The organism is Providencia sp. wls1914, assembly GCF_009706645.1.
Classification (GTDB): domain Bacteria; phylum Pseudomonadota; class Gammaproteobacteria; order Enterobacterales; family Enterobacteriaceae; genus Providencia; species Providencia zhijiangensis.
Window position 1 is genome coordinate 1 of the sequence record NZ_WLUN01000011.1, and the last position, 57,671, is coordinate 57,671.

Consider the following 57,671-nt stretch of genomic DNA (forward strand, 5'->3'; position numbering starts at 1 on the left):
ATGTTTGAGAACTAACTCCATCGCCGCGACTTTTCGGTGATTCACCAGTTCATCGTCACTTGCCACTGTCACATCCACTAAAGGCAATGGATTACAGTACAAACTATGAGCTAAATCAGACCACTCAAAGCAATCCGTCCATGATTGGGAATAGGGATAAGGGGATTGATTTCCATGATAAAACAGGATGGGAACCACCAGCGGCAAAGTTTGGTGCCCCTGCTGCAAATGCTGATTCATCGCGCAAAATGCGTAATGCATCAGCCGCCAACCCATCAGCTTATCGGGGGAAGATTGGTGCTCCACCAAGAAATAAAAATATCCCTTACCCTTGAGCGTTTGAACGGAATAGAGCATGTCCGAGAAACGAGAGCGCAATGTTTTATCCACAAATGAAGCGCTGGCTAACTTCAACGTATCAAAATTGCAAAGGTGTTTAATGCGATTAGGAAGATGGACTTCAAAAAAATCCCGCGCATTATCCACTTTGCTCATAAAGCCTTTAAAGGTTGAATCATGAGGAGCTACAATTGATTGGGTCGCCATCTCGGCCTCGTCTTGGTTCATAAGATGGCGAGATACTAACCAATATTTTCGGGAGAGTGAGAAAAAGTTAGTCCTAATTAACTAGAATCACTTGACGGACTAACTCGTTGCTTTTAATCGAATTATTTACTTATTTTAGCCATAAAAAAACACCTCAATCAGCGTATTGCACATTGAGGTGTCATTCAAAATAAACGAATTTTTTAATTTACTCCTCGGGGAAATTTGGGCCGATTAAATCAATACGATCAGTACAAATTGCATTAACGCCCCACGCTAATAATAATTTGGCGCGTTCAGGGTCATTCACCGTATACACCAGAATATATAAGCCCGCTTGCTTCAATAGCTCGACCCGAGCTTTATCCAATAAGAGATGATCTAAATGGATAGACACGCATCCCAAACGCGTTGTCAGTTCACGCCAATCCTCTCGCCACTCTTCCAGTAATAAACCGCGTGGCAATTCAGGTGCTGCGGCTTGAGCCGCTTCAAGGGATTCAATGGAAAATGAAGAGAGTAACGGTGCAGTTTGTCCTTGCCAGAGTTGGCGAGCCGCTAATGCCACCACGGTTCCTGTCTCAATCTCCAAGCCAGTGGTTGGCTTAATTTCAATATTCGCCATCATGCGATGTTGTTGGCAACGCTCAGCCACTTGAGATAGTAGCGGCAAATGCTCGTTGGCAAACTCTTGGCTATACCAACTTCCCGCATCAATTTTAACCAGTTGGCTCCAGTCAAAATCCCCTGCAATTCCATACCCATTACTCGTTCGCTCAAGGGTATCATCATGCAGAAGGAAAATTTGACCATCGCGAGATAACTTGGCATCAAACTCAATCATGGTGTGACCATATTTTGCCCCGACATCAATCGCTGCGAGCGTATTTTCAGGGGCTAATTTACCGCCACCACGATGGGCGACAATTTTAGGATAAGGCCAAAGATTCATAAACGATGTCCATATTGAGTATCAAAAAAATGCTGATGGGCTTCAGGAAGATGAAGCCATAACGTGGAGCCAATCTGAGGGCGATGCTCATGCCCTAAGCGTGCAATGACTTTCTGCCCAGCCCACTGGCCATGCACGAGATTATCAGCACCTAACATTTCAAGGGTCTCTACTACCAGCGGGATCCCCCCTGACGATTCAGAGCCTAACTGTAAATGTTCCGGTCGGATACCTAACGTTAGCGCATGCCCTACCCACTGTAAATACGTTCTACCTAACGGTAATTGCATTCCACCACTGAGTTCAAAGCGAGAACCATCCGAACTCAGTTTTCCTTCCAGCAAATTCATGGCAGGAGAACCAATAAAACTCGCCACAAAACGGCTGGCAGGACGCTCGTACACTTCAACTGGGGAGCCAATCTGTTCCGCAACGCCTTTATTCATCACCATCACTCGCTGCGCCAAGGTCATCGCTTCCACCTGATCGTGTGTCACATACAAGCTGGTGGTTTTTAAGCGACGATGGAGCTGTTGCAATTCAAGGCGCATCTGTACCCGCAACTTTGCATCGAGGTTAGAAAGCGGTTCATCAAATAAGAATACGGCTGGGTCACGCACAATGGCACGCCCCATTGCCACACGTTGACGCTGGCCGCCAGAAAGCTCTCTCGGTTGGCGCTTTAATAATCCATCAAGCTCTAAAATCCGTGCGGCATCCGCCACTTTTTGGCGAATAATCTCTTTTCCTAGCCCACGAATTTTTAGTCCCCATGCCATATTTTCTTCAACACTCATATGGGGATACAGAGCGTAATTTTGGAATACCATCGCAATGCCACGCTCTTTGGGCTCTAGATGTGTGACCCGCTTTCGGTCAATCCAAATATCACCACTCGTGACTTGCTCAAGTCCTGCCACCATCCGTAGTAACGTAGATTTACCACACCCAGAAGGCCCCACCATTACGATAAATTCGCCGTCCACCACATCCACGGTAAGCGGCTTGATCACTTGATTTTTTCCGTCCCAACTTTTGGTGACGGCTTGAAGTTTTAATTCTGCCATGGTTATTTCTCACTATCGACCAAGCCACGCACAAACGCCCTCTGCATAGCTAATACCACAAGAACCGGAGGAATAAGCGTGAGCAACATTGCCGCCATCACTTGATTCCATTGCGTCGTACCCTCACCCGATGCGATCATGCCTTTGATCCCTGCAACTGCGGTTCCTAAGCTGGGATCTGCAACGATCAAGATCGGCCATAAGTATTGGTTCCAACCATAAATAAAGGTGATCACAAACAACGCCGCTAAGTTTGTTTTGGACAACGGCAACACAATGTCGATGAAAAACCGCATTGGCGAAGCACCATCAATCCGTGCAGCCTCAATCAATTCATCCGGTAACGTCATAAAAAATTGGCGAAATAAAAAGGTCGCCGTGGCGGATGCCATCAATGGCAAGGTTAGCCCTGCGTAACTATCCACCATGTTTAAGTTGGAAATCACCTCTACCGTGGGGAAAATACGCACTTCGACAGGCAACATTAACGTGATGAAAATCATCCAAAAAAATAGACTACGGCACGGAAAACGGAACCAAACGATGGCAAAAGCCGATAACATCGAAATCGTAATTTTTCCAATCGCTATCACCAGCGCCATAATGGTGCTGTTCACCAACATCAACCAAAATGGGGCGCTATTCGCTGCCACGCCGTTATTCCAAATATGCAGGATGTTTTCCCATAAATGAGAGCCAGGTATTAGGGTAATAGGGGTATCGAAGACTGCTTTATCGTCGAGTGTCGCGGCAACAAAAGCCACATACAGCGGAAATAAAATCACTAAAATCCCAATTACCAGCATTGAATGACTGAATACGCTCAGTCCACGATTTTTCTCAATCATTGGTAACGTACCTTACGCTCGATAAAACGGAATTGAATCACCGTTAGGATGATCACCAAACCCATTAAAATCACGGATTGTGCTGCGGATGAAGAGAGATCGAGCCCTGAAAAACCTTCACGGTAAATCTTATAAATCAGTGTCGTCGTCGCTTGTACTGGCCCCCCGCCCGTTGCCGCATCAATCACAGGGAAAGTATCAAAGAAGGCATACACCAAATTCACCACCAGCAAAAAGAAACTTACTGGAGTAATTAATGGTAAGGATATTTTAAAGAAACGACGGATAGGCCCAGCTCCATCAATAGCCGCCGCTTCCATCAAAGAGCGTGGAATAGACTGTAAGGCAGCGAAGAAAAACAAAAAGTTATAACTGATTTGTTTCCAAACTGAGGCTAAAACCACTAAAAACATTGCCTGACCGCTATTTTGGGCATGGTTCCAGTCATAGCCAATGGATTCCAAACCATAGGTTATCAATCCTCTGCCGGGACTAAACAAAAACATCCATAAAACTGCCGCAACAGCAGGGGCAACAGCATAAGGCAGCAGCATTAATGTTTGGTAAAAACGGCTTCCTCTTACCACATAATCAACCAACGCCGCGAAAAACAGCGAGACCACAAGCCCACTTCCCGCCACCCAAGCACTAAAAATCATTGTGGTATAGAAGGAGTCTACATAGTAGCTATCGCTAAAGAGTTGAGTGAAGTTTTCTAACCCCACAAATTCACTGGATAACCCAAAAGGATCAATACTTTGTAATGAATACCAGAGCGCTTGCCCAGCAGGCAAAATAAAGAAAATCACCGTAATGATTAGCTGCGGTAATACTAGCGCGTAAGGTAACCAGCGGGAGCGAAAGACGGGACGAAATGATGACATAAGCAATCCAATAAATCAGATGTGATGCAGCGCCTCTCTTAATTCCATCAAGAGAGGCGAAAGAACTCATTACTGAGTGGATTTTTCGAAACGGCGCAGTAATTGGTTACCACGCTCAACAGAGGCATCGAGGGCTTGTTGTGGGGTCTTTTTACCTGACCACACGGACTCTAGCTCTTCATCCACGATGGTGCGAATTTGCGGCATATTACCTAAGCGTAATCCTTTGGTATAAGGCAATGGGGCTTTGTTTAACATTTGGCGAGTCGCAATATCCGCTCCCGGGTTTTTGTCATAAAAACCGGATTTTTTCGTTAACTCATACGCTGCCGTTGTAATGGGTAAATATCCGGTATTTTGATGCCATTTCGCCGCATTTTCAGGTTCAGCTAAGAATTTCATAAACTCTGCAACGCCTTTATACGTGGCAGGATCTTTACCGCCCATCACCCACAGGCTCGCACCGCCAATGATAGCGTTTTGTGGTGCCGTTGGGATTTGTGCATCGTAAGGCATCATGCCAACACCAAAATCAAACTTAGCGTGCTTGCGAATATTCGCGAGAGAACCGGAGGAGCCAGTAATAATGGCACAATCTCCGTTATAGAATTTCTCAGTTGGCTCGTCTTTACGCCCTAAATAACTGAAGGTGCCTTTTTTATTCATATCTTGCAGCTGCTCGATATGCCTTACATGGTCTGGAGTATTGAATTCCAATACCGCGTCTGCGCCATCAAAACCGTTATTCTTCGATGCGACAGGCAAACCATTCCATGCACTGAAGTTTTCAATTTGGATCCAGCCCTGCCAACCGCTGGCATAGCCGCACTTCATTCCTGATTCACGTAATTTTTCAGTATATTGAGCAAGATCTTGCCATGTTTTAGGTGGGGTATCTGGGTTTAAACCGGCTTTTTTGAAGGCTTCTTTATTGTAATAAAGAACGGGAGTAGAGCTATTGAAAGGCTGAGATAACAGATGTCCTGTTTTTGCATCACTGTAATAGCCCGAAACAGTAGGCACAAACTGAGACTCATCAAAATCAATTCCGGCTTCTTGGAAAACTTCGTAGACAGGTTTGATAGCTTTGGATGACATCATCGTCGCAGTACCGACTTCATAAACCTGTAATATCGCAGGCGCATTGCCAGAACGAAATGCCGCAATCCCCGCAGCTAGGCTTTGCTCATAGTTCCCTTTATAAGTAGGAACCACCTTGTAATCTGGGTGAGTTTCATTAAAGCGAGTGACAAGGTCATTCACTTCTTCGCCAAGCTGACCTTCCATTGAATGCCAGAATGGGATTGTGGTGACTGCCATTCCTTGACTGCTAAAAGCCATGCCTAACATCATTGCTAAAGCAGACTGTTTGATAGATGCCATGCCAATTCTCTCTTTTATTATGACTGAAGTTTATCCGCCAAGATTTACACTAAAATGTGCGAATTCACGCAATTTATGTTCGAGAGAGAATTTATCACCGAGAAATGACAGAAATATCGCCAACACATGACAGATTGATGACGACCATATCTCTAGCAAATGACGTTTACATGACAATCAGCATTTTTAATTTTCACGGCATATCAAAAATAAATAATCAAATTAACTTAAATAATAAATTTTTGATTATTGAAAAATGATTAAATAACAAAATATAGGAAAAACGAATAAAAGAGTAAAAAAAGATGCCAGAAATAACTTTGCAGAAACTGTCATTCTATACATATTATCCACCTTGTTTTTTTATTAAAAACAACAAATAAAAATGAAATTGAAAACAAGCCTATTATTGATATCGCCATACAAACAAACTGAATTTACAAATTAACTTTAGGATAATATTAAAACAACAACAAGCATTTAATACTACAAATCCAACAAACTAATAATAACCCATAAAATAAGCTATCTTATGATTATCAATTTATAGCCAATTTAAAATATACATCCGAAAATAATAAAGGGTAAATAAAAATCTATTTACCCTTAAAAACTCATTATTAGATTAACTTCCAGGCGTAAAATAAATTGGGGATCCAGGCCCTACCGGTAATCCCAAAATAAACACCCAAATAATGAAGAATAGAGACCAGCCAATAAAGAAAATAATCGAGTATGGCAACATCATTGAAACCAAAGTGCCAATCCCTGCATCTTTCTTATATTTGACGACGATTGCCATAATTAAACCAAAATAGCTCATCATTGGCGTAATAATATTGGTCACCGAGTCACCAATACGATAAGCCGCTTGGATAGTTTCCGGTGAATAACCTGCCAACATTAGCATTGGTACAAATATCGGTGCTGTCACCGCCCATTGAGCAGAAGCAGAGCCGATCATGAGGTTAATAAAGGCGCAAATCAGAATAAAACCAACAAATAATATTCCACCATGTAAATCGATACTATTTAAGAAATTAGCGCCTTTGACCGCAATAACTTGCCCGATATTTGTCCATCCAAAGAATGCAACGAACTGTGCAGCAAAGAAAATGATGACTAAATAGAGACCCAAGGTGCTCATTGCGCTTGCCATTGCATCAACCACATCTTTGTCGCTACGCATGGTTTTTGCGATATAGCCGTAAACAATCCCCGGAACCGCAAAGAAAATAAAGATAAACACCACAATCGCTTTTAAGAAAGGTGAATTACTCACTAACCCCGTTTCTTGATTACGTAAAATTCCACTTTCCGGCACCACCATTAAGGCTAATACTGCCGCTAATCCCCAGAAAGTCACCGATGCCCAGAAAAGTGCTTTTTTCTCCAGCGGAGTGACTTCAGCAGAGGCTCGGAGTTTATCTTCGTCCTCATCGACACCACCGCCCTGATAAGGGCCTAACTGTGGCTCAACAATTTTCTCTGTGATGAAATAACCCAAGATAGTGATCAAGAAGGTACTGGCAAACATAAAGTACCAGTTTGCTTCTGCCCCAACGATATAGGTAGGGTCAATAATGCGAGCGGCTTGTTGAGTGATCCCTGACAATAACGGATCCACTGTTCCTAATAGCAAGTTCGCTGAATATCCACCGGATACCCCTGCAAATGCAGCTGCAAGCCCAGCTAATGGATGGCGACCTAATGAATGGAAAATAATCGCAGCCAGCGGAATCAATACCACATACCCCAGTTCTGCCGCGGTATTAGACATAATCCCAGCAAAAACAATCGCAACGGTGGTTAATTTACGTGGCGCTTTGATAACAATCAGACGCATTGCGGCAGATAATAAACCGGCACGTTCTGCGATCCCAACCCCTAAAAGAGCAACTAATACCGTGCCTAGAGGCGCGAATCCCGTAAAGTTGGTGACCACGTTAGACAGAATTTTACGGATGCCTTCCGCATCTAACAGGCTAACAATGTGAATAATTCCGTCTGCCGCACGACCTTTCGCACCTTCAGGGCGAGGATCCGGCACACTAATACCAAAATACTGACCAACGGCGGAAGAGACTAATAAAATCCCAATTAAGATAATGAATAGAATAACAGGATGTGGCAGAGCATTTCCCAGCCACTCAACCGTTCGTAAAAAACGGCTACCCTCTTGTCTTTTTTGTTCCATGTATGCTCCTTATAAACAAGAGAAATGAACATTACACAATGTTTTTCTCTTCACCTAATTACAAGCATATAAATTCAAACCAACAAATTTGATACAAATCGAATACATTAACTAACAATCAACGTGATGATAGTAAAAATAGAATATTTACTTTGTTAAATTTTATTTATGTTAAAAACTAAAACCATAAAAATTAAATATCATAAAAATACAAAAATGTGGTCAAGCTAACATTTTAATAATATTAACAAGCCATTTATGATTATTTTTGACTAAATAGATGTCAAATTTCGTCAGTTTTATTCCATTTAATTCGATTAATACCTATTTTTACATTTACAATAAATTTGAGTTAGATAGAGCAAAGTAAAATACCAATTAGCCTGATTAATGTACGTTTTTAATCTAGATTAATCAGCGCTATAATCGACGCCTATTCACTACAGAGCGAGCCATAATGTCTGTCATTGATCTTTGGGCAGAGCGTCATATTCAAGACGCTTTAAATAAAGGGGAGTTATCCAACCTCAATGGTGAAGGGAAGCCTTTGCAACTTGATGATGACAGCCAAGTTCCTGAAGAATTAAGGGCAGGCTATCGTATTCTTAAAAATTCTGGGTATCTACCGCCTGAACTGCAACAGAAAAAAGAAGCACTGAATTTATGTCACATGCTGCAGCAACTCTCTGCCGATGACCCCAATTATGTTGCCATCAGTAAGCAATTAGCATTACTCGAGCTAAAACTCAAACAAGCCAATATCAATACCGACTTTTTATATGGCGAATACGCAGTGACAATTTCAGAGCACTTAGAGTCTAAATAGCGAAGAATTAACGTTTAGGTAGGGATTGTAGGCGATATTCCTGAGGGGTTTTACCGTAAAACTTACGAAATGCTTGGCTAAATGCAGAGTGAGAATCATACCCCACCAAAGTGGCAATATGCTCAATAGTTTGGTGAGTTAATAATAAACTTCCCGCTGCCTCCATCCGTTTTTGCAATAAGAATTGCATGACCGTAAGCCCCGTTTCCGCTTTCACTTTACGCTGTAAAGTACTGACTGACATATAAAACGCGCAGGCGATATCTTCGCAGCTTATCGGTAAATGCAGACGTAACTCTACCCAATGAACCAGCTCATCAACCCAACGATTTTCTGGTTTTAACTGGGCTAATAACAGGCGAGCAACGGCAAAGTTTTGTTCCGGTGCTTGAGGGAAACTTTGCAACCAATTTAATAACCCCACCGCCGCTGGCGTCAGCGTGAAATGCGTCATTTTTTCATTTACTGACCACTGCGCCGTTGCAGGCATTTCCAGCACATAATTTTGATTGCCTTCTTGCCCACTGAAAGCGTGACTAACACTCGGCGGGATCACCACTCCCTGACCCGCATTTAGCAGCCAATGTTGACGATGCATATTGATCTCCATCGCCCCTGATAACGCAAAGACTACCTGCCATTGCCCATCATGTTGATGAGAAATAACCTCTTGGGAATATTGGCGATAGTGCAATTCAGGTAATAACAAGGCAAGCTCCTACTGGGTGGCATACAGTAGGAGTATACGATTTTAATTAAAAAAATGCAGCCTGACGGCTTAAGCTAAGCGAGAACCATTCGGCACAGGTAGATTAAATTCAGCTAATACAATGGCACCCGTTTCATCGGGGGCACCTGTAATTAAGACTTCAGATTTGATACCCGCAATACGTTTAACTTCGAAATTACAAACACATAAAACCTGTTTGCCAATTAAACTTTCAGGGGTGTAATGCACGGTAATTTGTGCGCTTGAACGCTTAATTCCTAATTCCCCTAAATCTACATCCATCACATAAGCGGGCTTTTTTGCTTTACTGTTCACTTCTGCACGAATAATCGTACCAACACGCATTTCCACTTTCGTAAAGTCGTCCCACTCAATAATTTGCATATCTTTATTCCTAAATTAAACGATGGTAATAGCTTAAATTAGCATAGGATAGATAGAGGCTCTTAGCGTCAAACATTCATTTTATGTTGTGAAACAGTCATTGATTATCACCTGATAATCACAGGTAATAATCAATGGGTACAAGAGAGATAAAACGCGAGGTTACATATTTGAGAAAGTATTCATAATAATGCCGCCAGAGATAATTAATCCCATCGCGAAGACTGCGGGCACATCCGGTTTTTGTTTATATAAAATCATTGAAACTAACGTCACACCAACAATACCAAACCCACACCATAAGGAATACGCAACCCCAACAGGGATATAGCCCATTGCACGTGTTAACGCGAAATAGCACAGACAATAAGCCACAATCACTAAAATTGACGGGCCTAATTTGCTAAAACTATTGGTTTTTTTGATCATCGATGTACCCGTGATTTCTGAACCAATTGATAATGCCAACCATAAAAATCCAGTAAACATAATATTTCTCTCTTCTTATTAATGAGCAACTTTGTTGGTTGAAGACAGTGACGTATCCGAATTTTCAGCTGGTTCCGCCTCATCCGAGCCCATTTTAGAAAACAGGTTCATAATCACGATCCCAGAGGCAATAACCCCCATCCCAATCATTGCCGCCATATCGGGGTGCTGCCCATAAAACAGCATACCTAAAGTTGAAACCATCAAAATACCGGTACCCGACCAAGTCGCATACGCTAGCCCAACCGGAATATATTTCACTGCGCGAGAAAGAGAGTAATAACAGATAACATAAAGAATCACTATCAGACCTAATAATAATGATTTAGTTGTTCCTTCACTATTATCGAACATTTTCAATGTGGATGTTGCTGAGGTTTCAGAAATAATAACCGCCAGCATCCAAAGCCATGATTTTGCTTTAGAGGACATAGATAATACTCCTACATAGATAGACGTTTAAAATATTAAATTGAAATAAAATTTATTTTTTTAGAGACTTTAAATAATCCATTGCCGAATCTGTTAATTTATTTTTATTTAGGGAATATTCCTTTGGGTCATTCATTACTTCTCTCAAAGTAATATAGCGATTCTGGTTTATTTTATTTTCACTCGATATCTCATCATTTTTAATGAGCATTTTATTTTCAATATTATTAAATGTATCGAATTGAATACCTAATGAGATAGCCTTATTCATATTCTCTTTAATAAGGCGGTTATAATGTTCATTTTTATTCAAACCTAATATTTGGTTCAAATCACTGTCAGGGCAGCAATGATATTTCAATGCCATGATAGGAATATTTCGAGAGAGTGTTTGGATGATAATTTCGCTCTCTTCGCTGGTTGCCAACCCATTCACGACTTCATTCAGTACCTTGGTTCCTATAAAAGGGAGAAAAACCCCGTGAAATCCTGCAAGTTTTTCCATATTAAAGGTATGAATATCAAAACATTGCCCAATTTCTTTCCATTGATTTATCGTCGATTGCGTTAGCATCTCCTTGGTGGCATAGAAAGAAAAAGACATTGAAGGTAACTGCAGTAAACGCTGATAAACCGCCTGTTGATAGTCTTGGCTTGGGGACAATAACACCAAGACTCGCCGTTTCAGCTGTTGCAGTACCTGTAACACTATCTGCTCAATCATTTTTTCGTTCATATTGCCACCGCTCGTTTAGTCCTTAACTGACAACAAACACGCTGTCACTGTTACGTAACCCTGCCGCATTCGCTTCATCTGTATCAATATGAAACTCCAGAGAAAACCTTGCATCCACTCGAACAACGACCTCATCAAATACGAGACTACGTTCACCTTCCGTGCGAACACATACTCGCTGTCCATTGGAGACATTTAGCGACCTAGCATCCATTAAATTCATGTGAATATGGCGCTGAGCGCAAATGACTTGTTCACAAAGATTAACGTGCCCTGCGGGGCCAATTAACAACGCACTCCCCGATTGATTTAAATCTCCAGATTCACGTACTGGCGCTTTAATACCTAATGCAAAACAATCTGCTTTCGAGACTTCCAGCTGGGTTGTTGGTCTTGTGGGTCCTAACACTCGCACTTTACTGATCGACCCTTTAGGCCCAACCACCATCACACACTCTTTTGCCGCAAATTGACCTGGTTGCTTCAAGTCTTTAAATGGCGTCAGTTGATAACCTTCACCAAAAAGCGCGGTAACATCTTCTTGTGAAAGATGGACATGACGGTTCGAAACGCCCACAGGGATAGCAATGGGGCTATCAATCATTGAGGCTGGGTTTGACATAGCTAAGCGAGACAGAATTTTTCCCATCAGCTGCTGGTTTATCATGATTTTTTCCCTTTACGCACATCAGCTTTTGGCTCCACAGCGGCAATCTCGACATCCATCGCCACGGGCGCCTCAACGACCGGTTTTTCAACACCGTTTTCTTCTTCGCTCGCGTTATGCTTAGTGGATAGCAGCTGGGTGATCACTCGCTCTTCTGGGCGGGCAATGACTAATGTGCCTTTTAATAGGTCTTGATGGCTGATAACCGATGCACCATGGTCAACGGCGGTTCTTACTGCACTAATTTCCCCTTGAAAACAAACAGAAACTAAGCCAGAACCGATTTTACGGTAGCCAACAATCTCGACACTCGCCGCTTTGCATGCAGCATCCGCAGCTTGTATTGCTGATGTCAGCCCGTAAGTCTCAATGACGCCTAAACTTTTCATTTTTCTCTCCTACTTAGTGACGAACCAGTCGAATATCGAAATCGAATTTTTTAAAGAAAGCCTCTAATTGATCTAACTCTTCCGCGCTGTAGGTTGGGTCTTTCTTGATGGGATAAATCATGTCGAGCTTGTCGTATTTTCCGCGACCAAGCTGGTGATAAGGCAGAATATCAATTCGACTTAAATTGCCGCGTTTCGACAATTCCATGGCGTATTCAATTGCGCCTGTTATTGCATCAAAAGAATCGTTATATCCGCGAACTAAAGGCATACGCATCACCACATTTGCCCCTAACTCCATTAATCTTTCGAGGTTGCGACGCACATTTTCATTACCAATACCAAACAGATTTTTGTGCTCAACAGTATCGATATGCTTAACATCAAACAGGAATAGGTCGACAACTTCGGCTAACTTTTCATAATTCGCTAATGATGTCGTACCTTGCGTTTCAACCGCTGTATTGATCATCATTTTTTTGCATTCACGCAAAAGCTCAACGGCAAAATCTGTCTGTAAACTCATTTCACCGCCACCAATCGTGACACCTCCGCCAGAGGAAATATAAAAATCGTAGTCCTGCATGATGATCTCCATCATTTCAGAGACCGTGACATCTTTCCCCATAATGTCTAGCGCATCAGAAATGCACACTTCCTCACATTTACGGCAACCGATGCAGTCAATACTACGATTCACGCGGTGGACGGCTTCCCCTTGTTCATTGGTAGTCATGTAATGGATCCCCGCAGGGCAAACATCTACACACTTCCCACATCCAACGCATTTATCGTGGGAAAACATCACTTGGAACTGGCTACTTAGCCCTTCAGGGTTAGCGCACCAAGGGCAACGAATATTGCATCCTTTAAGAAAAATTAGGGTTCGAATGCCATCACCGTCATAAATTGAGTATTTCTGGATATTAAATATCCGCCCTCTGATTTCTGCCGCTGTGTTCATCATTGCATCTCCAAAACAGTTTCAAACTTATTGTTTTTATTATGAATGGTGGGAATAGCAGCCTATCCCCACCTAGGTTTGGTTTAGAATTTCTCAATCACCGTACGGCTAATGATTTCATCCTGAACCTCTTTACATAACTCAACGAAGTAAGCACTGTAGCCAGCAACACGAACGATTAAGTCACGATATTTCTCAGGTTCTTGCTGTGCTTTTTTCAGCATTTCGTTATCAACGTAGCTGAACTGCATTTGACCGTTACCCAAAATGGATGCCGTTCTTAACAACGTGATTAACCCATTGCGACCTTCTGGTGTATCTAATAAGCCTTTTAAGAACTTAAAGTTATGCACCATACCGATGTTCATCGTTTCCACGTTCATCTTACTGATGGATTTAATAATTGCCGTTGGGCCCTGTTTATCCGCCCCTTGAGTTGGGCTAATCCCATCTGACAGTGGCATCCACGCTAAACGACCATTCGCAGTCGCGGCAGTTAGCTCGCCAATCGGTGTGTTGTTAGAAATGGATAATGTGCCGTGACTCAATGTGGAATACAGCATGTCGTATTTGCGGCACTCGCGTTCAGTCCATTCAGTAATGTCTAAAGCATATTGGTCGACATAGTTGTCATCATTACCGAACTTAGGTGCATTCAGGCAATCACGACGTAACTCTTCATAACCTTCAAAGTTGGCAAGCAGCCCATCGCGCACTTGCTCTAAGGTATAGCGGCCCTCTTCATAAACCACTTTGCGAATAGCCGCCATTGAGTCAACGTAAGTTGCTAGACCAGAGAAAATCAGCCCCGGGCCGTGGTTAATCATTGCACCACCCGCCGCAACATCTTTCCCTTTCTCCATACAGCCTTCCACCAGTAAAGACATCAATGGTTTTGGCGCGACATCACGGTGAACACGCTGGCTGATGACCGTACCAATCGCAGACAGACGAACAATATGGGCAATTTGCGCTTTTACGGCATTGTCGAAATCTTCGAACGTTTTCAGGCTACGCAGATCCCCGGTATCTAAACCTTGGTGACTATCGAACAGCACCATCCGACCACGGTTCAAAACAAACTCAATGGCGATTGGCCACTGGGTGTAACCCGTTGATGTCCACTGATAAATTCGACCTGATTTTTGTGGTTCCACGCAACCCATTAAACAATAGTCGCGAGCATCTTCGAAATCAAAGCCTTTACGCAGCATCATTTTGATATGGGAATCATCAAAGTGGCAGGCAGGGAAGCCCATACCGGCTTTCACCACATCCACGATTTTTTCCATATATTTTTGCGGAGATTGGTTGTGAATACGGCATGCTAATGATGGCTGGTAAACTTTCACGAAACGTACTGCATCCATAATTAAGTACGTTAAATCGTTACATGCATCACCACCAGAGCGTTTTTGACCACCCACAGTTAAGTTGATAAATGGCTGATACCCAGCGAAATATTTAGCACCCAGCTCACTGGACATCCACATTAATTCCGCACATTTGATGATAAACGCCTGCATCATTTCCAGTGCTTGGTCTTGGGTTAAACGACCCGATTGAATATCGCTTTCATACATTGGGAAACAGTATTGGTCTAAACGGCCTAATGACAATCCTGTTTGGTTTTCTTCAATTTCAAACAAGGATTCCACAGTCCAAATACTTTGCAGCGCTTCTTGCAATGTTTTTGGTGGATTCGCCGGTACATTTTCGTTCACTTGAGCAATTGTGAGTAACTCTTCACGACGTTTCTGATCTGTCTCTTGAGAAGCCAGTTCACGAGCATGTTCAGCGATACGATGCGCATAAGCCACCACACCTTCACAGGTTTCAATCGAGGCTTTATAGAAATAGATGCGGTCGATGTCCTCTGGATTTTGCATGCTTAACTCAGCCAGTCTTGCCTGAGCATCCGCTTTAATGCCATTCATGCCCTTGGTGAAAAGCAATACGTCATAACCAGGGCAAGTATCGCCACCGCCATTGATTTGGTGATAAGACAAGTCACTCACAAAAGTTTCGCCGCTGAATTCCCAAACCCCAGCTTCACGATATTGCGCTTCACAAATTTCATCCAGAGAACGACCTTCCCAGAATGGCGCAATTTCTTCACGAATCACTTTTTTATCTTCTTCGGAGATCACAAATGGATCTTGTGGGCGAGTGCTCATTGTATCGAGTTCATCCACTACCCAGCGCCATGCGATATCAGGTGAAAATGCACCTGCGCGCGCTTTACCACATGGGTGACCGACAATCAGCTCTTCAGGCTGAATCAAGATAGGTGCGGTTTCACATGCACGATGGAACGCTTTTGCACGTAATAAAATCGGCGGTAAACCTGGGTTATTTTTCACTACTTCCGTAAAGGCTAATGCGCGATAGATAGACACGCTTGGACGCGCTTCTAGATAACGGTTACGCAAACGCTGTAAGCGCGGCGTTAACCCTTCCATCACTTTGAATTCATTATCTTGTTGAGCCGTTGGTGCTACATAACTCGCTGAAGCCGCAGAATATTGAGGCTGCGTGCTTGCTTGACCGCAATATAAACGGACTTTTAATCCAGCATTAATTGCGCTGATATTTTCATGAGCAGAAAGCATCATCGCGGAAAGTTCGTTAATGCAAACTTGCGGATCATTAAGATAAACACCGCCTTTCAGTGCATCAAACATTGGATAACCATCAATGGCGCGTGTTGCACGGACTTCTGACAGCTCAGCCAGTTTTAACCATAAGCTTTCAACAATCTCGTAAGCCTGTTGTTGAGTTAATCGACCTTGCTCAATGTCGCGCTGATAGAATGGATAAACGGCTTTGTCGAAACCCATTGGGTTCACGGCATAGCTGCCATTTTCTAAATGCAAAATCAGTTGTAATAGGTAGAACGCTTGGCAAGCTTCTTTAAAGGTTTGTGCTGGTTTTGCAGGTACTTGGCGTAATACTTCCGCGCTTTCTTGTAATTCGGCACGACGATATGGGTTAGCTTCTGTGGCCGCAAGATTTTCTGCTCGTACAGCTAAAGCGTTTGCAAAATGGATGGCTGCATCACAGGCATAAATTGCTGCACGACAGTTATTTGCCTCATCAATACTATTACGGCTAACGGCACTACCAATATTTCTAACGCGATTTTCTAGCTGGTTTTTGATTTCCGCAAATCCGACATTTAGTACCACTAAATAATCCGGTGCGGCGATTGTGCTATCACCCGCTAAAAACTCATAAATACTCTGGCTGTGTACTTCATCTTCCGTATGGAAAATTGCACCGCGAGGAGTTGAAGATTGGCTACCAATAATCAATTCATCTTGTGCAATAAAAGCAGGGAAATTACGAATAAACTCATAAAAACGCTGAGCGGGTTTAATCGCTTGAGGCGCCCCTGTTAATTGATTTCTGACAGTTTCAAGAATGTTGGCACGTTCGGTAATGATTGAGCAATTGCGAGCACTTAAACGTTCAGCCAGTGTTTTTACACGTGGGGTCAAAGCATATTTGGCCATGTTAGCCTCTCCTGATGTTCTTTCTAGTTCGTTATTCATCACATAAAAAGCGTTAACTATTAAAAAGACTGTCTGTACAGTGCTTCTAGCTGCTTTTCATTTACGTCCCGTGGATTAGTCGGAGTGCAACTATCGCGCAACGCCTGTCCAACCATTTCCCCTAAACGGGCATTAAAATCAGTTTCATTGACGCCTGTAGCGTGAATGCCTTTCGGCATATTCATTTCATCTTTCAATACGTTGATTGCCATAATTAAGCTCTCAACGCCTTCTCGTATATTTGAAGCCGGTAAATTAAGTTTTCTGGCTAAATCGGCATAACGCTTCGCCGCGTTGGTTTCACAACACCCTTCTAGCCCCGCATTAAATGCCACCACTTGAGCCATCAATAGCGCATTCGCGCGACCATGTGGAATATGGAACACGCCGCCAAGTGCGTGCGCTAAGCTATGGGTGATCCCCAGGGATGCGTTGGTAAATGCCATTCCAGCAATACACGATGCGTTATGCATTTTTTCACGAGCCACTAAGTTACTGCCGTCGCGATAGCAATCTATTAAGTGAGCAAAAACTAACTGAACGGCTTTCTCGGCAAGCGCATCTGAAAAGTCAGAGGCACTGCGTGAAACATAAGCTTCTAGGGCATGACATAGCACATCCATTCCCGTATCTGCCGTGATAGCAGCAGGGACTGACTTCACTAAAACAGGGTCTAAAATCGCCACATCGGGCAACATAAACTCATCAACCAATACCAACTTCTCGGAATTAGACTTAATCACCGAAAAAGACGTGACTTCAGAGCCTGTTCCGCTGGTTGTCGGAATAGCCACAAAATGAGGTTTGGCTCTATGGCTGTCTTGGCGGGTATGCCATAGGGAGTAAATAATCGCTTTTGCCGCATCAATCACCGAACCACCGCCCAGTGCAATCACTAAATCTGGATATTGGCTATCCATGATTTTCATGCCTTTTACGATGGACGAGATTTCCGGGTCAGGCACGACATCGTCATACAGAGAAAATGAAATTCCCTGTTGAGATAATCGATGAATCACTTCGTCGGCTAACCCAAATTTCACCATCGCTTTATCGGTTACGATAAACGCGTGCTGGGCGTTAACCTGAGATAAATAATCCAAAGCATTCGCACCGAATTGCACCCTTGGTTTAATCAAAAACTGGTTCATGCGTTATTTACTCCCTACCGTCTCGATACACTTTTTCAACAATGGCAACCACGGACATCGCTTTGTATTTGTCCTTATTCAATGCGAAGTACTCTTCCGCCAGAACAAGGTCATTAATACCTGCGCCTACACTGTCCACCGCAACATACGTTTTGTCCTTCAACGGTTTGAGATCATCACCAAGCGCCGTGATCATCAGTAAATTACTGCCACTAAGCTCTTGGCATTTCTGCGTTGCGACAACATGTCCAATTACCTTTGCCAAAATCATGATTTACCCGCCTTATCTCAATAAATTACTTATTTAGGCGTCCGAGAACGGCCTTAATAATCTGCTCGACATTCTCTTCCGTGATCTCCCCATGAGTGGCGACCGCTTCAGCAACATCGGCAACGTCAACATGACTCACTGCATTAGCAAATCGGTTATCCGCAGCGCTATTACTTTGAGCTTTTACTGGTTGAGCCTGACGAAAACGGTCATCATCGAGAATACTGACAGACGCTTGATTTCCATGCCCAGTCGATGCGATTGGCGATGTTGAGTAAGCCGGAGCACTCACTGGTGCGGGTTGTCTCAAATCATCAATGGAACGAACGCCATAACCGACTTTACGGATATTGAGCAAGTTCATCGGACCGACGTTGTCAGAACTAGAACCACCTCCAATCGCTCCACATCCTAATGTCAGTGCTGGCGTAATATTGGTGGTTGCACCAATTCCACCTAGTGCGGCTGGCGTATTAATCAAAATACGGTTAACCGGTTTTTCGAGAGAAAATTGGCGAATAACATCTTCATTTTGCGTGTGGATCACCAGCGTGTGTCCTAAGCCTTCGTTAGTCAGCAAATCAACAACACGGTGACATGCAGAACGCCAATCTTCCTCAACATACATACCTAAGATTGGGCACAGTTTTTCCCGTGAATACGGGTTTTTCGGTGAGACAGTATCTTGTAACGCAATTAACACTCGAGTGTTAGCTGGAACACTAAAGCCCGCACGTTGGCTCAACGTAATCGCGTCTTTTCCTACGACTTCAGGGTTAATCGTGCCATTCGCTCTCAGTAGCATCGAAGCCATGCGTTTCGCTTCATCTTCATTCATGAAGTAAGCGCCTTGAGCTAATAATTCGCGGTGAACGTCGTTGTAAATGCAGCGTTCAACAATGATGGATTGCTCAGATGCGCAAATCACACCGTTATCAAACGTTTTGCTGGTAATGATGTCACTGACGGCTTTTTTGATATCCGCGCTACGTTCAATGAAAGCAGGACCGTTACCAGGGCCACCACTGATTGTTGGTGTGCCAGAGGCATAAGCGGCGCGTACCATGCCTTCCCCACCCGTTGCCAGAATGAGAGAAACATCTTTGCTGTGCATTAATTCTTTTGTCGCTTCCAGCGTTAGCATAGTCACACCATCGACGATACCTGCTGGCGCACCCGCTTCAAGTGCCGCTTTTTTTACGATCTCAAGCGTTCTAAAACTACATGCTTTCGCGTTTGGATGGGGGGAAAAGACGATTGCGTTACCGGCTTTCAAGGCAATCAATGTTTTATAGATAATGGTTGAAGTTGGGTTAGTCGAAGGCACCAGTGCCGTGATAACCCCTAACGGAACACCCACATCCATAACTTTATTGATTTTGTCATCATTAATGATGCCAACTGTTTTCAGATCTTTAATATGTTCATACACACGAACTGAAGCGAACGTATTTTTCAGGACCTTGTCTTGCCACTTCCCAAAACCCGTCTCTTCATTCGCCATTTTTGCTAACTCTTCTGCATGACGAGCAGATTCTGTCGCAATGTGTTTAACAATACTGTCGATTTTCTCCTGCGAAAAAGTCGCAAAGATTTTTTGTGCTTGTTTCGCATTTCTAACCAGCTCTCTAGCCAGTTGTCTGGATTGCAGATCTTTATCTAATGCAACCATGTCTTCCCCCGTACCGGAGTCAAAAGATTAAACTTACTAATTTGTTGTTTTATCTAATACTTCTAATGATTAAGCTTTATGCTGCTGCGCGATTTTGCCGATATCATTGTGTGGTCTTGCTATCACACGAGAAGTCACCACGGTGCCAACACGCTTCGCAGCTTCGACACCGGATTCAACCGCCGCATTAACAGCACCCACATCGCCTTTTACCATGGCGGTGACGAGTCCAGAGCCCACATTTTCATAGCCGATTAGCTCGACGTTAGCGGCTTTGCACATTGCATCAGCAGCTTCGATACACGCCACTAAACCTTTGGTTTCAATTAAGCCAAGAGCTTCTTTCATAAGTAAATTTCCTATTTATTCTGCGACTTTATACTGAGAGACAATTTTCTGGATGTCGCTGTGTGGACGAGCGATAACCAGAGAGGTCACGACGGTGCCAATACGAGATGCAGATTCAACGCCAGAATCCACTGCCGCTTTAACTGCGCCAACATCCCCTTTCACCATGGCGGTGACTAACCCAGAACCCACATTTTCATAGCCAATCAGCACCACGTTAGCGGCTTTACACATCGCATCAGCTGCTTCGATACAAGCAACGAGTCCTTGTGTTTCAATAAGACCTAATGCATCACCCATATTTCCCCCGAAAACGCTATGCTTTATGTTTAATCACGATTTTGTTGATATCGTTATGTGGACGGGCGATGACTAACGATGTCACCACTTCACCAACACGCTGTGCAGATTCAACACCGGAATCTACTGCCGCTTTTACTGCGCCAACATCACCTTTCACCATGGCAGTCACGAGACCAGAACCCACGTTTTCATAGCCGATTAGCTCGACGTTAGCGGCTTTGCACATTGCATCAGCTGCTTCAATACAAGCCACCAAACCTTTTGTTTCAATAAGTCCTAATGCATCACCCATTGTTGTTTCCTCCAAGGAAGCCGTTACGTTTTTCTCTACCCGCAGCACCTAAGAGCCATGTTCCAGAACGTTGATGCCTCTTAACTGTGAGTAAACATTTATGCCAATTGAGTCTGCGTGGTGATTAATTGAACGCAGCTTTTGGCTTCAAAATCACTATAATCCCCAAAAAATAAAACAAAATATAAATCCATGAAGTGAAGATAATTAGAATAAAAACCCAGAATTTATAATCAACAGGCAGCAGATTCACATCTCTATGCTAATAAACTGGAAAATTCACGTATCTATCTGGTGGAAGAAAAAACCATAAATGCGGATAACGGGTTTATTGGAGGAATGGTTAACAAGATGTGATTGAGCTGATGCAAGAAGGTAATTTGGTCAATAATAAGTGTGGCTTGCCTCACGCCCGAGCCATAAGCTAATGAGAGGTGGGAAGATAAGAATATAAGCAGAAAGGAAATTGCTTTGTTTTACAAGGCACACAGTGTGATATCACTGATTGCCAGGCAGTAAAAGCCGTATCAACTTGCTAGTTAAAGTTGTGCAGTAAACCAATAGGAATGAATGTGTGGATAGGCCCCAAGCTGCATGGGCTATCAATCAAGTCCACGCGCTTATTTAGGCGTACAGATAAACAAAGGGGAATTAATTGAACTCAAGAGTAGCGCTTTATCATTGAGTTTTTGGGCATTGATAAATAAGCCGTCATGGCTATCTGACATTTCCCGCATAAAATAATCAAAAATCACATTAGGGGATTCATCAATTGAGGAAGCACTGGCTTCCCAGTGGCTAATATTATAGTGCTGTTCCGTTGGCGAAATACGTTTGCTGGTGTATTTGAATTTGACATATCGCTGTAAATAAAGCCATCCGGCGCTGGAGGTGGTATATCCTTCGACAACAATAGAGCCTTCTCCGTTCGTCCCAAAATTAAAGTGAATATTACCGTTAACGTTTTCATCCTTCATATTCTCAAAACGCATAATCCCCTTGGTTGAACACGCCATTTGACCGGAATTTTTATTGGCCAATACAACTGACTGTGTATAAATCACAACACACGCAAAGATCAGCGCACTCACGAGACATAATAGCTTTCCCGATATTTTCATTGTGGCTTCCAAGAATAATAAAAATAATTATCACAATAACTGAATGGATTGGATTCATTGGCAGCGCAATGGGCGAGAAAGACGCGCCCTAAGCCATTCTTCTGCAATTTATCCCCATAAAAGAAGACAAAACGCTCTTTATCATTACACGCCAAATTTAAGTTTTTCCTAACTTTATCAAAGTTTTGGACATAGTTATCAGCCACAAAAGCGTTAATCATTTTTTCATTAGATAACACATCGCAGCTGGTATGTTCTAGCGTTGGCAAAACCATTGGCGCGGAGGGCTGAGATGAAAAATAGCTCATCGCTGCCAATAAAATGGAGCTACATAAAAAAGCCGCACTCGCGAGATACCAGCAAATTTCACGTTTCTGTTTTGGTAATGAATACGGTAATTTTTCAGAGGGGGATTCAGCAGGTTTAGTCTCTAAGGAAGAAGCCAGAACCACTTCAGCTTTTTGTATTTCATTCAGGCTGTTTAATAAGTGTGTGGTATTGAGCGTCTCTTCATCGAGTAATTCCAATAAAATCTCAGAATTAAACTCTAAGCGCCCACGAGCAACGGTGACAATAATGTTTTCAATACCGTATTGTCGAAATGTTTTCCTTAGCAGGCTGAGATACTGGTTTAAATTACTGTTTGATGAAACCAGACCATTATCATCCCAAACCGCCTTAAGCACTTCATCACGAGAAACTACGCCTTTTTTTTGAATTAAATAGAATAATAATGCATTAGCCGTAATAGACAGCTGAGTATCCACCTCATCTTTTTTTAAAGATAAAGTGCCATCAACGGCATCATAAATAATGAAGGCATTGATTTTATATTTCATTATCGCCTCATTGTATGTTTAGACGTATTTTCCCTTGGAAAATTAACCCATCTCTTCAAACGAAATTTGTGTTAACCGCTGAATGATGGCATTACGTTCTTGGCTCGATAATGTAGGGCCTTCCGTTAACGCAGATAACCACAGTCCATCGGCGGCATAGCGCACTAAAGCCCCCAAATAGCCATTATCAAATGCATCACCTTGAGCGAGATGCCCTAACATCCAATCACGCCAGCATTTACGTAACACAGGCTCTGTGGGCATAGCCAATGATAAAAGTGCGAGCTGAAAACTTTCATCGGAGTCTTTAAGCTCGCCAACGTAGTGCAAATAGGCACGAGAAAATCGCCCATAAGGATCGGAATCATTCGCCATAATGGCGGCAATACGCACATCCATGATGTCTAATAGCTGGATAAACAATGCGTGAATAAGTTCTTGTTTACTGGGGAAATGGTGCATTAACCCCCCTTTGCTCACACCCGCTTCTCTGGCGACAGCATTCAGCGAAAGCGCCGCAATACCTTCTCGACCAGCGATTATCCTAGCTGCCTTTAGCAACTCTTCTTGTCGTTTGATTGGATCTTTTTTTCTTGGATGCACGAGTGTGTTCATGGGAATGAATAATACCGACCAGTCGGTATGTTCTATTTTGACTCGTATCAATGAAGAGAATATTGAGAGGAATTAAATACGAATAGTGTAATTGACGTCACAGTATTCTTTTTTAGCCACCCTAAATCACAAAGTTAATTTGAAAATATAAACAAATAACGTAATGAATTTCCTGCAATTTACAATTGGAAAAAATTAAATTTAACTTAATTTATTTTTAATGAATTTTATTATGCTAAATTATTAAAGAAATTCCTATTCCAAAGAAAATATGCGAGTTCGTTGTATTTTCACAACATAAGAAGAGGTTTTGATTATGTCCAATCAGTATAATATCGGTGTGGTTGTGGGTAGTTTACGTGCTGACTCTTATAATCTAAAAGTCGCCAAAGCCATCACTAAATTATTCCCATCGAATTTTACCTTCAAATTTATCAGCATTGCTGATTTACCTCTCTATAACCAAGAAGCCGACCAGAATGTTCCCGCGGTAGTGGCTAATTTTAAGAGCCAAATCAAAGCATCAGACGGCATTATCTTCGCAACACCGGAATATAACCGCTCAATGCCAGGTGTATTAAAGAATGCAATTGACCAAGGCTCTCGCCCTTGGGGAGATAACTCATGGGATGGTATTCCTGCGGGCGTATTAGGGGTTTCGATTGGTAATATTAGCACCGCAATTGCCCAGCAACATTTACGCAATAGCCTCGCGTTCCTCAATATGCCGACGATGAATCAACCTGAGTGTTATTTAAAATGGTATGACGGCATGGTGGATGAGCAAGACACCATTTCCCCAAAAAGTAAGGATTTCTTACAGCCTTGGGCAGATAACTTTGCCAAATTTGTTATCCATAATCGCCGCGTTAATCACTGATTTTGTATGTAAAAAAGGCATCACCAGCGTGATGCCTTATATAACAATAGCCAAACAGAATAGATATTAACGCCCTGCTTTCAGCTTTTGGAAATACTCTTCATACAGAATATTGGTATTCCCCACATCGCTTTGCCATTCCCCTTTTTTCAATACCTCTTCTGATGGGTATAGAGATGGGTCATTCGCAATCTCGGCTGGTAATAATTTTTTCGCTTCTAAGTTTGGCGTCGGATAACCGATAGACTCCGCCACTTGTGCCGCAATTTCTGGGCGTAATAAGAAGTCGATAAGCTTGTGTGCCCCTTCTGCGTTCTTCGCGTTGGCAGGGATAGCTAAGCTGTCCATCCAGAAAATACCGCCCTCTTTTGGCCATACAACTTCAATCGGTAAACCCGCTTGTCTAGCCACAAATGCCGAGCCGTTCCACAGCATACCGACATCCACTTCGCCTTCAATATACGGGGTTGCAGGGTTGTCTGAGTTAAAGGCCAGAATATTTGGACGCAATTTTTGCAGTTCGTTATAGGCTTCTTCAATCTGCTTTGGATCCGTGGTATTGCCAGAATAACCAAGCTTTGTTAGCGCCACTTGGAACACTTCGCGGGCATCATCCATCATCAGTAAGCTATTTTTGTATTCTGGCTTCCAAAAGTCTGCCCATGAAGTGACGGACTTAGGATCAACCGCATCACCATTGATTCCGATCCCTGTTGCGCCCCAAATATAAGGTACTGAATAGTCGTTATTTGGATCGAATTCTTTATGGATAAGGTTTGGATCGAGGTTTTTAAAGTTAGGCAGTTTTGTCTTATCAATCTTTTGCAGCATGCCTTCTTTGCTCATTTTGTCGATAAAATAAGTCGATGGCACCACTAAATCGTAAGCCCCTTCTTTATAGGTTTTCAATTTAGTGTACATGCTTTCATTGGATTCATAGGTGGAGTAAATCACCTTGATCCCAGTCTCTTTAGTAAATTGCTCTAATAAACCGGGGGGAACATATTCTGTCCAGTTATAGAAATACAGTACGTTTTTGTTATCGTCAGCGGCAGTTGCCGTGCCAATACTTGCAGCCATTAAACCTGCGGCTAGCAGATAGGACCATTTTTTCATCACTGATTTTCCCTCAACAAAGTGCTTTTTATCTATCTTCATAGGCTCAGTTAAAGCCTACCCTCTCGCCTGATGGCATGAAAAGATTGGGTGCCCAAATGACACCCACCAAGTACAACTTAACGTTTTGATGACTTCGCGACGGCATTTTTACCGTGTTTATCGCGCATAACCCACTGGCTTAAACAGACCAAAACCAGCGACATCAGTAACAACACCGTTGCCAGTGCATTCACTTCTGGGGAGACCCCGACTTTTACCATTGAGTAGATTTTCAATGGTAAGATTTCATAGCTTGGCCCCGTCACAAAGGAAGAAACCACCACATCATCCATTGATAAGGTAAAGCTCAGCAGCCACCCTGCGACAATCGCAGGCAGCGCTAATGGCAGAATGATTTTCCGTAAAATGGTAAATTCCCCCGCCCCGAGATCCCGCGCCGCTTCCAACATTTTTACATCAAAATCTTTCAATCTCGCGTATACCGTCACCACTACAAAAGGCAGGCAGAAGGTGATATGTGAAAATAACAGCGACCAGAAACCTAATGAGACGCCAAGGATCATAAACAGGACTAGCAATGAAATTGCCATCACAATATCGGGGGACATCATCACCACAAACAGCATTCCGCCGACAAATGGCTTGCCTCTAAAACGATAACGAAAGAGAGCAACGGCGGTTAATGTGCCGATAATTGTCGCAAACGTCGCTGAAAGTACCGCCATGGTCAATGAATGCCCTGCGGCTTCAAGCAGGCTGTCATTATTGCTCAGTAACTCATACCATTTGGTCGAAAAACCTTGCCACTGAATACCAAAACGCGATTCATTGAATGAGTTCACAATCAAGATAATGATTGGAATATAAAGATACGCGTAGATGGTGGTCATAAAGCCACCACGCAAAATACGTCCTATCATTCTTCATACGCCTTTTTATTCAAAAGCTTAGCAGCTCGGTAGTACACATACAGCAGCAGCCCCATCATCACCGTGAGGAAAATACTGGTTGCCGCCCCAAACGGCCAATCGCGAATATTCAAGAACTGGCTCTTAATGACGTTACCAATCAGCAGGTTTTTCGCCCCACCCATTAAATCCGCCACGTAGAACAGCCCCATTGCTGGCAACAACACTAATAAGCAGCCCGCAATAATTCCCGGCATGGTCAATGGAATAATAATCTTCACAAAAGTTTGGCATTTATTGGCGCCCAAATCCCGCGCCGCTTCCAAGTAGGATTTATCCAGCTTTTCAATACTGGAATAGAGCGGCATCACCATAAATGGCAACAAGATATAGATTAAGCCCAATACCACCGCTTCTGGGGTATACATCAATTTCAACGGCTTATCGATAATGCCAATCCACAGCAAAAAGTCATTCAAATACCCTTTGGTACTTAAGAACACTTTTAAGCCATAAATACGGATCAATGAGTTGGTCCAAAATGGCACAATCAGCAGAAATAGCATCAGCGGTTGGATGCGCTTAGGCAGCTTCGCCAAAATAAATGCAAAGGGGTAGCCGATCACAAGGCAGAAGAACGTGGCGATTAACGCCATATTCAACGAATGCAGCATCACTTGGGCATACATCGGGTCTGACAGACGGATGTAGTTGTCCCAAGTAAACACCAGATCCACCAGATTTGTATCACTGCGCGTGAAAAAACTGGTGCCGATGATCATTAAGTTAGGCAGAAAGACGAAGAGCAACAGCCAAGCGACGACGCCCGTGATAATCACATTCTGCAAGATTTTATGCTTACGAATGATCATCCAGAACTACCTCCCAGCTTTCAACCCAAGTCACGGCAACTTTTTGGTTAAGGGAGTGGTCGACATCAGGGTCATCTTCGTTAAAGAACTCACTGACCATAATAATTTTGCCATCTTCCATCTCAACCACTGAGTCTAACGTCATGCCTTTGTAGTTACGTTCTCGCACGTAACCGATCAGCCCAGGGTGATTATCGGCGTCATTGACTTCTTCAACGCGTAAATCTTCAGGGCGCAATAAGACGTTTAAATGCTGACCTTCTGTGACCGGTAAATCGGTGAAAATATCACATTCATGCCCTTCAACATTGGCACGAATACGTTGTTCATCAATACGATGCAACACTTTTGCATCAAAAATATTGATTTCACCGATAAATTGAGCAACAAACAGGTTTTTCGGCTCTTCGTAAATTTCACGCGGCGTACCATCCTGCTCAATTTTCCCTTCACGCATCACAATGATACGGTCAGACATAGCCAGAGCTTCTTCTTGGTCATGAGTCACAAAAATAAACGTAATCCCCAGCTTACGCTGTAAGGCTTTCAGCTCATTTTGCATCTGTTTACGCAGCTTATAATCCAGCGCAGATAACGACTCATCCAATAGCAAAACCTTGGGACGATTAACAACCGCACGCGCAATTGCCACGCGTTGCTGTTGACCACCCGAAAGTTGGTTCGGCATACGCTCTGCAAAATCCGCCAATTGCACCATATGCAAGGCTTGCTCCACCCGTTTTTGAATGTCCGCTTTTGGTGTTTTTTGCATGCGCAAACCAAATGCCACATTTTCAAATACGGTCATGTGTGGGAATAATGCATAGCTTTGGAAAACAGTATTCACGAAACGTTGTTCCGCAGGAATATCTGTAATGTCCTGACCATCAAGAATAATTTGACCGTCATCCACATCTTCTAATCCAGCAATCAGACGTAAAACCGTCGTTTTACCACAACCAGAAGGCCCTAAAATGGTGAGAAACTCCCCATTTCGGATCGTGAGGTCAAGCTCAGAAATAATTTGTTTGCCATCAAAACCTTTATTTAAAGATTTTAATTCGACGAGTGGTGTGAGAGAAGTTGTCTCAGTCATTTATAATACACTCTATCCCTAGGAATAATGCAGATAGAACCGCCACCGTTAAAGACTGTTAAGCCCCCAGGAGAACCCCAGCAAAGCCCAAAACCAGTAGCGCCATTTTTAATAAAACAATAAGGCCAGCATAATAAACACTGTTAATGAAAATTGAAAGCCATTTTCAACACTTTGTTTGCCTTTCACTATGAATTTAAAACAAATAAAAGCGATTTATGATAAAAATAAGTGACATAGCCATATTTTTCATAGCTTTGTGCTTATCTATCATTTTTCATTATAGAACCAAAAATAAAAGAAACATTAAAAGAATATTAAATTCAATATGTTAAACAAAAAATCAAACTAAACTATCGATTAAGATAACTTGCTCAAGTAATAATAAAAACCCATTTTCCTTTTATTTTCACTCTGTATTTTATTTATTATCTCCAGAATGCTAACCAACCATAAATGATTAATTAATCCACTAACCTATTAGGATATTTATGGAAAAATTGAATGCATAAAATCTAAATTAACTGCTCCGCGATAACATGGATAACAAATAATTAAACCCAATACCCATAATTAATTTATGTGATTAGCTTCATACTTTGAATTCGAATATTAGTTTCTTGGCAAAGTTTAACCAAAGTCATATTTTCTTTTACATCCCTTTGAATATAATGAGTAATTATTCTAATTTCATTCAGACTATTATCCCTATAAACGATTATCCCGCCTGACAAAACAAGCGAGATTTAGAATAAAAAGCCTATAAACAATTTATTTCTTATATTTTCCGCTAAAATTAATATGTGAGTGAGCAAAATGGCTAATAAAGAGTTTTTTTACCAAGAACCTTATCCGCTATCTGAGGATAAAACCGAATATTACCAAGTCTCTGATAAATATGTTTCTGTAGAGCAATTTGCTGGGAAGCAAATGCTAAAAATTGAGCCAGAGGCTTTAACCTTTCTTGCTGAACATGCAATTTATGAATCCCAGTTCTTTTTAAGACCTGCCCACCAAAAACAAGTCGCCGCGATTTTGCACGATCCAGAAGCCAGTGAAAACGACAAGTATGTCGCCCTGCAATTACTGCGTAACGCCGAGATTTCTGCGAAAGGTGTTCTGCCAAACTGTCAGGATACGGGAACCGTTGCTGTCGTCGGGAAAAAAGGGCAACAAGTTTGGACGGGCTGTGATGACGAAGAATACCTCTCTCGAGGCATTTACAACGTTTTCCAACACGAAAACCTGCGTTTTTCGCAAAATGCCCCGCTGGATATGTTTAACGAAGTCAATACAGGTACCAACTTGCCTGCACAATTTGATATTTTTGCCACTACGGGTGATGAATACCATTTCTTATTTGTTAACAAAGGCGGAGGCTCTGCAAATAAATCCGCTCTTTATCAAGAAACTAAAGCAACGCTGACCCCGGCTAAGTTGAAAAACTTCTTAATTGAGAAAATGAGAAACTTAGGGACAACCGCTTGCCCACCTTATCATATCGCATTCGTTATCGGCGGTACTTCAGCGGAAACCACGCTGAAAACAGCCAAACTGGCTTCAGCAAAATACTATGATAACCTGCCAACGACAGGTAATGAGTATGGCCGAGCGTTCCGTGATGTTGAGCTAGAAAATGAGTTATTAGAAGCGTCACGCCATCTCGGCTTTGGTGCGCAATTTGGCGGTAAATACTTTGCCCACGATGTGCGTGTTATTCGCTTGCCTCGCCATGGTGCTTCTTGCCCGATCGGTTTAGCCATTTCTTGTTCCGCTGACCGCAATATCAAAGCAAAAATCACCAAAGACGGCTTGTGGCTGGAGAAAATGGAGCATAATCCAGCACAATATATCCCTGAATCGATGCGTCATCAGTCAGAAGGGAACGTGGTTCATATCGACCTCAACCGCCCAATGAAAGATATTTTGTCCGAGTTGAGTAAACACCCTGTATCAACCCGTGTATCTCTCAGTGGTCCACTGATCATCGCTCGCGATATCGCCCATACCAAGCTTAAAGAGCGCTTAGATAATGGTGAAGACTTACCACAATACTTTAAAGATCATATGGTCTATTACGCAGGCCCTGCGAAAAAACCTGAGGATATGGTGTCGGGTTCTTTAGGCCCAACAACGGGTAACCGTATGGATCCATACGTTGACCTATTCCAATCTCATGGCGGTAGTATGCTAATGCTGGCAAAAGGTAACCGTACCCAAGCAGTAACTGACGCCTGTAAAAAACATGGCGGTTTTTACCTTGGTAGCATTGGCGGCTCCGCGGCGATTTTGGCGCAAGAGTTTGTCAAAAGCTTAAATTGCCTCGAATACCCAGAGTTAGGTATGGAAGCCGTCTGGAAAATGGAAGTGGAAGGGCTGCCAGCCTTTATTTTGGTGGATGATAAAGGCAATAACTTCTTTGATATTGTGCAGAATGCCACTTGCAAGAAATGCGTTAAATAAATAAAAAAACAGGGTGAGCCATTTTTATTTGACTCACCCTGATTTATTTATCTGCCGCTATTTTCAGTTTTCTATTTATCAACTTTCTATTTATCAACGACAACGTTCTTATTCACCACATCCTGCTCGCTATTGCCTACCATCAATGCAAATTTGCTAATCGGGTCAGTACTATAAGCATACAGGCGTTTTAATGCGTATGGATTATCACCGAGCTTCACTTTTCCTTGGATGGTAGACACCGCAAGATGTAAGCCCGCTTCTTTTGCCGCATCAATCGCCGTTTGGTTATAAGCACCGAACGGGTAGGCCAAATAACGCTGGTCTCTTTCGAATTTCGCCAATACTTTCATTGAGCGTTTAAAATCCAGCATGATGGTATGCTCTTTACGGCTAAAGATTATCGGGTTATTACGGTTATCTAAGCGATGTAAAAAATGCGTATGAGATTGAATGTTGAAAACATCTTGGCTCTCTTTAATTTCCTGCTTACTCATAAATTGCAGAGAATCCGGATCCCATTTTTGTGGCTGAGTTTTGATACGCGAAGAGATGACAAACAGCGTCGCCTGTTGCTGATTATCTCTTAAAATAGGTAATGCATAGCGATAAACGGATTTAAGCCCGTCATCAAAGGTTAAGACTACGGCACGCCCTGGTAAATTCGCACTCTTATTTAAATAACCTTCCACATCTTCGAGTGATAATGTTTGATACCCCATCTCTTTGAGGTAATTCATTTGCTCACGAAAAGCATCAACCGAGGTTGTTGTTGAAGTATGGCGAAAATTTTTATTTTCACTGTCTTCGAGAATATGGTGATAAGTAAAAATAGGAATGCCTTTATCAATCGCCACATCATCTAAGCGAACATAACCCAAGCGATCACCGAGACGAATGGTTAACCATGAGGTTTTATCCCCATCTTCATCCGTTTTGATCATTCGAGCCAACACTGGATAGCGAAGATTTTCCCATAAAGAGGCGATTTGCCGCGAATCTTCATCAGTTGCACTGAATACTGGCGTTTTTTGGCTTGTAATCAAATAATCATAAACCGGGTTTTTAAGATCGTTTAAACGGTCATCTTCAGGGATATTCCGAGGCTTCTTTTTGGATATCTGAGTGCTTTTAACATAAGCGAAATCATTACCAAACTGTAGGGCATTATAGTCACCATTTGGACTATAGGCGTAAAAGCCATTGTCTGGATTAATCTCCCCAACAATACGCATTTGACCGCCTACAATAGCAAAGATGTTTTCTGGCGCTTTTGTCTGAATCAATTTGGGTGGTACATCCACCAGCTCCCAATTATCAAGATTGATCGCTTTTGAACCACTGATAATTAAATTATTATTTTTTATATCCGCAGCATGTGAAACAGAAAAAAGATTAACGAAAAAGGTCAAAAATAGAAAAAGTACTCGATTAGACATGTCCTTTCCACTCAGTATCACCAATACACCGCGCCAGTTTAAACCGACTTACAATTTAACCCTATACCCTGATAAAAATATTTTTGCATGGCAAAGCCACGATAATATTTCCGTGGCTGTTGTTATGGATAATTTGTTATGGATAATTGTGTATGGCATTCAATGGATACTGAGCGAGTTAAAACCTTTCAATTAAATGAAAAATAAATTTATCAACTTATTAACAATAAAATGAATAGTCTTAAAATAGCGTATTTAAAAATAAATAAACTCTACTTTTGTCCGTAATACGCATTTTTACCATGTTTACGTAAATAATGTTTATCCAGCAATTCTTGCTGCATATCGTCAATTTTTGGCGTCAACTGGCGCGTGAATAAATTCATATACGCAATCTCTTCCAACACCACTGCATTGTGTACCGCATTATGAGCATCTTTACCCCAAGCGAAAGGACCGTGGCTATGGACTAATACCGCGGGAATATCCTTTGCAGAAATTCCGAGCTGCTTAAATGTCTCAATAATCACATGCCCAGTTTCTCTCTCATATTCACCGGCAATCTCACCTTCTGTCATTTTACGGGTACAAGGTATTTCACCATAAAAATAGTCGGCATGTGTGGTGCCTAATGCGCTTAGCGGTAAGCCAGCTTGTGCCCAAATGGTTGCATGGCGCGAATGGGTATGTACGATACCACCAATCTCGGGAAAGGCTTGATATAACGCTAAGTGAGTGTCGGTGTCTGAAGAAGGCTTATATTTTCCTTCGACGACTTCACCAGTAGTTAATGAAACGACCACCATGTCATCCGCTTTCATGGTTTCATAATCCACCCCGGAAGGTTTAATCACCATCAAACCGGCGTCTCGGTCTACTCCACTTACGTTACCCCACGTAAACGTTACTAGCTTATGTTTTGGTAATTCAAGATTCGCCTCAAATACTTGCTGTTTTAATGTTTCCAGCATGATGACCTCCCAAGGTGCAAAAAGATGGCGTGAATACGATATGAAAATAGCGAGTCATATCAACGACAAGGCTCTCTTTTATTCTCTATTTACTGTCGATGAATAGACGTTGTTCTGATTATTAAGGTAAACAGATTTAGCTGAATAAAAAAGCCTGACACTTTACAAATCATTAACAAATCAACATAACTCGGTCGCATTCAGTCATAATCAAACAGACTAAAACAAAAATACGCCTAATAAAAATGCCCGAATATGTGAAAGTTGATTAATGCTTCGTCTAGTTTCTGGCTATATACCGCCATATTTAGTGATCCAATTAACGATAAAAATGAAAACAGAAATATTTATTTCATATAAACGTGATCGATAACTCTATAAATAGCTTTGTTTGTTTCTATCCGTTATTACATGAGTCGAGTCACGACAAAAAAAATCCATCACTGGCAGACTGTTTACCGTGGAAAGAATGTTTGTTACAGAAATAATAAATGCCATGGGCTGAATAGGAGTTTTGAGATGCTACAAGCTGAACGCCACCGATTAATTTGCTCCCATGTTTCTCAACATGGCTCAGCGTTAGTGCGCGATTTAGCCCAGCTTTGTCACGTTTCTCAAGAAACTATTCGCCGAGATTTAACGGTATTAGAACGTGAAAAACGTTTAATTCGTAGTTTTGGTGGTGCGGTTGCCACTGAGCAAGATGAAAGCCCAGTACTGAATGTGATGCCCTCTTCGGTCAAACTCAGTCAAATGGTGGATGGTGCAGAATCCTTTCGTAAAAGAACGGAAGAGAACCCAGATGCGAAAATGAAAATCGCCAAAGCGGCGTTGAAATTTATTCAACCGGGTGACTGCATCATGATGGATAACAGCAGTACATGCTGGTTTCTGGCAAGGCAAATACCCGATATCGATATTACGGTGGTCACCAACTCCGTCAAAATCATTCAAGCATTAGCATGCCGAGATCGCGTTCGCGTCATTGGCATTGGTGGAGAGTATTCAGAACGCCATGATGATTTTCATGGTCCCATTTCTGAAAGTATTATCCGTAGCTTTCAAATTAAAACGTTATTTTTATCATGCCAAGGATTCAATATTGAAACTGGCGTTCGAGATGGCAGTGAAGTTAATGCCAAATTAAAAAATATTATGATTCAGGTTTCTGAGAATTGTGTGTTATTAGCGGATAATAATAAATTAGACCAATATGCTTTTAGCCAAGTTTGTACCTTAAATGATATTAACGTGTTAATTACCAATAAACTTAATGATAAAAATTTCAAGCAAGCATTTCCAAAATTAAACATTATTGAATGTGATAAATAGTATTTAGTGTAATAAATAGCATTTATATCGATGATAGTCGCAGAGTAACTAAGTGAGTAAATTAAGCAATTTGTTTTTATTTTAAATAACCGAATTACACCAGGCAGCAAAGAAACCTATTAATTAAATTAACGATTAATAGAAATTAATTATATCTATCCGATTAAACAAAACATTAACCCTATGTTGATGAGCATGGCTATATCTGCACATCATCCCTGAGGAATATAACGATGAATATGAAAAAATTAGTTTTACCTTGCTTAATGGGCGCCGCACTGTTTTCCAACATGGCGATGGCTGAATCACAGAAAGCACAAAAGCCATTTACCATGGGTGTCGTGGTAAAAGTGGGGGGAATTCCTTGGTTTAACGTCATGGAGCAAGGGATCACCGAAGAAGGTAAAAAGCTCGGCGTTAATGCATTCCAAGTGGGTCCAACCACCGCTGACCCTGCAGAACAAGTTCGTGCAATTGAAGATTTAATCGCGAAGAAAGTCGATGTTATCGGCGTCGTTCCTAACGATGCAAAAGTCCTTGAGCCAGTTTTAAAACGCGCTCAAGAAGCGGGCATCAAAGTGATTACTCACGAATCCCCAGATCAAAAAAATGCGGATTGGGATTTCGAATTACTGGATACCCAAAGCATGGGCGCTAACCATATGAAAGATATGGCTGCATGTATGGGTGAAGAAGGTAAATACGCCATGTTCGTGGGCAGCCTGACGGTACCTTTAGTCAACGAATGGGCTGATGCGGCAATCGCTTATCAAAAAGCACACTATCCGAAAATGCAAATGGTCGATGACCGCTTTGGTGTCGCGGAATCCGTTGATGATTCTATGCGTACCGCAAACGACCTGCTATCTAAACATAAAGATCTGAAAGGCATCATGTCGTTTGGTTCTCAAGGGCCTATCGGTGCGGGTCGCGCTATCGATAAACGCCGTAAAAACGCAGAAACCTGTGTCTTCGGTACATTCACACCGGGTCAAGGCATTAAATTGTTAGAAAAAGGCGCGATTGATGGCGGCTATATCTCTAACCCGAAAGTGGCTGGTCAAGTTTTCGTACAAGTCGCGACGGCAATGATGAATGGCGAAGAGATCAAAACTGGCGTCAGCATCGGTGATATGGGTGAGATCAAAGTGAGTGGTAACACCATCCTCAGCGATAACCCAGTTAATCTGAATATTGAAAACACCAAAAAACTGGTTGAAGTCGGTCTGTAAGTTCGCTCTACATAATAAAAATACGACAACAGTATTATTTTGTTCCACCTAGTTTAAGTGACAGCAGTACCCTATTTAGGTCTGATAGCGGTGTCTGTTGTCACTCTGAATCTGACGACACAGTCAACACCAGGACTCCACTATGACAGCCGAAAAAAACTCCCCACTGATTACGTTACGGGATCTTTCCAAAAGCTTTGGTGGTCATCGTGCATTACGCAATATCGACTTGACGCTAAACAAAGGTGAAGTTCACTGTTTAGCGGGCACCAATGGCTGCGGAAAAAGTACGTTAATTAAAACCATTAGCGGCGTTTATGCTCCCGATGAAGGCAGCGAAATTGAAATAGATGGCAAACGATACTCTCGCCTAACCCCAGACAAAGCGCGAGAGCTAGGCGTTCAAGTTATCTACCAAGACTTATCCTTATTTCCTAACTTAACCGTGGCGGAAAACATCGCCTTTGAACTGAATTTAAACGGTTATTTCGGTTGGTTTCAGAAAGGAAAAGTGAGGGAAAAAGCGTTACAAATTCTCAAGGAACTTGAGTTCACCATTGACCCTGATACCCCCGTGCAATTTTTGCCAATCGCCCAGCGCCAACAAGTTGCCATTTGCCGCGCACTGGTAGCAGATGCGCGCTTAGTGATCATGGATGAGCCAACGGCCTCGTTAACACGCACCGAAGTTAATCAGCTACTTTCTACCGTGAATTACTTGAAAAACAAAGGGATCACTGTTGTTTTTGTTAGCCATCGATTAGAGGAAGTGAAAGAGATTTCTGACCGTATTACCGTTATTCGTGATGGTCAGAAAATGGGTACATGGCCAGCAGAAGACCTGACCACGCGCAAAATCACCGAGCTGATGACAGGGCTTGATATTGTTCATGAGCGTAAATTACCCAATAACGCAGAAGAAACTCACACAGTCTTAGAGCTGAAAAATCTCAGCCGTGCTGGGCAATACCAGAATATTTCCCTGTCATTAAAGCGCGGTGAAGTACTGGGACTTTGCGGATTATTAGGCTCTGGTCGTACCGAGCTTGCCCTTTCCCTGTTTGGGATCACCCGTCCTGACAGCGGCGAAATGATCGTCGAAGACAAGCCGATTATCTTCAAAAACAATGCCCAAGCTATCAAACATGGTATTGGTTACGTGTCTGAAGACCGCCTGACACTGGGTGCAATTTTGCAGCAGTCTATCGCTGACAATATGGTGATTTCGATTTTAGATCGCCTGAAAACCCCTCTGCATCTGATTGATGAGCAAAAATGCCAGCAAATCGTCCAAGAGTGGATCGCGGATTTGGATATTAAAGTGACCGACCCAAACAATGCTCTCTCCACCCTATCGGGGGGAAATCAGCAGAAAGTGGTGCTCGCCAAGTGGATCCTGACACGCCCTAAAGTGCTGATCCTCGATGCCCCTACTGTAGGGGTCGATATCGGTGCTAAAGACAGTATTTACAAGCTGATCCATCGCCTTTCTGGTGTTGGGATCGCCATTTTATTGATCACCGATGAAGCCTCTGAAGCTTTCTACAACTGCGATCGCATTTTACATATGAAACAAGGATCTATCGTCAAAGAAATTGTGACGGATTCCATGACTGAGCAACAATTGGAGGAAATCATCAATGGCTAATTGGCAAAAACTTCGTCCGCAGTCTGTTGAAGGCTGGCTTATTTGGGTGATCCTCATCATGGTGGTGTTTTTCACCCTCATGAGCCCACAATTTCTCACGATTCAAAACTTGCTCGACTTAAGCGAAAGCTATGCGGTCACCGGTATTTTTGCGCTGGGATTATTCGTGGTGCTCGTCACGGGTGGTATTGATATCTCTTTCGCCGCCGTTGCCTCGGTTGTCCAATATGTGATTGCCACTTTCTTACTGCAAGGATTACTCGAAAGCCCAACGCTCAGTATCGCCCTTGCGATTGTCATCGGGATCACCTTTGGGTTGATCAACGCGATTTTGATTTACTCCCTCAATGTGGTGTCGATCATTATCACCATTAGTATGCAATCTTTGCTGTTCGGCATGCTGATGTGGCTAACCAACGGACACAGTATCTACGACTTACCAGATTGGTGGGTAGATCCTGTCACCATCCTGCCTTTTGAAGTGGATGGTGAATATTATCAAATTGGTTTGCCATTGATCGTGATGTTAGGGATCGCGTTTTTAACGTGGATCTTAATGAACAAAACCCACATTGGTCGCCAACTGTATGCGGTGGGCGGCAGCCAAGAATCAGCTTCACGTATTGGTATTCGTGTTTGGGTTATCTACCTATTCGCTTACGGCTATCTCGGTGCCATGGCGGCAATCGGCGGTATGTTGCAGACCTACCGAATGAGTGAAGTGGTGCCTAGCGCTCTAGTTGGTGGTGAGCTCGATGTTCTCGCAGCTGCAGTCTTAGGTGGTGCCAGCTTATCCGGTGGGCGCGGTAGCGTTATCGGCACACTGATGGGCGTTTTCCTTATCGGTATCTTGAAAAACGGTCTGAACTTAATCGGGGTTTCCAACTACTTCGTCAATATCGTCATCGGTATGGTCATTCTTATCGCCATTTGTATTACTCACTACAAAAAGCGTAAAGAAACGGACGTAGGCTTTGTTTAACAGGAATATCACCATGAAAAAACAAGATTTTTTTAAAATTGATGGCTCTGTTATCGGACTGCTTTCAATCTTTTTGGTCGCCATTGCGGCTTTCAGTATCGCCATGCCAGGGCACTTTTTTACCCAAAATACCTTTTTAAGTATTACGTTTCAGTTACCGGAGCTGGGGCTTCTGACCTTCGCCATGTTTGTTCCGATGTTAAGTGGAGGATTAAACCTCGCCATTATCAGTACCGCTAACTTAACCGGCCTATTTATGGCTTGGGTATTTATCAATTACTTACCTGTTGATGCCGGAACGGGCACGCAGCTAATGTGGTTGGTCTTTGCGTTAATCGGTGCCACTGTTATCGCCGTTATTATTGGCTGCTTAACGGGGCTGATGATTTCCCATATTGGTGCTCACCCGATTCTAGTTACCCTCGGTTCCATGACCATTATCAGCGGTATTGGCGTTTACCTCACCAAAGGCGCCGCACTCAGTGGGATGCCGCCAGTGGTTCGCGCCATTGGCTCTGACACCGTTTTCGGTATGCCAATTGCCATGATTATCTTTATTGTGACCGCAATTATTTTGGCACTGTTTTTAGGTCGCACCCGCCTTGGCAAAAATATCTATATGAGCGGCAGCAACATCAATGCGACATGGTTTAGCGGCGTGCGTACCGACCGTGTGATGATCGCGATTTACACCATTTCCAGTCTGCTGTGTGTGTTGGCAGGGCTGATCATGATGGCGCGTTTTAACTCAGCCCGCATGGGATACGGGGATTCTTACTTACTACTGACCATTTTAGCCATCGTATTGGGAGGCACAAACCCATTCGGCGGTGTCGGTAAAGTCAGCCGCGTCTTCTGCGCCTTGCTAGTTCTGCAAGTCATCGCCACTGGACTTAGCCTGTTGGGCGTCAGTCTCCACTTCAATCTCGCGGTTTGGGGAATTACGTTGATCCTTGCTCTGGCCTTCAAATTCTTTAAAGAAAAATGGAGCGCTAAGCGTGCAATGACACGCAATCAACGCCTCAATAAAGCATCCGTACAAAATTAACTTACAGGGAATAAAGATGACTATTTCACGAAAAAATCCGATTGGTATCTATGAAAAAGCCCTTCCAAAGCACAGTAGCTGGAGCGAAAAATTAGCTATTGCAAAGGCGGCGGGATTTGATTTTGTCGAGATGTCGGTTGATGAAACGGACGAGCGTTTAGCCCGTTTAGATTGGAGTTTGGAGCAACGCTTAGAGTTAGTGACTGCCATCCAAAAAACGCAGGTACGCATTCCAACGATGTGCCTATCAGGTCACCGCCGTTTTCCATTTGGAAGCCATGATGAAGATACCCGTCAAAAAGCCCGTGAACTCATGACAAAAGCCATCAAATTGGCTCAAGATCTGGGTATTCGTACCATTCAATTGGCTGGCTATGATGTGTATTACGAAGAGCAAGATGAAGGCACCATTGCCCGCTTTGAAGAAGGCATGAAATGGGTCGCTGAAATTGCCGCCGCGTCTCAGGTGATGTGCGCCGTCGAAATCATGGATACGCCATTTATGAATTCGATCACTAAATGGCAGGCGCTTGCCGATAAAATTCGCTCACCGTGGTTCCAAGTTTATCCTGATGTCGGTAACTTAACCGCTTGGGGTAGTGATGTGGCTGCCGAGTTAACCAAAGGCATCGAAAATATTGTTGCTCTGCATCTGAAAGATACCTACGCCGTAACAGACAGTTGCAAAGGTCAATTCCGTGATGTGCCATTTGGCGAAGGTTGTGTGGATTTCGTGGCACTATTCAAACAGCTTAAGCAGCTCAATTATCGCGGCACCTTCTTAATTGAAATGTGGACGGAAAAAGCCGATGAACCGCTGATTGAAATCATCAAGGCGCGCCATTGGATTGAAGATAAAATGCAGCAAGCGGGTTGGGAAAACTAAGGAGCCGACAATGAGCACATTTTTCATGGGTGTCGACCTTGGGGGCACCGTGATCAAAGCGGGGATCTACAGCCCTGAAGGCCAAGAGCTGGTGGTTGCTGAGCACCCTTTTCCCACTGAAAGTCCGCAAGCTGGGTTTAGCGAACGTAATATGGAAACCCTGTGGCAAGTCACCTGTAGCGTGATCCGTGAAGCCATCGCCAAAAGCCAACTGTCCGCCGCGCAAATCGCGGGCGTCAGTTTTTCCTCTCATGGTAAAGGGCTCTATTTACTGGATAAACACGGGAAACCTGTCAGAAATGGCATTGTTTCTTCAGATTCTCGCGCACAAGCGATTGTTGATCAATGGCACCAAAATGGTACCGCAGAACAAGCCTATCCGCTGAGTTTGCAGCAACTTTGGGCATCGCATCCCGTTGCCCTGCTAAATTGGTTAAAGCAACATGAGCCAGACAGCTATCGAGATGGTCGTTATGTTTTGATGGTTCACGACTATATTCGTTATCGATTAACTGACCAGCTCACTTGCGAAGAGACCAATATTTCTGGCAGCCAACTCTATAACCCAACCACGTCCAGCTATGATCCTAAACTCTGTGAATTGTTTGGTATTGAAGAGGCTAACGACAAACTCGCACCTGTGATTAATTCTGCACAGTCAACAGGCTGCGTCACGACTCATGCCGCAAATGAGTGTGGTCTTCAAGAAGGTACGCCGGTATTTGGCGGGTTCTTCGATGTGGTGGGGGCTGCGCTTTCATCGGGTGTCAGCCAAAAAGACAAGCTAAGTGCAGTCGCTGGAACTTGGACTATCTCCACGCGAGTTTTCGATAAAATCATGCCTTCGGATTACCCATATGTGTGGGGAAAATACTGTATTCCGGGCACCTATTTTGTTCATGAAGGTAGCCCAACCTCAGCCAGTAACCTCGCTTGGTTCACTCGACACTTTTTCGACCAACGTTTGCAAGATTACAAAGTGCTCAATGCTTGCGTTGCCGAAGGGGCAACACGGCAGAACGATATTCTATTTTTCCCTTGGTTATATGGCTCTAACTATCACAGTAACCTGCATGGCGGGCTACTCGGGTTAAGCTCCCATCATACTGAAGGGGATATTGCCTACGCCATTTATCAGGGAATTGTATTTTCTCATTTGCTGCATCAAGACCGTATTGTGGGCATTGATGACTGCACTCAAGCTATCCGCTTTACCGGTGGCCCAACCAATTCAGCGTTGTGGATGCAGATGTTCTGTGATGCCAGTAATTTGCCTCTTGAAGTGGTTGATGTTCAGCAGTCAGGCTGCCAAGCCGCCGCGCTGTGCGCCGCTGTCGGTTCTGGGTATTATTCGGGGTTTGATACCGCGATTGCATCCAGCACACCAAAAATCACTGCCTATCAACCGAACCCTATTGCTCATCAACAGCTACGGGATAAGTTCGCTCGCTTTAAAGCAGTGGCAGATGCATTGAGTTGCTAACTATAAATTGCCTCCCTTAACGTTCATCGAAAGGGAGGCATAACCCATTTTCCTAACCAATTATCCCTCTCATTGTATATATATTTATCTGATAGCCAGACTTTAATATTTAATTTAACATTTCATTAACCATTCTTCATTAGCTTAAAAATACATCAAATGTTAAATACTAAAATAAATGAAATTTTTCCAAATTAATTAATTTGAACAAATTATCAGCAAGATAAAAAAATAAATTTGCTCTTAATGTGAAAAATGAAAATGCAAAAAATCAGCATAAATAAAATCATTACATTTAGTGATGTTAATAACTGCATTTAAATATGAGCAATTAACAACCGAATACTCTCAAGAAGGGTGTGGGATTTATTTAGATTAAGGGTTGGAAGCAAAAAAATCATCAAATAAATAATTAACCTATTATGTTAATAAAATCACAGTAAAAATAAAAAATCATACTTTTCATATTGATATAAATAAAAATTCGCATAGATCAGAAAATAATCATCTATAACACCCTCAATAAATATACGGTACGACTAAACGGAAATTAATTGAATACAAATCCATCAAGTGATTATAAAATAGCTAAAAAATTTAACTTAATCTTTATTTTTTGAAGTAAAAAACAAAATCAAACTTAATCTAAATTCAGCATAATCAACTGATATTAATTATTTAGCCTTGCTTCAATTTAACCACTAAAATATTTACCTTATCTGAAATTTAGATATTTACACCTGTACACTTTTTCTGACATTAACAATTAAAATTATCAATTTCTGCTATTGATAAAATAATCCAAATTGCGACAAACCCCCAACAACACTGACCAGATCAAATAACCCACTCAAACTTTTCACTCAATTTTATTAACAAATCCTTTCGATACTTAACAATTTCAAAATATATGATAAGATCATCATCTCAATTTGAAATTATTTACTATATAAAAAACAAGATTGTTATTGAGGTTATAGATGAAAATCTCGAGAAGAAAACTATTATTAGGGGTTGGTGCTGCTGGTGTTATTGCTGGGGGCGCAGCTGTTGTCCCTATGATCCGCAGAGAAGGTCGTTTTGAAGCTACGCCATCACGCGTACCTGCAGTCGCGGGTACCGAAGGTAAATTACCAGCATCTGCTGATGCGGTCGTTATCGGTGCTGGTCTGCAAGGTATCATGACTGCGATTAACCTGAAAGAGCGCGGCTTAAACGTTGTTATCTGTGAAAAAGGCGTTGTCGGCGGCGAGCAATCTGGTCGCGCATACAGCCAGATCATCAGCTATAAAACCTCCCCAGCTATTTTCCCATTACACCACTACGGAAAAATTCAATGGCTCGGCATGAACGAAAAAATCGGTGCTGATACTAGCTACCGTGTTCAAGGCCGTGTTGAAGTTCCTTCAAGCGAAGAAGATCTGGAAGTTGCAAGAGCGTGGATCAAATCTGCGTCTGAAAACCCAGGTTTCGATACCCCGCTGAGAACCCGTATGATCGAAGGTCAAGAACTGGCTAATCGTCTGGTTGGTGCTCAATCTCCATGGAAAATTGGTGGTTTTGAAGAAGATTCTGGTAGCCTTGACCCAGAAACTGTTACCCCAGCAATGGCTAACTACGCAAAATCAATTGGTATTCCAATCTACCTGAATTGCGCAGTTCGTGGCTTAGAAACTGCAGGCGGTAAAATTTCTGACGTTGTCACTGAAAAAGGTGCAATCAAAACCTCTCAAGTCGTTCTGACTGGTGGTATTTGGTCACGTCTGTTCATGGGTAACTTAGGTGTTGATGTCCCTACTCTGAACGTTTACCTGTCTCAACAGCGTATTACTGGCGTTCCAGGCGCACCAAAAGGTAACGTCCACCTGCCAAACGGTATCCACTTCCGTGAACAAGCAGACGGTACTTACGCGGTTGCACCACGTATCTTCACCAGCTCTATCGTGAAAGATAGCTTCCTGTTAGGGCCACGCTTCCTGCACGTATTAGGCGGCGGCGAATTACCATTAGAATTCTCTATCGGTAAAGACCTGTTCAACTCATTCACTATGGCAACTTCTTGGAACTTAGACGAGAAGACTCCATTCGAAGAGTTCCGTACAGCAACTAACACGCCAAACAACGACCACTTAGATGGCGTTCTTGAGCGTCTGAGAAAAGAATTCCCAGTATTTAAAGAATCTAAAGTTGTTGAACGTTGGGGCGGTACCGTTTCTCCAACTGATGACGAGATTCCAATCATTTCTAAAGTTGAACAGTACCCAGGTCTGGTTATCAATACCGCGACTGGTTGGGGTATGACTGAAAGCCCGGCGGCTGGTCGATTAACTGCTGAATTGTTAATGGACGAGAAGACATTTATCGATCCAACGCCTTATAAACTGTCTCGTTTTAACTAATTAAAACGAAACACAATTAGATGGAACCTATCGAGCCCCTTACGGTCTTAATAGGTTCCTACTTTCATATATAAAGGAGTTATTATGCGCTACAAAACTTTACTGCTTTCCTTACCTTTAGTTTTAGGTGTAGCAACTGCAAACGCAGCAGACGATGTGAAACGTGTTCCAGTTAAAGGTTTCCCAATCGCTGAATCAGTAGAAATCAGCGCGAACAACAGCCTCATCTTCCTGAGCGGGAAAGTTCCTTCTAAAATCTCTAAAGATGCTCCAGAAGGCGTTTTAGAGTCTTACGGTAACACTGAAGTACAAACAATCAACGTTCTGAAACAAATTCAAGCGACTCTGGGTGAAATGGGGCTGACTATGAATGACGTTGTTAAAATGCAAGTTTTCTTAGTTGGTGGTGATGAAACTAAAGGAACTATGGACTTCGCTGGCTTCATGGCTGGCTACAACAAGTTCTATGAAACTGAAAAAGTGACCAATCTGCCAGCTCGTTCTACCTTCCAAGTCGCTAAACTGGCTAACCCAGCTTGGAGAGTGGAAATTGAAGTAACCGCAGTTCGCCCAGCAGCTAAAAAATAATTTTTAACTGACAACGAACGCTTAAAACGGCCGACTATTTATTTCCGCTTTGGCTTGGAAGTAAACATTAGCGGCCGTTTTTGTTTTCCTTCTCTCTGTCTCCCTTCTCTTTTATTGCCATCCACATTACTATTGTTCTTCCTTGATAAATACTTGCATCGTATTCATCCCATATTTGAATACGCTGAAACACCGGTAGGAAGGCCATGATTAAAGAATCTCTGAAAATCCACGGTAAAAAGCAGTTTGAAATCAAACAGCAAGTCTTTTTCCCTCGGAAATCAAAAGAGATCCGCTACCAAGTTGAAACCTTCTTTTTTCTTCCGGCATCGATGCAAGTTAACCCTGACCTCTACACCCCTTCAAATCTTCAGCGCAGCTTAAAAAACTATATTCGGCTGCGAGCGCCTACTGTGCAACTCGCTTCTATTCCTGCAGAAGGTGGGCTAGTTGATGAATTAAAAAGCTGGTTGGAACGGTTAGATCCTGAATTACCCCCAACATTAGATGAATATGAAAACCATCTAAAACGCTTTGCACTCACCTTTAAGCGCAGCGTACGGCTAACCCTGAAGATGGTCGCCCAGAACTCTCAACGGCAAACTGAAGAGTATATAACGGGGATGCTGGCAGACATTGAGCATGGTCTCAAACGCTATCGAGAACTCAGCGCCTATGCTGCCCCCATTGAGAGCGTGATTCAATCCAACGCTTTCGCCTATTGCGATGAGTTTATGTCCCATTACACCCTGTTTTACTTACAGGATTTATTAAAAGACAAACAGCTTCCTCTGCGCGATGAAATTCGCCATCTGTGGTATCAAGAAATGCGTTACTTGAAAAAGCTAGCACCAGATAGCTTTCCGCATGATGAAAACGATGCGGAAATGGTCACTTACCGCCGCAATTTGCTGAAAAAATATATTAATCGCTACCTCTACTTAGAGATCCGCCACAAACGAGGTCTTCCGTTACTTTTGCACTCCATTTATGGGATTGCAGCTGCAATTTCGATGATTTTCGCCACATTTATCGCCTTTATGTGGCAAGGTAAATATGGTGCGCTCAGCGCCAATTTATTCTTAGCGATGGTGATTGGTTATATCTTTAAAGATCGTTTAAAAGAGATTGGACGAGAACAGCTATACCGTCTGTTTCAACGCTGGATCCCCGACCGCCAATTGCGTATTTATCGGGAAGGAGTCAAAGAGCCGGTTGGGGTTTGTAAGGAATCATTCCGCTTTCTGAAAGAAAGCACCCTATCCCCAGATATTCATGAAATGCGACAAAAATCCCACTGGGTAAATTTGGTCAATGTACAGCGCGTGGAAGATATTCTGTATTATCGCAAGGATGTCACCTTGCACAGCCATTCTGCGGCCTTTATGCAGACTCAATCGTCCATTGTGGATATTACGCGGGTTAATATTTCAGACTTTTTGAAATATCTCGATATTAGCTATGAAGAGTTGATGGTGAATGATGATGAACCCGTGATTATGGGCGAAAAGGTTTATCATATTTACCTATGCCGCCGCGTCATCATGAATAAGAAAGCCTACAATGAATTAGCACGTTTAGTGGTGAATGCCGATGGCATCAAACGCCTTGAAATCCTTCAGCCACTGGATGAGCTCGACAGCGACGAAGATATTACGATCCCGCCGCAATAATACACCGCTCCAATATCATCTATTGGAGCGGATAAAATCAGTAATACAGCGCGATCCGTTGTCCATCCAGCTCTTTAACTTCAAGCGGCGTATCGAAAATTTCCTCTAAAATCTCGGATTTCATGATCTCTTGAGGCTCGCCGTGGTAAGACAAACGTCCATTTCGCAGCGCCACGATATAGTCTGAATACACTGAAGCAAAGTTAATATCGTGGATCACCAGAATGATGGTTTTACCTAGCTCATCCGCCGCACGGCGCAGTAATTTCATCATGATCACCGCGTGCTTCATATCCAAGTTATTCAGTGGTTCATCCAGCAGCACATATTCGGTATCTTGGCACAGCACCATCGCCACATACGCACGCTGACGCTGACCGCCAGAAAGCTCATCAAGATAACGATGGCGAAATTCTGTTAAGTTCAAAAATGCCAGAGACTCGTCGATTTTCTGTTTATCATCCAGTGTTAAGCGCCCTTTGGTATAAGGATAACGCCCGAAACCAACCAGCTCTTCCACCGTTAAGCGGCTAGCAAATTGGTTTTCTTGGCGAAGTACCGATAAGCAGGTAGCGAGTTGGTCGCTTGGTGTGGTCGAGACATCCAAGTTATTCACTTTGACATAACCGTGATCAGCCGATAGTAAGCGACCAATAATCGACAACAGCGTTGATTTCCCTGCACCATTTGGACCGATGATTGAAGTGACACCGCTATTTTTAATATTGGCTGTAACGTTATCTAAGACCTTAGTATCTTGATAACTTTTCGATACCTGATGAATTTCAATCATACTAAAACCTTCTTAACACCATATAAATAAAGAATATTCCACCGACAAACTCGAGTACCACAGATAAGGTACCCGCTTTATTCAATCCATATTCAAGAACTAACTGTCCGCCCACTAATGCAATCACACCAAGTAGGAAAGAAACAGGTAATAAATAGCGATGCTGACTGCTTCCTGCGATGTAATACGCCAAGTTAGCCACCATCAAGCCGAGGAACGTTAGTGGGCCCACCAGCGCCGTGGAAATAGCCACTAAGACAGAAATCAGTAATAAGATTACGGTGACTTGCTGACGGTAGTTAATCCCTAAGTTCACCGCATTAGCTTGTCCCAGTGCGAGCACGTCAAAGCAGTAACGCATACGCCAAAGCAGAATGCCCACAATCACGGTGATCACCAACGTGAATAGAATCAGCTCCGGCGTTCCTTTGGTAAAAGTCGCGAACATCCGGCTTTGCAAAATGGAAAACTCATTCGGATCCATCAAGCGTTGCAGCAAGGTTGCCACACTGCGAAACAGTGTTCCGAGGATAATCCCCACCATCAACACTAAGTTGATATTCATTTTGACGGAGATAAACAGCCAGCGGTACAGCAGTACGGAGAAAATCACCAGCAGGGAGGATTCCAGCAAAAACTTACCAATATTCAACAGCCATGATGCGGGAAAACTATCGGTATAAAACACAAAGATAGTTTGCAGCAGGATGAACAATGCCTCTAACCCCATAATGGATGGCGTCAGAATTTTGTTATTGGCGATAGTTTGAAACAGAACCGTCGACACCCCAGAACCAAACGCCACAATGATCATTGTTAGAACGATATAACCACGATGGGGCAGGATATACGCAAGATTACTGCCCAAATTAATGGTCATGTATAAAATGATCGACAGCACTGACAGCGCAGCCAACAAACCGATGCGCTGGATTGGCGTGAACGTTCTTTTCACTGGCAAACTTAATGAATTAACTTTTTCCATAACGCTGATGCTTTAACAAGAGATAAAGGAAAATAACCGCGCCGACGACACCTAAAATCACACTCGCAGGAATTTCAAACGGATAGCGAATTAGGCGACCAATAATGTCACACAGCAGCACTAAGCCGCCACCTGCCAAACAAATCCACGGGATAGTTTTACGAATATTGTCCCCCATCATCAAGCTAATCAGGTTCGGGACAATCAATCCTAAGAATGGCAACGCACCGACAACGACAACGACCACACCGCTGATTAAGGCGATAATAGATAACCCGATGGTCATCACTTTCTGGTAATTCAAACCGACGTTAACGGAAAACTCACGCCCCATCCCTGCCACTGTAAAGCTATCGGCAATTAAACAGGCAGCCAGTGTTAAGCCACCCACCAGCCAAAGCAGCTCATAGCGACCTTGTAAAATACTGGAGAAATCGCCGCTCATCCAAGCACCTAGGGATTGAAGCAGGTCGAAATAGTAGGCAGTAAAAATGGTAAGCGCGCTGATCACGGCCCCTAGCATGATACCGACTAACGGCACTATCAGGGCGGACTTCAAAATGATCCGGCGCAAAATCAGCATAAACAGTGCGGTGCCTAGCAGTGCAAATCCGCTCGCTACCACCATTTTGGTCATGATAGAAGCTGTTGGATACAGGATCATCACGAACAGTAAACCAAGGCTCGCTGATTGCGTGGTACCCGCAAGGGAAGGTTCGATGAAACGGTTTTGGGTGAGTAGCTGCATAATCAGCCCCGCGACGCTCATGGCGCTTCCTGCGAGGATCAGGGCGGCGGTGCGAGGGATACGGCTCACGAAAAAGATATCTTGCATCTCGGGGTCGGTGAAAAGCGAAACGGGTGACACGTCACCCGCTCCAATAAACAAGCTTAATACCGCTAATACCAATAACGCGAGAATACCAAAAGAGAGATAAAGCGTTTTCATTGATTAATTCGTTTTTTTCTTCTCTAAAGCTTTGTTTACATCATCCATTAATTGGGAATAAGTTTGGATACCACCAGCGATATAAACCGCTGAAGAATCTAAATAAGCCACTTGGCCTTTTTCCCATGCAGAGGTTTTTCTAACTAATGCATTGTCTAACACGTCTGCCGCAGGTTGTGCATCTTTCGCACCAATCGCACCATCACGGTCGATAACAAATAACCAGTCTGGGTTCAGTTTTAATAACAGTTCTGAGTTCACGATATTACCGTGACGGCCAGTATCTTCAGTGAAGACATAAGCCGGTTCGAAACCTAATACATCAAAGATAAAGCCAAAACGGGAACCTGGGCCGTAAGCAGAAATTTTACCGCCGCTCACTAAGATCACCATCGCCTTGCCCGCTTCAGGGGTTTTGCCTTTGATATCATTAATTTTGTTTTTGAAGTCAGAAACGAGTTTATTCGCTTGTTCTTCTTTACCAAATAAAGAACCTAACAGCGCAGTACGCTCCATCAGGCTATCAATAAAACGTTTGTTATCAATATCCAGAGAAATCGTTGGTGCGATACCGCTTAATTTGTCATAAGCGTCGCGAGCACGGCTACCACCTAAAATCACATCAGGTTTTGCACTGCTGATAGTTTCATAAGCCGGCTCAAATAAGCTCCCGCCATTAACATATTCTGAGGTGCTATATTTCTCTAAAAACTGTGGAAAATGGGCGTTAGTTTGTGGAACACCAATCACCGGAATACCCAGCGCATCGATGATGTCTAAGGTTTCCATGTTCATCACAAACGCACGTTGTGGATGGCTAGGAATTTCAGTTTTACCTTGAGCATGTTCAACGACAATCGTTTGTTTTTCAGCTGGTTTTTCTGCTGCTGGCTGCTCGGTTGTTGGCGCTGCTGTTTGTGTTTGCTTAGCGTCATCACAACCCGCTAACGCAACAACGGATAATAGGGCAAACCCTGAAACTAATGATTTTGCGAACATCTAAATTCCTCCACCTTTCAATGTGATTATCGTTAGTCACGTCTTTCATGACCCGAAGATGGCGGTCATCTTACATGAAACATAGCGCTAATGATATTAGTTTGCATTTGCATTTCGCAAAATAATGATACATCGCACAAAAACACACATTACCTATATTTAAAGCAACTTACTCACATCTTATTTTGATTAGGGAGAAAACAAATGGCTCAAGCCTGGTGGAAATCCGCGGTGGTATATCAAATCTACCCCAAAAGCTTCTATGACCATAATGGCGACGGTATTGGCGATCTTGCTGGTATCACCGCCAAGCTAGACTATATCCAATCTTTAGGCGTAAACGTGATTTGGCTATGTCCAATTTTTGAATCACCGATGAAAGATAATGGCTATGACATTGCCAACTATGACAGCGTGGATCCGGTTTTTGGCAGCAATGATGACCTTGATATTTTAATCAGCCAAGCTTCGCAGCGTGGCATTAAAATTCTGCTGGACTTGGTGCTTAATCACAGCTCAAACCAGCACCCTTGGTTCGAAGCTGCCCTTGCCGACCCAAACAGCCCTTACGCCGACTATTACCAATTTATTGAATGGGATAAACCCACTCCACCGAACAATTTACGTACCTATTTTGACTGCCCAGTCTGGACTCGAGTTCCCGATAGCAATCGCTGGTACTTCAACTCTTTCGGCCCCGAGCAACCTGATCTTAATTGGGAAAATCCACAATTGCGCCAAGAAATTATCCAAATGATCAATCGTTGGATAGCTAAAGGGGTTGCAGGATTTCGCATTGATGCCATCGGCAATATAAAAAAATCCCCTGAAGCCCTCTCGCCTTACCAATTCCCTCCTGATCGGGAAGATGGCACCGCGTTTTTAGTCCCTTGGGTGGTTAACCAACCGGGAATACACGAATTTTTAAAGGAGCTCGCGAGCCAAACCTTCCCCCCTGCGAACTCAATGACGGTGGCTGAAATCGATGTTCCACCGCAAGATCTTGCTGACTATATCGGGGAAGATGGGTCATTCTCTATGGTGTTCGACTTCAGTATTGCGGATCTCGATATTGCCAAGCAGCCCCCGTTTTCCATTGCTCCAATCACTGGTGAACGTTTGAAACCTGTTTTTCTAAAAAGCCAGCTCACAACCCAGCAGGTTGGTTGGGGCGCGCCTTATTTAGAAAATCATGACCAACCGCGCTCACTGAACAAATTCTTACCGAAAGGCGCCATCTCCCCTGTCGCCGAAAAAATGTTGGCGATGTTCTTACTGACTCAGCGCGGCACGCCATTTATTTATCAAGGACAAGAAATTGGCATGACGAACTGCCCAATGACGCTCAACGAGCACCACGATCTGCATCTCTTTAAACTCTACCTATGGGGTCAAACGCACGGATACTCTCACACCACCATGATGAACTATTTTACCCAACGCAGCCGCGACAATGCACGAACACCATTTCAATGGAATAACCAACATCATGGCGGATTTACCACAGGCATCCCATGGTTGAAGGTTAATCCCAATTACCGCGAGATCAATGCAACGACTCAACAGCAGCAACCCGATTCACTTTTCGCGTTTTACCAGCAATTAATTACCCTGCGCCGCCATTCGCCAATTAGCGATATCTTGGTTGAAGGCGAATTCTCAGAAATCAGCGCCCCTGAACCTGTTATTGCTTATCGCCGAACATTAGGCTCACGCGCCATCGATATTTACTGTAATTTCAGCGATAAACCGCAGGCTATTCACCAACATTATCGCCAAGTGCATTTAAGCAATATCGCAAATGCCCATAATGACAATACCCATAACGACAAGCAGCAAATTATCCTACAGCCTTATCAATCAATAATTTTTGAAGTAGAGAAAAGTGAATAATTAAACAAATCACTCTGAATAGGTTTAAATAAAGATAAATAATCACCCGATATTTCGATATCAATCATAATCGGGTGATAGTTATTAAATTAAGCATTTAATTACGTTGAGTATTATTAATTGATAACTTAATAATACTATTCAAAAACAAACCAACTCATTGTTAAATAACGAATTTAACAACTTTTAAAGCTAAATATGTGAAGCCTATCAAATACAAATTAAATAATTTAAGTAAAGTTTAAATTGCTCATTTCACTTTTCTTGAGGTTATTTATTTGCCAACTAATAATCGCGAAGTTATTTCTCAAATAACTTCAGGGCGTCGTTCTGCTGAAATATCTTCCGCAGAAACCCAAGCAATTAAAAAGCACACTGATGGCTTTGGCACTCTCATTCGTGACATAGATGGCTGGCTACTGGCAGAAGGCACCCATCTACGTCCCTATGAATGTCTTGGTGCCCACCCCGTCAACTTCGACGGTGTTGATGGGGTGATTTTTTCTTTATGGGCGCCCAATGCTCAACGGGTCTCAGTTGTTGGCGAATTTAATCAGTGGGATGGGCGTATTCACCCAATGACATTGCGCCATGAGGTGGGTATTTGGGAACGGTTTATTCCTGAAGCCAAACTCGGACAGGCGTATAAATATGAATTACAAGATAACCGAGGCTATATACGGGTCAAAGCCGACCCTTACGCACTGAAAAGTGTGCTATTTCCCCATGTAGAATCAGTGATAACGGCCTTGCCAAACAAACAAACTCCACAGCACTCCACTACTGCAAGTTCGCCACTTTCCGCGCCAATCTCAATTTACGAAGTGCATTTAGGCTCTTGGCGCCGTCACCCGCACAACAATGGCTGGCTAAGCTACCGACAACTGGGGGAGCAACTTATTCCTTATGTGGCAGACATGGGATTTACCCATCTGGAGTTGCTCCCTATTAGCGAACATCCGTTTGATGGCTCTTGGGGCTACCAACCTATCGGACTCTATTCCCCAACCTACCGTTTTGGTGGCGTTGAGGATTTTCTCTACTTGATTCAAACCGCCCACCAGCATCACCTTAAAGTGATCCTCGATTGGGTACCTGCCCATTTTCCCAATGATGAATATGGGTTAATCCAATTTGATGGTACCGCGCTGTATGAATATGCGGATCCGCGCGAAGGCGTCCACCAAAACTGGCATACCTTGATTTATAACTACAGCCGCTATGAAGTGGCTAACTTTTTGGCAGGCAATGCCCTCTATTGGCTAGAGCGTTTTGGTGTCGATGGGCTGCGTGTCGATGCGGTTAGCTCAATGATCTACCGCGATTACAGCCGCGAAGAAGGAGAATGGGTACCCAACAAATGGGGTGGCAAAGAGAACCTCGAAGCTCTCGATTTTCTACGTTATACCAACCAAATTGTTAAACAAAACTGCCCCCATGCGTTAATGATAGCCGAAGAGTCAACCGCCTTTCCCAATGTCACAGGCTCGGTTGAAAATCACGGTTTAGGTTTTGATTTCAAATGGGATTTAGGCTGGATGCACGACACTCTGCGCTATATGTCCCTTGACCCGATTTACCGTCAATATCATCACCAACAAATGACCTTTGGTATGTTTTACGCCCATAAAGAACACTTCGTTTTACCTCTTTCCCACGATGAAGTGGTACATGGCAAAGGGTCACTTCTCAGCAAAATGTCCGGCGATACATGGCAAAAATTTGCCAATTTACGAGCTTATTATGGATTTATGTGGGGTCATCCCGGTAAAAAATTGTTGTTTATGGGAGGAGAATTCGCCCAAGGGCGAGAGTGGGATCACGACACAGGGCTAGATTGGCATTTACTGAACCCTGAATATGATGGCTGGCATACCGGTGTACAGCACCTTGTACGCGATTTAAATCACTGTTATCAGCAGCATCCACCTCTGTACCAGCTCGACGATTCCCCACAAGGCTTCGAATGGTTGGTCGTTGATGACCATCAAAATTCAGTATTCGCTTTTGTACGGCGCGATGCTAACAATCATGAAATTCTGGTGGTCGCCAACTTCACCCCCGTTCCCCGCGAAAACTATCGCATTGGCGTTCACCAATCGGCTTGCTACCAAGAAATTATCAATACCGATTCTCACTATTATCGTGGCAGTAATGTGGGCAATCAGGGGGCAATATCCACCCAGCAAATAGCGGCTCACGGTAAAAATCACTCCCTAAATATTACGCTTCCCCCTTTGGCTACCCTGTATTTGAAACGGGCGGATTTGGAAACGGGAGGCACCGAATGACACATTTTAATTATCGGCAAGGTCACGCTTCCCCCCTCGGCAGCCACATGGACGAACACGGCGTCAATTTTGCGGTCTATAGCGAACATGCAGAACACATTGACCTGTGCGTGTTGGGCTCACTCGGTGATGAAACTCGTTACTCGCTCTATCGGGGGGATAACCATATTTGGCATGGTTATTTAATGGGGGCAAAAGCGGGTCTGCATTATGGTTATCGCGCCAGCGGGAAATGGGAACCGCAAGCAGGATTATTTTTTGATGAAGCCCACTTACTGATTGACCCTTACAGCCGCGAACTCAGTGGTAAACAGCATCCTTACTCCGTCATCAGCCATGACCCGTATGACTGGCAAGGGGATACGCCTCTTCATACTCCATGGTCAAAAACCGTGATTTATGAAACCCATGTTCGGGGGCTTACCATGCTACACCCTGACATTCCGCCAGCCCTGCGTGGTAGCTATGCGGCTCTCGCACACCCTTGCATAGTCCAGCATTTAACGCGACTTGGTGTAACGGCACTGGAGCTGCTCCCTGTGCAATTTCATCTGGATGAACCGCGATTACAAGCTAAAAATCTCACTAATTATTGGGGCTATAACACACTGGCACCGTTTGCGATTGAGCCTCAGCATTGGTCTGGGCAAGCAGGCTCTACGCCACTGCGTGAGTTTCGCGATATGGTCAAAGCCCTGCATCGTGCTGGCATTGAAGTTATCCTCGATATTGTGTTTAACCACACGGCCGAATTAGACCGCTCAGGGCCTTGCTTATCGTTTAGAGGGTTAGATAACCCCACCTATTACTGGTTAAGTGAAAATGGCGAATATGCAGATTGGGCGGGCTGCGGCAATACATTGAAATTGTTCCACCCCACCGTAAGCCAATGGGTGCTGGACTGCCTGCATTTTTGGGCAATTGAATGCCATGTTGATGGCTTTCGCTTTGATTTATCCACGATATTGGGGAGAACTCCGGAATTTAATTCCCATGCTCCACTGCTTAAGGTTATCTGCCAAGACCCCATTCTTGGGCAGCTTAAGTTGATTGCCGAACCTTGGGATCTCGCCAACAACGGTTACCAACTGGGGCAATTTCCACTGCCTTTTGCCGAATGGAATGACCAATTTCGCAATGATTGCCGCCGTGCTGTTTTGTATCAAGATATTCCTATCGGTACCTTGGCAAGTCGCCTTGCAGGCTCGCGGGACTGCTTTTTACAGAATGATCGTCCTAGTTTTGTTTCAATTAACCACATCACCGCACACGATGGCTTTACCCTGCAAGATTTGGTCAGTTTTAATCACAAGCATAACCATGCTAACGGTGAAAATAACCAAGATGGTACCAACCACAACAACAGTCATAATCATGGTTTTGAAGGGTTAAATGCCCCCGAGAAAATAGCGCGGGAACGCCAAAAGAGCCAGCGTCATTTATTAAGTTTGCTGTTCTTGTCATTAGGCACTCCGATGCTACGTGCAGGAGATGAATTAGGGCATAGCCAACAAGGGAATAATAACGCTTATTGCCAAGATAACCCGATAAGCTGGCTTAACTGGCAGGAAGCCGATCACTCGCTTATGGAATTTACCGCACAACTCGCCGCATTGCGCCAGCAAATCCCTGCACTGACGTCGGGGCAATGGTGGCATTCACTGCCACCCCATAAAACCGTTGAGTGGCTAAATGCCCAAGGCTCCCCCATAACCCTTGAACAGTGGCAGCAATCATGCCCCATGCAAGTGTTACTTTCTGGTCAATGGCTATTACTGATTAATTTCACTGAGCAGCCCCATTCACTCACGCTTCCCGAGGGGAATTGGCACCCTGTCCCGCCTTTTCATTTCCACTTGCTTAGCTCTATTTCCCCAAAAACCTTCGTGGTCATGCAGCGCCACGAATTTTCGCAAAGTGCCATTAAGGAATTGATATGTTAGAGAAAATGCCTTTTTATGCCTACCCAAATTCTATTTCGAGGCAACTATTAGCCAAAGAACTTCCGAGCAATACGGTTGCGCTTATCTTGGCGGGTGGTAAAGGCTCTCGTCTCAAAGCCCTGACTCAGAAGCAGCCAAAACCTTCACTCCACTTTGGCGGGAAATTTCGAATTATTGATTTCACCTTATCTAACTGTATGAATTCCGGTATTTATCGCGTCGGTATACTGACCCAATACTATTCCCATCACTTAATCCAACATATTCAGCACAGTTGGTCATTTCTAAACGGAAAAACCAATGAATTTATTGAAATTTTCCCTGCTCAACAGAAACAGGATGCCGAAGATTGGTACCAAGGTACTGCCGATGCCATCTTTCAAAATCTCGATGTGATTAGCCAATATCAAGCCAAATACATCATTGTGTTAGCCGGGGATCATATTTACAAAATGGATTATTCACGCATGTTGCTCGACCATGTAGAAAAAGGGAGCCAATGCACGGTGGCCTGTATTGAAGTGCCCTGTAGCCAAGCGTCTGAATTTGGCATCATGGACATTAACGATGACGAAAAAATCATTAATTTTATTGAAAAGCCTCAATTTCCCCCATCGATGCCGGGGAAGCCTTATGTCGCATTAGCCAGTATGGGCGTTTATGTTTTTGATGCCCAATACCTCTACCAATTACTTTCTGAAGAGCAGCAACAGCAGAATACACAGCATGATTTTGGTAAAAACTTAATCCCTAAAGCGGTACAGCAAGGCAAGGCTTGGGCGCACCCGTTTAGCCGCTCCTGTGTCTATTCTGATTTTAATATAGGTGCATCTCCCTACTGGCGCGACGTAGGCACCATTGATGCCTACTGGAACGCCAATATTGATTTAGTTTCAGCGAAGCCCGCACTGGATATGTATGATCCCCATTGGTCGATTCGGACGGGTCACTCCCCATTGGCACCCGCTCGGTTTATTCAAGGTGAGTCACAGCAGCCCCCTCAGATTATCAACACATTGATTAATGCAGGCTCCATCGTCGAAGATGCCAAAATTGCTAACTCCGTAATTTTCCAAAATGTCCGCGTGAATGCTCACAGCCAACTCAATGCCTGTGTGATCCTCCCCGATGTCTCTATT

General features: G+C 43.3%; 45 protein-coding genes and 8 pseudogenes (1 of these 53 running past the window's edge). 18 read left to right on the forward strand and 35 right to left on the reverse strand.

Going from position 1 to position 57,671, the window contains the following annotated elements:
* From GKR74_RS07865 to GKR74_RS07895, 7 genes and pseudogenes are all read right to left on the reverse strand, one after another.
* On the reverse strand, positions 1 to 546 hold a 546-nt coding region (locus tag GKR74_RS07865), incomplete at its 3' end, for an Rpn family recombination-promoting nuclease/putative transposase (RefSeq protein WP_154603154.1).
* Positions 547 to 754: 208 nt separating this feature from the next.
* A complete protein-coding gene (gene ugpQ / locus GKR74_RS07870) occupies positions 755 to 1,498 on the reverse strand; it encodes a glycerophosphodiester phosphodiesterase (protein ID WP_154603155.1) in 744 nt (247 codons plus the stop codon).
* Positions 1,444 to 2,565: pseudogene (locus tag GKR74_RS07875) on the reverse strand (sn-glycerol-3-phosphate import ATP-binding protein UgpC). The gene ugpQ and the pseudogene GKR74_RS07875 overlap by 55 nt, the downstream one beginning before the upstream one ends.
* 2 nt (positions 2,566 to 2,567) lie before the next feature.
* Entirely contained in the window at positions 2,568 to 3,413 is an 846-nt protein-coding gene (gene ugpE / locus GKR74_RS07880) for a sn-glycerol-3-phosphate ABC transporter permease UgpE (RefSeq protein WP_154603157.1), read from the reverse strand.
* Positions 3,362 to 4,297: pseudogene (gene ugpA, locus GKR74_RS07885) on the reverse strand (sn-glycerol-3-phosphate ABC transporter permease UgpA). Before ugpA ends, ugpE begins: the two are co-directional and overlap by 52 nt.
* Before the next feature lie 69 nt (positions 4,298 to 4,366).
* Positions 4,367 to 5,680: a sn-glycerol-3-phosphate ABC transporter substrate-binding protein UgpB gene (gene ugpB, locus GKR74_RS07890; RefSeq protein WP_154603159.1), complete on the reverse strand. Its 1,314-nt coding sequence runs from the start codon at positions 5,678 to 5,680 to the stop codon at positions 4,367 to 4,369.
* A 625-nt stretch (positions 5,681 to 6,305) separates the two neighbouring features.
* Entirely contained in the window at positions 6,306 to 7,877 is a 1,572-nt protein-coding gene (locus tag GKR74_RS07895) for an AbgT family transporter (protein ID WP_154603160.1), read from the reverse strand.
* A 457-nt stretch (positions 7,878 to 8,334) separates the two neighbouring features.
* Here GKR74_RS07895 and GKR74_RS07900 point away from each other — a divergent pair, with 457 nt between their 5' ends.
* Complete coding sequence (locus GKR74_RS07900; protein WP_154603161.1) at positions 8,335 to 8,703, forward strand: DUF1992 domain-containing protein; 369 nt, start codon at positions 8,335 to 8,337, stop codon at positions 8,701 to 8,703.
* 7 nt (positions 8,704 to 8,710) lie between these two features.
* Here GKR74_RS07900 and GKR74_RS07905 read toward each other — a convergent pair whose 3' ends face one another.
* The 18 genes and pseudogenes from GKR74_RS07905 to GKR74_RS07990 all read right to left on the reverse strand — a co-directional run bounded on the left by GKR74_RS07905 (position 8,711) and on the right by GKR74_RS07990 (position 23,660).
* Positions 8,711 to 9,412, reverse strand: coding sequence for a helix-turn-helix transcriptional regulator (locus GKR74_RS07905; RefSeq protein WP_154603162.1), 702 nt, complete (start codon positions 9,410 to 9,412; stop codon positions 8,711 to 8,713).
* Positions 9,413 to 9,481: 69 nt separating this feature from the next.
* Positions 9,482 to 9,817 (reverse strand): tRNA-binding protein, encoded by a 336-nt coding sequence (locus tag GKR74_RS07910; RefSeq protein WP_154603163.1) that lies wholly within the window; start codon positions 9,815 to 9,817, stop codon positions 9,482 to 9,484.
* Between the two features lie 162 nt (positions 9,818 to 9,979).
* Positions 9,980 to 10,306 carry a DMT family transporter gene (locus GKR74_RS07915; RefSeq protein WP_036949254.1) on the reverse strand — a complete coding sequence of 109 codons (327 nt, stop codon included), beginning with the start codon at positions 10,304 to 10,306 and terminating at the stop codon, positions 9,980 to 9,982.
* 18 nt (positions 10,307 to 10,324) lie between these two features.
* Complete coding sequence (locus tag GKR74_RS07920; protein WP_154603164.1) at positions 10,325 to 10,738, reverse strand: DMT family transporter; 414 nt, start codon at positions 10,736 to 10,738, stop codon at positions 10,325 to 10,327.
* A 52-nt stretch (positions 10,739 to 10,790) separates the two neighbouring features.
* On the reverse strand, positions 10,791 to 11,474 hold the full coding sequence (locus GKR74_RS07925) for a hypothetical protein (protein WP_154603165.1): 684 nt from the start codon (positions 11,472 to 11,474) through the stop codon (positions 10,791 to 10,793).
* 22 nt (positions 11,475 to 11,496) lie between these two features.
* Positions 11,497 to 12,141 (reverse strand): phosphate propanoyltransferase, encoded by a 645-nt coding sequence (locus GKR74_RS07930; protein ID WP_036949251.1) that lies wholly within the window; start codon positions 12,139 to 12,141, stop codon positions 11,497 to 11,499.
* Positions 12,135 to 12,530, reverse strand: a pseudogene (locus GKR74_RS07935) (BMC domain-containing protein). Before GKR74_RS07935 ends, GKR74_RS07930 begins: the two are co-directional and overlap by 7 nt.
* Before the next feature lie 13 nt (positions 12,531 to 12,543).
* Positions 12,544 to 13,494, reverse strand: a complete 951-nt coding sequence (gene cutD / locus GKR74_RS07940; RefSeq protein ID WP_154603192.1) for a choline TMA-lyase-activating enzyme — start codon at positions 13,492 to 13,494, stop codon at positions 12,544 to 12,546.
* Positions 13,495 to 13,577: 83 nt separating this feature from the next.
* Entirely contained in the window at positions 13,578 to 17,009 is a 3,432-nt protein-coding gene (gene cutC / locus GKR74_RS07945) for a choline trimethylamine-lyase (protein WP_154603167.1), read from the reverse strand.
* Positions 17,010 to 17,068: 59 nt separating this feature from the next.
* Positions 17,069 to 18,199, reverse strand: coding sequence for a 1-propanol dehydrogenase PduQ (locus tag GKR74_RS07950; protein WP_154603168.1), 1,131 nt, complete (start codon positions 18,197 to 18,199; stop codon positions 17,069 to 17,071).
* A gap of 7 nt (positions 18,200 to 18,206) precedes the next feature.
* Positions 18,207 to 18,470 carry a EutN/CcmL family microcompartment protein gene (locus tag GKR74_RS07955; protein WP_036949246.1) on the reverse strand — a complete coding sequence of 88 codons (264 nt, stop codon included), beginning with the start codon at positions 18,468 to 18,470 and terminating at the stop codon, positions 18,207 to 18,209.
* 25 nt (positions 18,471 to 18,495) lie between these two features.
* The gene (locus GKR74_RS07960) at positions 18,496 to 20,142 is read right to left on the reverse strand and encodes an acetaldehyde dehydrogenase (acetylating) (RefSeq protein ID WP_154603169.1); all 1,647 of its coding nucleotides are present in this window, start codon (positions 20,140 to 20,142) and stop codon (positions 18,496 to 18,498) included.
* A gap of 69 nt (positions 20,143 to 20,211) precedes the next feature.
* The gene (locus GKR74_RS07965) at positions 20,212 to 20,490 is read right to left on the reverse strand and encodes a BMC domain-containing protein (protein WP_006658501.1); all 279 of its coding nucleotides are present in this window, start codon (positions 20,488 to 20,490) and stop codon (positions 20,212 to 20,214) included.
* A 15-nt stretch (positions 20,491 to 20,505) separates the two neighbouring features.
* Positions 20,506 to 20,790 (reverse strand): BMC domain-containing protein, encoded by a 285-nt coding sequence (locus GKR74_RS07970; protein WP_006658500.1) that lies wholly within the window; start codon positions 20,788 to 20,790, stop codon positions 20,506 to 20,508.
* A gap of 16 nt (positions 20,791 to 20,806) precedes the next feature.
* A complete protein-coding gene (locus GKR74_RS07975) occupies positions 20,807 to 21,085 on the reverse strand; it encodes a BMC domain-containing protein (protein ID WP_004249182.1) in 279 nt (92 codons plus the stop codon).
* Between the two features lie 620 nt (positions 21,086 to 21,705).
* Entirely contained in the window at positions 21,706 to 22,206 is a 501-nt protein-coding gene (locus GKR74_RS07980; protein WP_154603170.1) for a FidL-like protein, read from the reverse strand.
* 2 nt (positions 22,207 to 22,208) lie between these two features.
* A pseudogene (locus tag GKR74_RS07985) lies at positions 22,209 to 23,045 on the reverse strand (winged helix-turn-helix domain-containing protein); the annotation flags it as partial.
* A 42-nt stretch (positions 23,046 to 23,087) separates the two neighbouring features.
* Positions 23,088 to 23,660, reverse strand: coding sequence for a TetR/AcrR family transcriptional regulator (locus GKR74_RS07990; RefSeq protein WP_154603172.1), 573 nt, complete (start codon positions 23,658 to 23,660; stop codon positions 23,088 to 23,090).
* 316 nt (positions 23,661 to 23,976) lie between these two features.
* On the opposite strand from GKR74_RS07990, the pseudogene GKR74_RS07995 reads away from it, so the two are divergent.
* Positions 23,977 to 24,522, forward strand: a pseudogene (locus tag GKR74_RS07995) (NADPH-dependent FMN reductase); the annotation flags it as partial.
* 84 nt (positions 24,523 to 24,606) lie between these two features.
* On the opposite strand, the gene potD reads toward GKR74_RS07995, so the two are convergent.
* From potD to potA, 4 genes and pseudogenes are all read right to left on the reverse strand, one after another.
* Positions 24,607 to 25,656, reverse strand: a complete 1,050-nt coding sequence (potD, locus tag GKR74_RS08000; protein WP_154603174.1) for a spermidine/putrescine ABC transporter substrate-binding protein PotD — start codon at positions 25,654 to 25,656, stop codon at positions 24,607 to 24,609.
* A gap of 119 nt (positions 25,657 to 25,775) precedes the next feature.
* On the reverse strand, positions 25,776 to 26,579 hold the full coding sequence (gene potC / locus GKR74_RS08005; protein WP_036949236.1) for a spermidine/putrescine ABC transporter permease PotC: 804 nt from the start codon (positions 26,577 to 26,579) through the stop codon (positions 25,776 to 25,778).
* Positions 26,573 to 27,439 (reverse strand): annotated as a pseudogene (gene potB, locus GKR74_RS08010) (spermidine/putrescine ABC transporter permease PotB). The gene potC and the pseudogene potB overlap by 7 nt, the downstream one beginning before the upstream one ends.
* The gene (potA, locus tag GKR74_RS08015) at positions 27,426 to 28,535 is read right to left on the reverse strand and encodes a spermidine/putrescine ABC transporter ATP-binding protein PotA (RefSeq protein WP_108479516.1); all 1,110 of its coding nucleotides are present in this window, start codon (positions 28,533 to 28,535) and stop codon (positions 27,426 to 27,428) included. The pseudogene potB and the gene potA overlap by 14 nt, the downstream one beginning before the upstream one ends.
* A gap of 816 nt (positions 28,536 to 29,351) precedes the next feature.
* Here potA and GKR74_RS08020 point away from each other — a divergent pair.
* Positions 29,352 to 30,998: a fumarate hydratase gene (locus tag GKR74_RS08020; protein WP_154603175.1), complete on the forward strand. Its 1,647-nt coding sequence runs from the start codon at positions 29,352 to 29,354 to the stop codon at positions 30,996 to 30,998.
* Positions 30,999 to 31,084: 86 nt separating this feature from the next.
* Here GKR74_RS08020 and GKR74_RS08025 read toward each other — a convergent pair whose 3' ends face one another.
* Positions 31,085 to 32,437, reverse strand: coding sequence for a polysaccharide deacetylase family protein (locus GKR74_RS08025; RefSeq protein ID WP_154603176.1), 1,353 nt, complete (start codon positions 32,435 to 32,437; stop codon positions 31,085 to 31,087).
* Between GKR74_RS08025 and GKR74_RS08030 the strand changes: the two genes are divergently transcribed.
* Complete coding sequence (locus GKR74_RS08030; RefSeq protein ID WP_154603177.1) at positions 32,436 to 32,633, forward strand: hypothetical protein; 198 nt, start codon at positions 32,436 to 32,438, stop codon at positions 32,631 to 32,633. The genes GKR74_RS08025 and GKR74_RS08030 overlap by 2 nt on opposite strands.
* Positions 32,634 to 32,709: 76 nt before the next feature.
* Here GKR74_RS08030 and araD read toward each other — a convergent pair whose 3' ends face one another.
* Complete coding sequence (gene araD / locus GKR74_RS08035) at positions 32,710 to 33,408, reverse strand: L-ribulose-5-phosphate 4-epimerase (RefSeq protein WP_154603178.1); 699 nt, start codon at positions 33,406 to 33,408, stop codon at positions 32,710 to 32,712.
* A 519-nt stretch (positions 33,409 to 33,927) separates the two neighbouring features.
* Between araD and GKR74_RS08040 the strand changes: the two genes are divergently transcribed.
* The 10 genes from GKR74_RS08040 (at position 33,928) to GKR74_RS08085 (ending at position 46,679) form a co-directional block, all read left to right on the forward strand.
* Complete coding sequence (locus GKR74_RS08040; RefSeq protein ID WP_181477614.1) at positions 33,928 to 34,740, forward strand: DeoR/GlpR family DNA-binding transcription regulator; 813 nt, start codon at positions 33,928 to 33,930, stop codon at positions 34,738 to 34,740.
* Between the two features lie 239 nt (positions 34,741 to 34,979).
* Positions 34,980 to 35,972, forward strand: a complete 993-nt coding sequence (locus GKR74_RS08045) for a substrate-binding domain-containing protein (protein ID WP_036949290.1) — start codon at positions 34,980 to 34,982, stop codon at positions 35,970 to 35,972.
* A gap of 142 nt (positions 35,973 to 36,114) precedes the next feature.
* Positions 36,115 to 37,620 (forward strand): sugar ABC transporter ATP-binding protein, encoded by a 1,506-nt coding sequence (locus GKR74_RS08050; RefSeq protein WP_154603179.1) that lies wholly within the window; start codon positions 36,115 to 36,117, stop codon positions 37,618 to 37,620.
* Entirely contained in the window at positions 37,613 to 38,602 is a 990-nt protein-coding gene (locus GKR74_RS08055; RefSeq protein WP_036949223.1) for an ABC transporter permease, read from the forward strand. The genes GKR74_RS08050 and GKR74_RS08055 overlap by 8 nt, the downstream gene beginning before the upstream one ends.
* A 13-nt stretch (positions 38,603 to 38,615) precedes the next feature.
* Positions 38,616 to 39,650, forward strand: a complete 1,035-nt coding sequence (locus GKR74_RS08060; RefSeq protein ID WP_036949222.1) for an ABC transporter permease — start codon at positions 38,616 to 38,618, stop codon at positions 39,648 to 39,650.
* A 16-nt stretch (positions 39,651 to 39,666) separates the two neighbouring features.
* Positions 39,667 to 40,536 (forward strand): L-ribulose-5-phosphate 3-epimerase, encoded by an 870-nt coding sequence (locus GKR74_RS08065; RefSeq protein ID WP_154603180.1) that lies wholly within the window; start codon positions 39,667 to 39,669, stop codon positions 40,534 to 40,536.
* Positions 40,537 to 40,546: 10 nt separating this feature from the next.
* Positions 40,547 to 42,019: an FGGY-family carbohydrate kinase gene (locus tag GKR74_RS08070; RefSeq protein ID WP_154603181.1), complete on the forward strand. Its 1,473-nt coding sequence runs from the start codon at positions 40,547 to 40,549 to the stop codon at positions 42,017 to 42,019.
* 980 nt (positions 42,020 to 42,999) lie between these two features.
* A complete protein-coding gene (locus tag GKR74_RS08075; RefSeq protein WP_154603182.1) occupies positions 43,000 to 44,418 on the forward strand; it encodes an NAD(P)/FAD-dependent oxidoreductase in 1,419 nt (472 codons plus the stop codon).
* Positions 44,419 to 44,502: 84 nt separating this feature from the next.
* On the forward strand, positions 44,503 to 45,006 hold the full coding sequence (locus GKR74_RS08080) for a RidA family protein (protein WP_036949217.1): 504 nt from the start codon (positions 44,503 to 44,505) through the stop codon (positions 45,004 to 45,006).
* 206 nt (positions 45,007 to 45,212) lie between these two features.
* Positions 45,213 to 46,679 (forward strand): hypothetical protein, encoded by a 1,467-nt coding sequence (locus GKR74_RS08085; protein ID WP_154603183.1) that lies wholly within the window; start codon positions 45,213 to 45,215, stop codon positions 46,677 to 46,679.
* A 19-nt stretch (positions 46,680 to 46,698) separates the two neighbouring features.
* On the opposite strand, the pseudogene GKR74_RS08090 reads toward GKR74_RS08085, so the two are convergent.
* The 4 genes and pseudogenes from GKR74_RS08090 to GKR74_RS08105 form a co-directional block, all read right to left on the reverse strand.
* A pseudogene (locus tag GKR74_RS08090) lies at positions 46,699 to 47,472 on the reverse strand (iron ABC transporter ATP-binding protein).
* Between the two features lies 1 nt (position 47,473).
* Positions 47,474 to 48,457, reverse strand: coding sequence for an iron chelate uptake ABC transporter family permease subunit (locus GKR74_RS08095; RefSeq protein ID WP_154603184.1), 984 nt, complete (start codon positions 48,455 to 48,457; stop codon positions 47,474 to 47,476).
* A complete protein-coding gene (locus GKR74_RS08100) occupies positions 48,444 to 49,406 on the reverse strand; it encodes an ABC transporter permease (RefSeq protein ID WP_036949213.1) in 963 nt (320 codons plus the stop codon). Before GKR74_RS08100 ends, GKR74_RS08095 begins: the two co-directional genes overlap by 14 nt.
* Before the next feature lie 3 nt (positions 49,407 to 49,409).
* A complete protein-coding gene (locus GKR74_RS08105) occupies positions 49,410 to 50,405 on the reverse strand; it encodes a siderophore ABC transporter substrate-binding protein (RefSeq protein ID WP_154603185.1) in 996 nt (331 codons plus the stop codon).
* A gap of 204 nt (positions 50,406 to 50,609) precedes the next feature.
* On the opposite strand from GKR74_RS08105, the gene GKR74_RS08110 reads away from it, so the two are divergent.
* The 4 genes and pseudogenes from GKR74_RS08110 to glgC all read left to right on the forward strand — a co-directional run.
* On the forward strand, positions 50,610 to 52,298 hold the full coding sequence (locus GKR74_RS08110; protein ID WP_154603186.1) for a glycoside hydrolase family 13 protein: 1,689 nt from the start codon (positions 50,610 to 50,612) through the stop codon (positions 52,296 to 52,298).
* A 302-nt stretch (positions 52,299 to 52,600) separates the two neighbouring features.
* Positions 52,601 to 54,559 (forward strand): annotated as a pseudogene (gene glgB, locus GKR74_RS08115) (1,4-alpha-glucan branching protein GlgB); the annotation flags it as partial.
* Positions 54,560 to 54,585: 26 nt separating this feature from the next.
* On the forward strand, positions 54,586 to 56,532 hold the full coding sequence (glgX, locus tag GKR74_RS08120; protein ID WP_154603188.1) for a glycogen debranching protein GlgX: 1,947 nt from the start codon (positions 54,586 to 54,588) through the stop codon (positions 56,530 to 56,532).
* Positions 56,526 to 57,671, forward strand: partial view of a glucose-1-phosphate adenylyltransferase gene (glgC, locus tag GKR74_RS08125; protein ID WP_154603189.1) — the 5' portion only. Its footprint extends 165 nt past the window's final position; only the first 1,146 of its 1,311 coding nucleotides appear in the window; its start codon is at positions 56,526 to 56,528; its stop codon lies off the right edge, out of view. Before glgX ends, glgC begins: the two co-directional genes overlap by 7 nt.

What these genes read in the sequence shown, in the direction of transcription:
- ugpQ (WP_154603155.1), bottom strand. Translation starts at nt 1,498, where the DNA reads ATGAATCTTTGGCCTTATCCTAAAATTGTCGCCCATCGTGGTGGCGGT.
- ugpE (WP_154603157.1), bottom strand. Translation starts at nt 3,413, where the DNA reads ATGATTGAGAAAAATCGTGGACTGAGCGTATTCAGTCATTCAATGCTG.
- ugpB (WP_154603159.1), bottom strand. Translation starts at nt 5,680, where the DNA reads ATGGCATCTATCAAACAGTCTGCTTTAGCAATGATGTTAGGCATGGCT.
- GKR74_RS07895 (WP_154603160.1), bottom strand. Translation starts at nt 7,877, where the DNA reads ATGGAACAAAAAAGACAAGAGGGTAGCCGTTTTTTACGAACGGTTGAG.
- GKR74_RS07900 (WP_154603161.1), top strand. Translation starts at nt 8,335, where the DNA reads ATGTCTGTCATTGATCTTTGGGCAGAGCGTCATATTCAAGACGCTTTA.
- GKR74_RS07910 (WP_154603163.1), bottom strand. Translation starts at nt 9,817, where the DNA reads ATGCAAATTATTGAGTGGGACGACTTTACGAAAGTGGAAATGCGTGTT.
- GKR74_RS07915 (WP_036949254.1), bottom strand. Translation starts at nt 10,306, where the DNA reads ATGTTTACTGGATTTTTATGGTTGGCATTATCAATTGGTTCAGAAATC.
- GKR74_RS07920 (WP_154603164.1), bottom strand. Translation starts at nt 10,738, where the DNA reads ATGTCCTCTAAAGCAAAATCATGGCTTTGGATGCTGGCGGTTATTATT.
- GKR74_RS07925 (WP_154603165.1), bottom strand. Translation starts at nt 11,474, where the DNA reads ATGAACGAAAAAATGATTGAGCAGATAGTGTTACAGGTACTGCAACAG.
- GKR74_RS07930 (WP_036949251.1), bottom strand. Translation starts at nt 12,141, where the DNA reads ATGATAAACCAGCAGCTGATGGGAAAAATTCTGTCTCGCTTAGCTATG.
- cutD (WP_154603192.1), bottom strand. Translation starts at nt 13,494, where the DNA reads ATGAACACAGCGGCAGAAATCAGAGGGCGGATATTTAATATCCAGAAA.
- cutC (WP_154603167.1), bottom strand. Translation starts at nt 17,009, where the DNA reads ATGGCCAAATATGCTTTGACCCCACGTGTAAAAACACTGGCTGAACGT.
- GKR74_RS07950 (WP_154603168.1), bottom strand. Translation starts at nt 18,199, where the DNA reads ATGAACCAGTTTTTGATTAAACCAAGGGTGCAATTCGGTGCGAATGCT.
- GKR74_RS07955 (WP_036949246.1), bottom strand. Translation starts at nt 18,470, where the DNA reads ATGATTTTGGCAAAGGTAATTGGACATGTTGTCGCAACGCAGAAATGC.
- GKR74_RS07960 (WP_154603169.1), bottom strand. Translation starts at nt 20,142, where the DNA reads ATGGTTGCATTAGATAAAGATCTGCAATCCAGACAACTGGCTAGAGAG.
- GKR74_RS07965 (WP_006658501.1), bottom strand. Translation starts at nt 20,490, where the DNA reads ATGAAAGAAGCTCTTGGCTTAATTGAAACCAAAGGTTTAGTGGCGTGT.
- GKR74_RS07970 (WP_006658500.1), bottom strand. Translation starts at nt 20,790, where the DNA reads ATGGGTGATGCATTAGGTCTTATTGAAACACAAGGACTCGTTGCTTGT.
- GKR74_RS07975 (WP_004249182.1), bottom strand. Translation starts at nt 21,085, where the DNA reads ATGGGTGATGCATTAGGACTTATTGAAACAAAAGGTTTGGTGGCTTGT.
- GKR74_RS07980 (WP_154603170.1), bottom strand. Translation starts at nt 22,206, where the DNA reads ATGAAAATATCGGGAAAGCTATTATGTCTCGTGAGTGCGCTGATCTTT.
- GKR74_RS07990 (WP_154603172.1), bottom strand. Translation starts at nt 23,660, where the DNA reads ATGAACACACTCGTGCATCCAAGAAAAAAAGATCCAATCAAACGACAA.
- potD (WP_154603174.1), bottom strand. Translation starts at nt 25,656, where the DNA reads ATGAAAAAATGGTCCTATCTGCTAGCCGCAGGTTTAATGGCTGCAAGT.
- potC (WP_036949236.1), bottom strand. Translation starts at nt 26,579, where the DNA reads ATGATAGGACGTATTTTGCGTGGTGGCTTTATGACCACCATCTACGCG.
- potA (WP_108479516.1), bottom strand. Translation starts at nt 28,535, where the DNA reads ATGACTGAGACAACTTCTCTCACACCACTCGTCGAATTAAAATCTTTA.
- GKR74_RS08020 (WP_154603175.1), top strand. Translation starts at nt 29,352, where the DNA reads ATGGCTAATAAAGAGTTTTTTTACCAAGAACCTTATCCGCTATCTGAG.
- GKR74_RS08030 (WP_154603177.1), top strand. Translation starts at nt 32,436, where the DNA reads ATGTCCTTTCCACTCAGTATCACCAATACACCGCGCCAGTTTAAACCG.
- GKR74_RS08025 (WP_154603176.1), bottom strand. Translation starts at nt 32,437, where the DNA reads ATGTCTAATCGAGTACTTTTTCTATTTTTGACCTTTTTCGTTAATCTT.
- araD (WP_154603178.1), bottom strand. Translation starts at nt 33,408, where the DNA reads ATGCTGGAAACATTAAAACAGCAAGTATTTGAGGCGAATCTTGAATTA.
- GKR74_RS08040 (WP_181477614.1), top strand. Translation starts at nt 33,928, where the DNA reads ATGCTACAAGCTGAACGCCACCGATTAATTTGCTCCCATGTTTCTCAA.
- GKR74_RS08045 (WP_036949290.1), top strand. Translation starts at nt 34,980, where the DNA reads ATGAAAAAATTAGTTTTACCTTGCTTAATGGGCGCCGCACTGTTTTCC.
- GKR74_RS08050 (WP_154603179.1), top strand. Translation starts at nt 36,115, where the DNA reads ATGACAGCCGAAAAAAACTCCCCACTGATTACGTTACGGGATCTTTCC.
- GKR74_RS08055 (WP_036949223.1), top strand. Translation starts at nt 37,613, where the DNA reads ATGGCTAATTGGCAAAAACTTCGTCCGCAGTCTGTTGAAGGCTGGCTT.
- GKR74_RS08060 (WP_036949222.1), top strand. Translation starts at nt 38,616, where the DNA reads ATGAAAAAACAAGATTTTTTTAAAATTGATGGCTCTGTTATCGGACTG.
- GKR74_RS08065 (WP_154603180.1), top strand. Translation starts at nt 39,667, where the DNA reads ATGACTATTTCACGAAAAAATCCGATTGGTATCTATGAAAAAGCCCTT.
- GKR74_RS08070 (WP_154603181.1), top strand. Translation starts at nt 40,547, where the DNA reads ATGAGCACATTTTTCATGGGTGTCGACCTTGGGGGCACCGTGATCAAA.
- GKR74_RS08075 (WP_154603182.1), top strand. Translation starts at nt 43,000, where the DNA reads ATGAAAATCTCGAGAAGAAAACTATTATTAGGGGTTGGTGCTGCTGGT.
- GKR74_RS08080 (WP_036949217.1), top strand. Translation starts at nt 44,503, where the DNA reads ATGCGCTACAAAACTTTACTGCTTTCCTTACCTTTAGTTTTAGGTGTA.
- GKR74_RS08085 (WP_154603183.1), top strand. Translation starts at nt 45,213, where the DNA reads ATGATTAAAGAATCTCTGAAAATCCACGGTAAAAAGCAGTTTGAAATC.
- GKR74_RS08095 (WP_154603184.1), bottom strand. Translation starts at nt 48,457, where the DNA reads ATGGAAAAAGTTAATTCATTAAGTTTGCCAGTGAAAAGAACGTTCACG.
- GKR74_RS08100 (WP_036949213.1), bottom strand. Translation starts at nt 49,406, where the DNA reads ATGAAAACGCTTTATCTCTCTTTTGGTATTCTCGCGTTATTGGTATTA.
- GKR74_RS08105 (WP_154603185.1), bottom strand. Translation starts at nt 50,405, where the DNA reads ATGTTCGCAAAATCATTAGTTTCAGGGTTTGCCCTATTATCCGTTGTT.
- GKR74_RS08110 (WP_154603186.1), top strand. Translation starts at nt 50,610, where the DNA reads ATGGCTCAAGCCTGGTGGAAATCCGCGGTGGTATATCAAATCTACCCC.
- glgX (WP_154603188.1), top strand. Translation starts at nt 54,586, where the DNA reads ATGACACATTTTAATTATCGGCAAGGTCACGCTTCCCCCCTCGGCAGC.